The sequence below is a fragment of the Candidatus Microbacterium phytovorans genome, from assembly GCA_029202445.1.
GTDB classification, from domain to species: domain Bacteria; phylum Actinomycetota; class Actinomycetes; order Actinomycetales; family Microbacteriaceae; genus Microbacterium; species Microbacterium phytovorans.
Genome location: CP119321.1, coordinates 1485593 through 1542448, shown reverse-complemented (window position 1 = coordinate 1542448; position 56856 = coordinate 1485593). Strand labels below are relative to the sequence as shown.

Sequence of the window (56856 nt, the reverse complement as noted above, 5' to 3'; positions counted from 1 at the left end):
GGCTCGTCGGTGTCGTTGACGATCGCAGCGACGAGGTTGCCCAGCGTGCCGTCTTCGTTGGCGATGACCATCGCGTTGCGGATCTTGAGCGGCCCGGATGCCGGAACGTTGACGCCGTCGGACGCGGAGTATTCGATCGTCGTCGCCTGCGGGGAGATCATCGAGCAACCGGTCGCGCCGAGCACGACGGCGACTCCGAGGGCGAGGGGCGCGAGGCGGCGCGAGATCACGGGTCCTCCAGGACTGGATGCGACAGGCTGACGAGTCCATCCTAGATCCGGTTTCGTGCAGACTGAAGCCGTGCGGGAGGCGCCGGGTGGGGCGTCGCCGAGGTCAGGCGGCGAACCTTACCCTATCTGCGCTGTGGTATCCTTGAGGTTGCCGAAAGGACATAACTGCATGCTTTTTGAGGTTGGCGAGACGGTCGTCTATCCGCACCACGGCGCCGCGACGATCATCGAGGTCAAAGACCGGATCATCAAGGGCGAGACCAAGAAATACCTGAAGCTCAACGTCACGCAGGGAGACCTCATCATCGAGGTCCCGGCGGAGAACGTCGATCTGGTCGGTGTTCGCGACGTGATCGGCAAGGACGGTCTGGAGAAGGTGTTCGACGTGCTGCGCGCACCGTTCACCGAGGAGCCCACGAACTGGTCGCGCCGGTACAAGGCGAACCTCGAGAAGCTCGCGTCCGGCGACGTCATCAAGGTGAGCGAGGTCGTCCGCGACCTGTGGCGCCGTGACCAGGACCGCGGTCTTTCTGCCGGTGAGAAGCGCATGCTCGCGAAGGCGCGCCAGATCCTCGTGTCCGAGATCGCTCTCGCGCTGAAGACCGAAGAGGAGAAGGCGTCGAGCGTGCTCGACGACGTCCTCGCCAGCTGACGGTCTCCCGTCGCGGCACCGCGCGTTCGCGGTGATTCCGTCGCGCGCCCGCCATGATGGTGCGATGAGCACTCCCGCCTCACCGGCGACGCGGCCCGATCTGTCCGATCGTGATCTGACGCTCGATCTCGCACGCGTCCTCTGCGTCGTGTTCGTGATCGTCGTCCACCTCCTGATGGTGGGCATCGGTCCGGGTCCCGACGGCCAGTTGGTCACGTCGCGGCCGGCGGAGCAGGAGCCGTGGTTCGACGCGGCGACGTGGGTCGGCCAGATCATGCCGCTCTTCTTCGTCGTCGGCGGCTTCGCCTCGGCGGCGGGCTGGGCGTCGTGGACGCGCAAAGGCGGGGATGCCGTCGGGTTCATCCGCACGCGCACCCTGCGCCTCGCGCAACCGGCGCTGCCCGTCTTCGCGTTCTTCGCGCTCGTGCTGGGCGCGACGACGCTGGCGGGCATCGCGCCCGACCTCGTCGCAGCGGCGGCGGTCGGCGCGGGATCGCCTCTGTGGTTCCTCGCCGCCTACCTCATCTGCCAGGCGCTCGTGCCCGTCCTGGTGCGCCTCCACGAGCGCGCACCGCGCGGCACGGTCGCCGTCCTGGCGGCGGGTGTCGTCGTGGTCGATATCGCGCGGTTCGCGACCGGTGTCACCGAGATCGGGCTGCTGAACCTGTTGTTCGTGTGGCCGCTGATCCAGCAGCTCGGGTTCTGGTACCGCGACGGCTGGTTCGACCGCCGCCCGACCGGCATCCTTCTGCTGATCGCGGCGGCGTGCGGTCTCGCGCTGTGGCCCCTGGTGGCCTGGGGTCCGTACTCGCCGTCGATGCTGGGCAACCTCAATCCGCCCACTCTGCCGCTCGTGCTGCTGGGGCTCGCCCAGGCGTGCCTGCTCCGGGTGCTGCGCCCCGCCCTCACCCGGCTCACGCGCGTACGCGCGGTGCAGGGATTCCTGTTCCTCCTGGGCACGCGGCTCATGACCGTGTACCTGTGGCACTTGCCCGTGATCCTCGCGGTCACCGGTGTCACCCTCCTCATCCCCGGCGCGGCACCGACGCCCTCCTCGGCGGCGTGGTGGTGGTCACGGCCGCTGATGTTCGTCGTCGTGCTCGCGGCCGTGCTCGCGCTCTCGGTCCTCATCGCCCGGTGGGAGGCGCTGGGCACGCTCGGCCCCTCGCCGAGCCCGGTGGTCGTGGGCATCGCGTGGCTGTGCGCCGTCGCGCCGCCGTTCGCCGTGATGCAGTGGTTCCTCGACCTGCCGCTCGCCGTCGGCGGCACCGTGCTGCTGACGGTGTCGGTCGTGCTGCTGCGGCATCCGCTCTTCGCCGCGCGGACGCGCGCCGCCTCGGTAGTGTCGAGGGCATGAGCAGCGCGCAGATCGCCCGTCCCCGCACCGCGATCGTCGTCGTCGCCGCCGGCTCGGGCACGCGCCTGGGCGCCGACGCCCCGAAAGCGTTCGTGGGCATCGACGCGCACACGATCCTCCGACACGCGCTGCGTGGCGTGCTGGCCGCCTCACCCGCGCAGATCGTCATCGTGGTGCCGCGCGACCGGGTGGGCGATGCGCGCACGGAGGTCGATGAAGCGGTGGCGGAGACGGCCGACGGTGCGTCGCGGGGCGACCTCGTGTCGGTCGTCGCCGGCGGCGACACCCGACAGCAGTCCGTCGCCGCGGGTCTGGATGCCGTCTGGCCCGACGTCGAGTTCGTGCTCGTGCACGACGCCGCACGCGCCCTCACCCCGCCCGAAGTGTTCGCGCGCGTGCAGTCCGCGCTCGAGGCCGGACGCGATGCGGTGCTGCCGGTGCTGCCGGTCGTCGACACCGTCAAACGTGTCGCGGGCGAGGAGGTCATCGCCCCCGTCGACCGCTCCGAGCTCGCCGCCGCGCAGACACCGCAGGGCTTCCGGCGCGACGTCCTCTTCGCGGCGATGGCCGAAGCCGACGGCGATCACACCGACGACGCCGCGCTCGTGCAGGCCGCCGGACACGTCGTCGTCACCGTGCCCGGCGACGAACGCGGCTTCAAGATCACGACGCCCGCCGACCTGGAGCGCGCCCGCGGCATCCTCCACAGCGGGCAGTCGACCGTGCGTGCCGCCGCCCCTCGGCACGCGGGCGCGTCGACCGGCGTGACGGTGCCGCGCGTCGGCATCGGGACCGATGTTCACGCGTTCGGCGGCGAGGGCGACCTGTGGCTCGCGGGGCTGCACTGGCCGGGCGAGACGGCGCTGCACGGACACTCCGACGGGGATGCCGTGGCGCACGCGATCGTCGATGCGCTGCTGGCCGCGGCGGGACTCGGCGACATCGGTCTGCACTTCGGCACAGATCAGCCCCAGTACGCGGGGGCGCATGCGGCGGCGTTCCTCGAACGCACGCGGGCGCTCGTGGCCGAGGCGGGATTCGCGATCGGCAACGTGTCGGTGCAGGTTCAGGCGCGGCGCCCGCGGTTCGCCGACCGCCGGGTCGAGGCCGAGCGGGTGCTGTCGGAGGCGCTCGGGGCTCCCGTCTCCGTGTCGGCCACGACGACCGATGGGCTCGGTTTCACCGGTACCGGCGAGGGTGTCGCCGCTTTCGCGGTGGCCCTCGTATTTCCTGTCGGTGTTCATGACGCGCGTCAGAGGACGCGCGTCATGAACACCGACAGCTGGTCGGGCCGGTAGTCGGCGAACGGACCGCAGGGCGCGAACCCCTCGCTCTCGTAGAGACGTCGCGCGGGAAGGAACCCCTCGTCGGCGCCGGTTTCGAGCCACAGCGAGCGGATGCCGCGCTGTCGCGCCGCATCGACGATGTGGCGCAGGAGCGCGCGACCCGCCCCGGTTCCGCGGAAGCGGTCGTCGACCCGCATCGACTTCAGCTCGCCCCGCTGCGGATCGAGCTGCTTCAGCGCCCCGATGCCGACGAGATGATCGCCCTCCCAGGCCGACCAGACCGTCACCGCCGGGTCTGCCAGCGCGCCCGGGTCGAGTGCGTGCACGCTCTCTGGCGGGGTGAGGTCGTGCATGCTCGCGAGGTGCGCGGCGATGAGGCGGAGGGTCGCGTCGCCGGTGAGGTCGTCGACGACGATGCGGAGAGTCACGGTCGTCAGGATGCCAGGCGCAGGTTTCGTCGGCGTTACCCGTCAGCCCTCGTCAGCCCTCGACGGCGAACGGCGCGGGGTCGCGCCGGCGTGCGCCCCACGCGAGGAGCACGAGGCCCGCAGCGAGGATGACGAGACCGCCGATCGCCAGCGGGCTCAGACGTTCGCCCAGCACCGCGATGCCGAGGATGCTGGCCGTCAGCGGTTCGGCGAGGGTGAGCGTCGCCGCGGTGGCGGCGGTGAGGCGCTCAAGGCCCCAGGTGAAGAGCGTGTACGCGACGGCGATCGTGGCGAGACCCAGCCACAGTGTCAAGGCGAGACCGCGAGGGTCGGCGACCCAGCCGATGTCGATGAACGGCAGCGCGAGCAGCGCGAAGCCCGCCGACCATGCGCCCATCGCCCCGGCCACGGTGAACGGGTCCCAGCCCGCGTCCATGAGGCGGCGCTGCGCATTGGCGAACACCGCGAACGAGGCTCCCGCGCCGACCGAGCCCAGGATGCCGAGCACATCGGCGCCCCCCGTGCCAGCCCCCGCGCCACCCGCCGTGCCGCCGACACCGAGCACGACGACGCCCACGGTGGCCAGCAGAGTGGCCCCCAGCCAGGTGGCCGACGGGAGGCGGCGCGTGAGCACCCACTCCAGGAGGCCCGCGAGCACCGGCGCCGACCCGAGCGCGATGACCGTGCCGACGGCGACCCCGCCGCGGGCGGTGCCGAGGAAGAAGAGCGGCTGGTAGGCGGCCAGGCACAGCCCGGTCAGCGCCATCAGGGCGACCGCGCGCCAGGTGGGCAGCGGATTGCGCCGCTCTCGCGTGCGCCGACGTGCGAGGGCGAAGCCCACCGCCGCGAGGGCGGTGCCGCCCACGACGAGGCGCATCACGCCGATCGACAGCGGGGTCGTGTCGCCCGGTCCCAGCGCCTGCGACGTGCCCGTCGTGCCGAACAGGACGGCGGCGGCGAGGACGGCGAGAACGGCGAGCACCCTACAGTTCTACCGGGTGCGCGCCGGTAGGCTGGTGCGGTGACGGTCCGGCTCTACGACTCCCAGGCTCAGGCGTTGCGCGACTTCGCGCCGCTCGACCCGACGAACGTCACCGTCTACGTCTGCGGACCCACCGTGCAGTCCGGCCCGCACATCGGGCACGTCCGCGCCGCGCTGAGCTTCGACATCCTCCGCCGCTGGCTCGCCCACCGGTTCGGGCGCGTGACGTTCGTCCGCAACGTCACCGACATCGACGACAAGGTGCTGACGAACGCATCGACCGAGGAGCCCTGGTGGGCGCTGGCCTACCGCATGGAGCAGGAGTTCACGCGCGCGTATGCCGCCGTCGGCATCCTTCCCCCGACTTACGAGCCGCGGGCGACGGCATCCGTACCGCAGATGATCGAGCTCATCGAGCGACTCATCGCCGCCGGGCACGCGTATCCCGCGTCGACTTCGGAGGCGGGCGGCGACGTGTACTTCGACGTGCGGTCGTGGCCGTCGTACGGTTCGCTCACGCGTCAGTCGATCGACGCGATGGAGTCGGCGACCGACGCCGACCCTCGCGGAAAGCGCGACCCCCGCGACTTCGCCCTCTGGAAGGGCGCCAAGGCCGACGAGCCCGCGTCGGCCGTGTGGGCCTCGCCCTGGGGGCCGGGGCGTCCCGGGTGGCACATCGAGTGCTCGGCGATGAGCCGCCGCTACCTCGGGCCCGAGTTCGACATCCACGGCGGCGGTCTCGACCTCCGCTTCCCGCACCACGAGAACGAGCTGGCCCAGTCGACGGCCGCCGGCGACCCGTTCGCCCGCTACTGGGTGCACAACGGCCTGGTCACCGTGGGCGACCAGAAGATGTCGAAATCGCTCGGCAACTTCCTGCTCGCCGACGACGTGCTCCGCGACCACGATCCGCTCGTCGTGCGCTACGCGCTCGTCGCCGCCCACTACCGCTCGAGCCTCGACATCACCTCTTCGTCGTTCGATGAGGCCGAAGCTGCCCTCGACCGCATCCGCACGTTCCAGCAGCGCGCGGCCCGCGTGCTCGGCACGCCGCACCCCCTCACCGCGGCCGACGTGCCGGCGGAGTTCGCGGCGGCGCTCGACAACGACCTGGGCGTGCCGCAGGCGCTCGCCGTCGTCCACGAGCGGGTGCGCGCGGGCAACAGCGCCCTGGATGCCGGTGACCGCGCCGGCGCGGCGACCGCACTCGTGCAGGTAGGCCGCATGACGGGGCTGCTCGGACTGAACCCGGTCGATCCGCAGTGGCGCACCGACACCGACGACGACCAGGCGGCGGCGCTCGACGCCCTGGTGCAGACGATGATCACCCAGCGTGCCCAGGCGCGCGAGAACAAGGACTGGGCGACGGCCGACCGCATCCGCGACGCGATCGCGGCGGCCGGCATCGCCCTCGAAGACGGTCCCGACGGGACCCATTGGAGTCTGAACGATGGCTAAGCCGGGAAACCCGTCCGCGGGCAAGGGTAAGAAGAAGGGCCCCTCGAAGGGCACCGGCGGGAAGAACCGCCGCTCGCTGGAGGGTCGCGGACCGACCCCGAGGGCCGAGGACCGCGCCTGGCATCCGGCCGGGAAGCGCAAGGCGGCCGCGGAGCGGTATGCCGCCGCCGGGGGCAAGGGCAAGCCCGGCAGCACGACCCGCTCCTCTGCGCCGCGCGCGAAGAAGGAGGACGACACCGAGTTCGTCACGGGGCGCAACTCCGTGCTCGAGGCGCTGCGCGCCCGCATCCCGGCGACGGCGTTCTACATCGCCCAGCGGGTGGAGATGGACGACCGCGTCAAGGAGATGCTCTCCACCGTCACCCAGCGCGGCATCCCCGTGCTGGAGGTCACCCGCCCCGAGCTCGACCGGATGGCCGGGTTCGACGGCGTGCACCAGGGCGTGGCCCTCAAGGTGCCGCCCTACGAGTACGCCCATCCGCAGGACCTGCTCGAGGAGATCATCGACCGCGGCGATCTGCCGCTCCTCGTGGCGCTCGACGGCATCACCGACCCCCGCAACCTCGGCGCGATCATCCGCTCCACCGCCGCGTTCGGCGGTCAGGGGCTCATCCTGCCGCAGCGTCGGTCGGCGAGCGTCAACTCGGCGGCATGGAAGACCAGCGCCGGTGCCGCAGCGCGGGTGCCCGTCGCCGTCGCCGCCAACCTGACGGCGACCCTCAAGGACTTCAAGAAGCAGGGCGTCTTCGTGCTGGGCCTCGCCGGCGACGGCGACGTGTCGCTTCCCGCCCTCGAGCTCGCCGACCGCCCGGTCGTCATCGTCGTGGGCTCCGAGGGCAAGGGGCTGTCGCGGCTCGTCACCGAGACGTGCGACCAGATCGTCTCCATCCCGATCTCACGGTCGACGGAGTCGCTGAACGCGGGCATCGCGGCATCCGTCGCGCTGTACCAGGTCTCGACGCTGCGATCCTCGGCCCAGTAGCGGGGCCGTAGGAGGCAGCGGCTGTCAGACGGCGGCGACGGCGTCGATCTCGATCTGGGCGCCGCCGACGAGCGAGTACACCCCGATGAGCGTGCTCGCGGGGAGGTCGCCTCCGCCCATGATCCGGTCGCGCACCGACCGCCAGACGCGCAGCCGCTCGTCGTCGAGCCGCGCGATGTAGACCCCCACTCGGACGATGTCCTCCGGAGCGGCGCCTCCCGCGCCCAGCGCGCGGCGCAGCTGCGCGTAGGCGAGTTCGACGGCCCGCTCGAACGAGGCCGGCGCAGAGCCGTCGTCTTCCAGGCCGACGACCCCCGAGAGGTAGAGCAGGTCGCCCGTGCGCACGCGGACGCTGTCGGAGATGCCCGGGTAGACGGGAGCCGGATGCCGGGAGATCCGCGCCGCGTCGCCGCCGGCCGGCATCCCGCCCCCGTCTCGTTCGGGCACGGTCACTTCTTGTACTGGTAGGGGTTGTACAGCACCTCGGACTCGGGGATGTCGGGGTGCTGCCCGGCGATCCAGTCGTCGCCGACCTCGCGCTCGAGGTAGGCGACCGTGTCGTCGAGCTTGGCGCGGACACCGCGGAGGTCGCCCGCGGTGACCTTGCCCTCCCACTTGACCACCTCGCCGCCGACGAGCACGGTGTGCACGTCGCCGCGCTGAGCCTGGTACACGACCTGACCCCACGGGTTGATGAGGGGTGCCCAGGTGGGGGAGTCCTCGTTCTTGAGCAGCACGACGTCGCCGAGCTTCCCGACCTCCAGCGAACCGATCTCGCCGTCCTTGCCGAGCGCCTGCGCGCCGCCACGGGTCGCCATGTGCACGGCGTCTTCGGCCCGGAGCTTCACGTGCGTGACCGTCTCGGCCGGCTCGAGCCGGTGCGCGAGATAGTGCTCGAGCGCCCGGTCGGCGTTGACGGTGGCCCGCATCGCCGAGAACAGGTCGGCGCTGAACCACACGCTCGTGTCGACCGAGAGGGACGTGGGGATGCCGTACTTCCGCAGCTGGTGGATGGGGGGATACCCCTGCCCGCACGTGTCCTCCGACTCGGTCGCGAGCGAGACGTTGCCCCCTGTCGCGGCGATCTTCTGGTACGACTCCGCGCTCAGCGACGCGGCGTGGACGTAGGTGAAGCCCTCCTCCATGACGCCCGCGTCGTAGGCGTTGCGGATGCCCCAGTCGTTGGTCGCGCCCCAGACACCGGCGTGAGTGGTCACGCGCAGCCCGAGTTCCTTGGCCACGCGGTAGGCCGCGAGTTCCGGGAACTGCTCGTCCTGGTTCGGCACGTCGAAGGCGATCTGGGTGCCGAACATGCGCGAGTCGTCGCGCGAGGCGATGAGCAGCCGCTGGACGGCGGGGTCGGCGGTCCACTCCCACGGAGACTGGTGGATGTTCCCGTAGGCGAACACGAAGCGCCCGGGGGAGGTGGCCAGCGCCTCGTACGCGGCTTCGCCGTGTTCGACGGTGCGCAGCCCGTGCGACCAGTCGACGCTCGTCGTGACGCCCGACTCGATGGCGTCGAGGGCCGAGATGAGGTTGCCGGCGGCGTAGTCCTGGGGACGGAACTTGGCCCCGTGCTGCAGGTAGTACCAGACGAAGTACTGCGTGAGGGTCCAGTCGGCGCCGTAGGCGCGCATGGCCGTCTGCCACATGTGCCGGTGGGTGTCGACCATGCCGGGCATGACGATGCCGCCGGTCGCGTCGATGACGAGCGCGTCGTCCGGGGCTTCGACCTCGACTCCCACCTCGGCGATGACGCCGTCTTTGACGAGGACGTCGCCGCGGGGGATGACGGTGTGCGCGTCGTCCATCGTGAGGACGATGCCGCCGCGGAGCAGGATCGGCTGGCCGGCGCGGGGGGTGGGTGTGTTCGACATGCTTATCTCCTTCGATCAGCAGCGCCCAGGTTTTTCAGATGAGGGTGTGTTCAGGTGTCGTTCCGCGTTTGTACAGTCGGGTCAAACGCGGGTGTGGCCCTCAGCATGACGCATTCACGCGAATATGGGAAGAGGTCGCTCCGGGCCGCTTGACAAGGCGGCGGACCTAGCGTTTACATTGAGTTTAGTGAGACTGAACACTCGGCATCCGAGAAGTCTCCCGCCGTCGCGAAGACGCGACGGCCGGTCACACGCTCGAGGAGGCAGCGCATGGCGAGATTCGTGGTCCGTCGTGCCGCAGAAGCGGACTATCTCGACCCGGGGCATCTCGCCCCCGGCGCCGTCGGCATGACCCGCTGGCGCGGCGTCGGCGAAGACGACGGTGCCGCCCACACCGACTTCGGCATCACCCGGCTGGCCCCGGGTGGACGCACCGACACCCACGTGCACTCCTTCGAGGAGAGCTTCCACGTGATCGAGGGCGAGGTCGTCCTCACGACACCCGAGGCCACCGTCCACCTCGTGGCGGGCGACTACGGCGTGCTCCCCATCGGCGTGCCGCACGCGTGGCGGGCCGTGGGGGAGACGGATGCCGCGTGGGCCGACCTGTTCACGCCTCCAGCCCGGGCGCGCTACGGCTCCGACACCTACCGCGTGCCCGAGCTGCCCGAGCGCGAGCCGATCCGCGTCGACACGCGCGACCCGCGCACGCGCTCCTTCGGCAACATCACGACCGAGCACATGAACCCCGGGCGGCAGTCGCAGGAACTGCTGGCCGTCTCGGCGAGTATGCGCACCGCGCTCCTGGTCTACAGCGGCATCACGCTGAAGATGATGGTCGACTCCGACCTGGGGGCGACTCTCGGCACGCAATTCATGGTCCGCTACGAGCCCGACGGCAAGGCCGGCCCTCACGACCACCCCCTCGAAGAGGCGTATCTCATCACCGAGGGCGAGGTGCGCGCGAGCTTCGACGGCGAAGAGTTCCTCCTCACGGCGGGCGACATCGCGTGGGCCGGCGTCGGCTGCGTCCACTCGTTCGAGGCGACCGGCGCCGAAGTGCAGTGGCTGGAGACGCAGTCTCCGCAGATGCCCCCCCGACACGCGTACCGATTCGTGCGTGACTGGCAGTACCTGGAAGAACGTCTCGAGGAGGAGATGTGAGCGGACGGACCATACTCGTCGCCGGAGGATCATCCGGCATCGGGCTCGAACTCGCGAAAGACCTCGTCGCCGGCGGCGACAACGTCGTCGTGACGAGCCGCAGTCGAGAAACGGCGGAGGAGGTGGCATCCTCGCTCGGCTCGGCGGCGACCGGCATCGCACTCGACGTCTCCGAGCCGGAGGGCATCGCCGCCCAGCTCGCCAACGTCGGGCGCCTCGACGGCCTCGTGCTGGCGGCGATCGAGCGCGACGCCAACACGCTGCGGGAGTACGACATCGCCCGCGCCCGGCGGCTGGTCACCCTCAAGCTCATCGGGTACACCGAGACGATCCACACGCTGCTCGACCGGCTGGAACCCTCGGTCGACACCGGGATCGTGCTCTTCGGCGGTCGCGCGAAGGATGCGCCCTACCCCGGATCGACGACGGTCTCCACGATCAACGGCGGCGTCGACGGGCTCATGAACACGCTCGCGCACGAGCTCGCTCCCATCCGGGTCAACGCGCTCCACCCCGGCATCATCGGCGACAGCCCGTTCTGGGCGGCCAAGCCCGAGGGCGTGCTCGCGGGCTACGAGAGCCGCACGCCCGGCGGCGCGCTGGCCACCATGGCCGACATCGTCGATGCCGTCCGGTTCCTGCTCTTCAACCGCGGGGTCTCGGCGCACAGCCTCAACGTCGACCGCGGCTGGCGCATCAGCTGACCGCCATCGTCCACGTCTCGATCCACGCAGGGAGAACATCATGAGCATTGCCACACGCGGAACGATGGGCGTCGACTGGGAGGCGCGCGTGAACTTCGAGCGCCTCCGCGACGAACGCCTCGCCCGGCTCCACGCCGAACTGGAGAGGTCGTCGCTCGGCGCCGTGCTCGCGTTCGACTTCTCCAACATCCGCTACGCCTCGGCGACGCATATCGGCACGTGGGCGATGGACAAGCTCATCCGGTTCTGTCTCGTGACGCGCAAGACCGACCCGATCGTGTGGGACTTCGGGTCGGCCGCGAAGCACCATGCCCTGCTGAACCCGTGGCTGCACGAGACGCACATGGAAGCGGATGCCGATCCGCACGCGCCGCATCACGGTGCCACGCGACCGCGGCTGGAGTCCGGTGCCCGCGCCGGCATCTCGACGCTGCGCGGCGCGTTCCCGCCCGACGCGGGCATCGCCGAAGAGGTCGCCCGCAAGATCAAGCGGGAGCTGGAGCGGTTCGGGCTCGCGAACGAGCCGCTCGGGGTGGACGTCGTCGAGCTGCCGATCCTGTTCGCGCTCCAGCGCGAGGGCATCGACGTCGTCGACGGCCAGCAGGTGTTCATGGAGGCGCGGCGCATCAAGACGGCCGACGAGATCACGCTGCTGACGACCGCGGCATCCATGGTGGATGCCGCCTACGACGAGCTCTACGAGTTCCTGCGTCCCGGCGTTCGTGAGAACCAGTGCGTCGGACTCGTCGCCAAGTCCCTGTACGACCAGGGGTCGGAGTACGTCGAGGGTGTCAACGCGATCTCTGGCGAGCGCTGCGCGCCGCACCCGCACGTCTACTCCGATCGCGCCGTACGCCCGGGAGATCCGGCCTTCTTCGACATCCTCCACTCGTACAACGGCTACCGGACGTGCTACTACCGCACGTTCGCGGTGGGCTCGGCGAGCCCGGCCCAGCGGGATGCCTATACCCGCTGCCGCGAGTACATGGACCGCGCGATCGCCGCGGTCAAGCCCGGCGCCACGACGGCGGACATCGTGGAACTGTGGCCGAAGGCGGAGGAGTTCGGCTTCCCCGACGAGGAGGCCGCCTTCGCGCTGCAGTACGGTCACGGCGTCGGCCTCTCCATCTGGGAGAAGCCGATCTTCTCCCGCCTGACGTCGCTCGATCACCCCGAGGTGCTGGAGGAGGGCATGGTCTTCGCGTTGGAGACGTACTGGCCCGCCGCCGACGGCTGGGGTGCCGCCCGCATCGAGGAAGAGGTCGTCGTGACGGCCGACGGCTGCGAGGTGATCACGAAGTTCCCTGCGGAAGAGCTCCTCGTCGCCGGCGGCGGCCGCTACTTCACAGTGAACGGTCCGCTGTCCGGCATCCGTGATTCGCAGTCGCACCTCAACACGCCCGCGGGGCGCGGCGAGTCCGCCTGACGGCTGCTCACGCCGGCGTCTGGGCGACGCGTGCGGCCTCGTGAGGAGGTCGTGGCGCGGCGCTCGGCGTGCCCCCCCTGCCCGGACTTCTTCGGCGCCATCCTCATGTGTGCACTGTTACTTGACCGTTGTGCAGTGTTACTTGACATAGTGTTCACAGCTTGCTTCACTGGGTCGCACCCAGGCAACTCCCCGACGATGTGGAAGGTCTGACAGATCGCGTGTTCGAACCCGTATTCCTCGCCCAACAGGTCCTCAACGGCCTGAGCTTCGGCGCCCTGCTGTTCCTCCTGGCCAGCGGCCTCACCCTTGTCTTCGGACTCATGCGCATCGTGAACATGGCGCACGGAGCGTTCTACATGCTCGGGGGCTACATCGGCGTCGTCATCGCCACGCTCACCGGCAACCTCCTGGTCGCCGTGATCGCCTCGATCGCCGCTGTCGCCATCACCGCGTTCCTCGTCGAGGTCGTCCTCCTGCGCTTCGTGCGCGGACAGGAGATGCCCGAGGTGCTGCTCACGATCGGCGTCTCCTTCGTCATCGCCGACCTCTGCCTCGCGTTCTTCGGCGGAGACCCGCAGAACCTCCCCAACTCGGTCCGCATCCCCGGGGCGCTCATGATCGGCGACTTCGCCTACCCCTGGTACCGCATCTTCGTCATCGGGCTGGCGATCGCGATCGGCGTCGCCCTCGCCCTCGTGCAGACCCGCACCCGTGTCGGTGCCGTCGTGCGGGCCGGCGTCGACGACCGCGAGATCATCAGCGCGATGGGCATCAACATCCGCTGGGTCTTCACCGGGATGTTCGTCGTCGGCGCGGCCCTCGCCGCCATCGGGGGCACGATCGGCGCCGGCATGCAGAGCATCCTCCCCGGTGTACAGAACGAGGTGCTCCTGTACGCGCTCGTCGTCATCATCATCGGCGGGCTCGGCAGTGTCGCGGGCGCCGCCGTCGGCAGCGTGCTCATCGGGCTCATCGACGCGTTCGCGAAAGCGTGGATCCCCGAGCTCGCCTACTTCACGATCTTCCTGCCGATGGCCCTCGTCCTCGTCTTCCGCCCGACGGGCCTGTTCGGAAAGGCTGCCTGATGAGCAACCGCATCGTCGAAACCCGCACCGTCCGCACCTTCGGGGCCCCGCGGCGCGACCGGGTCCAGCTCATGAACCTGGGGCTCCTCGGCGCCCTGCTCGTCGTCGCCATCGTGCTGCCCTACCTGGGAGTCACGGGCTTCGTCATCTCGCTCGTCTCGACCATCCTCATCGCGGCGACCCTCGCCGCGAGCGTCAACTTCCTCGCCGGCAACGGCGGCATGGTCTCCCTCGGTCACGCCGGCATCGCGGCGGCCTCCGCCTACGGCGCCGGCTGGGCATCGCGCGAGGGATTCGACCCCGGCATGCAGGTCGTCTTCGCGCTGGGGATGACGCTCGCGGCCTCGCTCGTCTACGGCCTGCTGTCGATGCGCACCAGCGGCATCTACTTCCTCATGGTGACTCTCGCCGTCGGCATGCTCATCTACGGCCTCGCCTTCCGGCTGTCGTCGGTGACCGGTGGGGAGAACGGCATCTCGGGCATCGAGCGCCCGGAATGGATGGGGTCCTACTGGATCTACTACTACGTCGTGCTGGCCGCGTTCGTCGCCGCCACCGCGATCCTCTACGTGGTCGGGAACTCGCCGTTCGGGGCGAGCCTGCGTGGCATCCGCGACAGTGAGAGCCGCATGCGCAGCCTCGGCTACAGCGTGCGATCGTACAAGCTCGGCGCGTTCATGATCTCCGGCACCATCGCCGGCCTCGCCGGCCTCCTCGCCGTCTGGCACACCCACTTCGTGAGCCCCTCGTCGGCCGGAGTCGACCGCTCCGTGCACCTCATCGTCATGGTCATCCTCGGCGGCGTCGGAACCCTGCTCGGTCCGCTCATCGGCGCGGCCATCGTCGTGCTCGTGGAGAACGTCCTCTCCAGCCACGTCGACCGCTGGCCCACGATTCTGGGACTCATCTTCATCCTCGTGATCCTCTTCGCCCGCGCCGGGATCGCCGGAAGCACGAGGAAGCTCTTCCGTCGCCTGCGCGCGCGACGCGAGTCCGCCGTCTCACCGCCGTCCCCGCCACCGCCGGGCCGGTCGGACACCTCCGTCACACCCGAGAACAACACCGCTGAACAGCACCAAGGAAAGGACCTGCAATGACGTCAATGAAGACACGCGGTCGTCGATCGGCGCTCGTCGCCGCCGGCATCGCGGCGGTCACCGCACTCGCCCTCACCGCCTGCGCCCCTCCCGGAGCAGCCGAACCCGATCCGACCTCCGGATCGAGCGGCGAAGCCGGGGGGAGCCTCAAGGTCGGCTACATCTCGCCCACGACCGGCAACTTCGCCGTCGCCGGCCAGGAGATGGTCGACGGCTGGAACCTGTACTGGGAGCTCAACGGCGCCGAGGTGAACGGAATCACGATCGAGACGATCGTCGAGGACGACGCGGGCAACCCCGAGACCTCGCTCACCAAGGCCCGCAAGCTGGTCGAGCAGGACGAAGTCGACTTCATCGTCGGCCCGCTCATCGCCAACACGGCCCTCGCTGTCGCGGAGTACACCTCCAGCGTCGGCATCCCGAACCTCCACCCCGTCGCCGCCTCCGACGACCTCACCCAGCGCAACGCGAACGACCTCACGGTGCGCACCGGATCGATGGGCGGTTCGCAGGCGAATTACCCCGGTGGCGAGTGGGCGGCGACCGAGGGCGGCTTCGACACCGCCGTGACCCTCTGCGCCGACTACGCGTTCGGCTGGGAGTCGTGCGCCGGGTTCGTCCAGGGCTTCACGCAGAACGGCGGCGAGGTCGTCGAGCAGATCTGGTTCCCGAACACCACGACCGACTTCTCGACGTACGTCTCCCAGATCCAGGCGGCGGGAGCCGACGTGGTCTACGTCGCGACCGCCGGCGGTGCTCCGGGACCGAACTTCCTCAACGCCTACCAGGGCCTGGGGCTGGACCCCGGCAAGCTCCTCATGAACTGCTGCTCGCTCGACCAGGGCACGCTGCGCGCGATGGGCGACCAGGTCGTCGGCGTCAAGTCGGTCAGCTACTGGGCGGAGGGTCGTGACAGCGACGCCGTCGCCGAGTTCATCGAGGCCTACAAGGAGTTCTCCGACGGGAAGGTCCCCGGCGCCTACGTCGCCGGCGGCTACATGACGGCGTCGCTCGTGGCATCCGTTCTGGCGGAGAAGGGCCTCGTCACCGGGGAGGAGCTCGTGAGCGCCATCACCGAGTACACGTTCGAGGACAGCATCTTCGGCCGCGTCTCGTGGGACGACTACAACAACATGGTCGGCCCGGTGTACGTGCGCGAAGTGACCGCCGGAGACGACGGCAACTTCTACAACACCCCCATCGCCACGTTCGAGGACGTCGATCAGTGGCTGGGCCGCACGCCCGAAGAGGCGCTGGCACAGCCGACGTACTCGCAGACCTTCCAGGGGCTCGAGTGACCATATCGGCAACGGCGGAGGCTCCGGACCCCCAGGGGTCCGGAGCACCCGCCCCCGCACTCACCGTCACCGGCCTGGGAAAGCGCTACGGCGGCGTCCAGGCCGTCGACGACATCTCGCTGACGCTCGCGGCGGGCGAACGGATGGGCGTGATCGGCCCGAACGGCGCCGGGAAGACGACGCTGTTCAAGATGATCGCCGGCGACGTGTCGCCGACGGTCGGAGCGATCGAGCTCTTCGGCCGCGACGTGACCCGTCTGGAGACGGCGCGTCGCGCGCGGCTCGGCGTCGGGCGCACCTTCCAGGTGTCCAACCTCTTCCGCGACATGACGGTGCTCGACAACGTCCGCGTCGCCGCGCGCGGCGGCTCGGGGCAGGCCCGGGTCTTCTGGCGCACGCAGGGACTGCGGGACGACGTGACGACTCGGGCGCTCGAGATGCTCGACTCGGTCGACCTCGTGGGTCGCCGTGACGACACGGTCGCCGACCTCTCGCACGGCGAGCAGCGGCAGCTCGAGATCGCGATGGCGCTCGTGACCGATCCGCGCATCCTGCTGCTGGACGAGCCGGCCGCCGGCCTGTCCGCGGTGGAGCGCACGACTCTGCGCGACCTCATCGAGGCGTTGCCCCGCACCCTCCCGATCCTCCTCATCGAGCACGACATGACGCTCGCGCTCGGTCTCACCGATCGGGTGATGTGCATGGAGAACGGGCGGCACGTCGTCACCGGCACACCGGCGGAGGTGCGCGAGCACCCCACCGTCAAGGAGATCTACCTCGGAAGGCGGGACAAGAAGTGAGTCTGCAGGTCACCGGTCTCCACGTCGGCTACGCGACAGCGGGCGTGCTCCACGGCGTCGACTTCGAGATCGGCGACGCGCAGAGCGTCGCCCTCCTCGGCCGCAACGGCATGGGCAAGACGACGCTCGTGCGCGCCATCTGCGGACTGCGCCCGCCGACGGTGACGGCCGGCTCGATCGTCTTCAACGGGACCGAGCTCACCAAGCTCCCTGTGCACCGCATCGCGCGAGCGGGTATCGCCCTCGTCCCGCAGGGCCGGCGGGTGTTCGGATCGCTCACCACGCTCGAGAATCTGACCGTCGTGCCGCGACGACGCCGGGCCGACGCGGCGGACCCGTGGAGCGTGGAGCGCGTCTTCGACTTCTTCCCGCGTCTGGCGGAGCGGTCCGGATCGATGGCCCGCTCCCTCTCGGGCGGGGAGCAGCAGATGCTCGCCATCGGCCGCGCCCTCATGACCAACCCGTCGCTGCTCATCATGGACGAGCCCAGTGAAGGCCTCGCGCCGAGCGTGCTCGACGTCATCCAGGACCGTCTGGAAGGGCTTCGCGCGTCGGGCCTGTCGATCCTCATCGCCGAGCAGAACGTGGACCTCGCGCTGGACATCGCCGAGCGCGTCATCGTGATCGACGACTCGGGCACGATCGCCTGGTCGGGGACACCCGCCGAACTGCGCGCGGACGACGTCCTGCTCGAGCGGCACCTGAGCATCTGAGTGCCCGACATGCCCACCGCTCCGCGCGCCCTTCCCCTCGTCGACCTCGTCCTCCGCGGCGGACGCATCACGACGTTCGCCGACCCCGATCAGGCGCCGGCCGAAGCCGAAGCGCTCGCCATCGCGGGCGGTCGCATCGTCGCGGTCGGCACCGATCAGCAGCTCGCACCCTACGCCGAACTGGCTGCGGAGGTGATCGAACTCGATGGGCGTCGCGTGCTCCCGGGACTCAACGACGCGCACATCCATGCCGTGCGCGGCGGCAACTCCTGGAGCGTGTCGCTCCACTGGGAAGGCATCCGTTCGATCCCCGAGGCGCTGGACACGGTCCGCCGTGCCGCCGAGCGGCTCCCCGCCGGCGCGTGGATCGCGGCCGTCGGCGGATGGCACCGTTCGCAGTTCGCGGAGGGGCGCATTCCGACGCGGGACGAGGTGGATGCCGTCGCGCCCGACCATCCCGTCTACCTCCAGGAGCTGTACGACCTGGGCGTGCTCAACACCGCGGGTCTGGCCGCCTGCGGCTACACCGCCGAGTCGCCCGACCCGCCGCGGGGCTCGATCGAACGCGACGCCGAGGGGCGCCCGACGGGCCGTCTGCGCGGCGTCGGTGCGTTCGCCGCTCCGCTCGCGCGAGCCCTCGCCGCCGGCGCCGCCGAAGCGGAGGAAGGCATGCGGCAGATGGCCGCGGAGTTCGCCCGGCACGGTCTGACGGGGGTCGTCGACGGCGGCGGACTGCTCATGACGCCGCGCGACTACGACGCGATCCGTGCCGTTCATCGCGCCGGTGCCCTCGGCATCCGTGCGCGGCTTTTCGTCTCGGCCTGGACCCGCGGGGGCGAGGTCGCCGACATCGAGGCGCTCACGTCGCTCGTGCCGGCCGACGCCGGCGATGGGATGCTGCGCATCGTGGGGGTGGGGGAGATCCCTCACCTCGGCTGCCATGACATGGAGGGGCTCGACCCGTTCACGGTGCCCGACGCCGCCTTCCACGAGCTCGTGGAGATCGTGCGGCTGTGCGCTGTGCGCCACTGGCGGATGAGCGTCCACGCGGTGCTCGACGCGACCCTCGGACGCATCCTCGACGCGTGGGAGCAGGTGGAGGAGGAGACCGGGCTGGTTGCCGGGCGCGGGTGGTCCATCGTCCACGCTGACGAGGCGAGCCGCGAGAACCTCGCCCGGATCGCCGCTCTGGGCGCCGGCGTTCTCGTGCAGAACCGTCTCGTGCTCAAGGGGGGCGACTACGTCGACACGTGGGGTGCCGCGGCGACCGCGCAGGCGCCGCCGCTGGCGACGATGCGCGAGCTCGGCATCGTGATCGGCGGGGGCACCGACGCCACGCGCGCGAACGCGTTCTCGCCGTGGGCGTCGATCTGGTGGCTCGTCACGGGCGGGACGCTCGACGGTCGAGGCCGCCGCGACGCCGCCCACCTGCTGGACCGCGCCGCGGCGCTCGCCTCGTACACGAGGGATGCCGCGTGGTTCACGGGTGAGCAGAGCCACCGCGGGCGTCTCGCCCCGGGGTACGACGCCGATCTGTGCGTGCCGACTCTCGATCCCTTCACCTGCGATGACGACGAGCTCGCCGGCATCCGCAGCGATCTGACCGTCCTGGGCGGTCGCATCACCCACCGAAACACCACCGACGCCCCGCGACGGGAGTCAGCAACAGGAGGACCAGATGAGTGAGATCCCCCCGCCGCGCCGAGTCGGCAACGCCGACGTCATCCACCACGAGGGATTCGACGCCGGCATCGTCAGCCCGTTCGTGCCGGCGATCCGCGTCGTCTCGCCGTCGAGGCTCGTCTTCATCAGCGGTGTGACCGGCGCGCCCGTCTACCACGACCACCCTCACGTCCCCGAGGTGTTCGACGCCATGCCGGCCGACGCGAAGGGGCAGGTCGAGAACGCCTTCCACCATCTCGACCAGGCGCTCGCGGCCGCGGGCTGTGGCCGCGAGGACGTCGTGAACATGATCCGGTTCTTCACCGACGTGGAGGCGGACCAGGACGTCGTGAACGCCCACCAGGCGGCGTGGTTCGGCGGTCACATCCCGACGAGCACCACCGTGCAGGTGGTGCGGCTGGCCACCGACCCGAGGCTCCGGTTCGAGTTCCACGTGGTGGCGGCGGCGCCCGCCGAGGATCCGGCATGAGCGGCCATCACGGCCACTCTCCCTCGTCGCGGCGGTTCGAGCGCCCCGTCGATCGTCCCGCCGGCGTGCGCCCCCTGGGGGCGCCCGGCATCATGGGCGTCGACTACGAGCACCGGGTCGACTTCGACCGGCTCCGCCGCTATCGGCTCGAGCGGGCGAAGGCGGCGCTGGAGGCGAGCGAGTGCGGGGCGTTCCTGCTGTTCGACTTCTACAACATCCGTTACACGACGCAGACGTGGATCGGCGGTGCGCTCGGTGACAAGATGATCCGTTACGCGCTGCTGATGCGTGGACACGAGCCGATCCTGTGGGACTTCGGGTCGGCCGTGCGTCATCACAAGCTGTACTCGGACTGGGTGCCGGACGAGAACTACCGGGCCGGCTTCCTCGGCTTCAAGGGGGCGGTCGCGCCCGAAGGCGGGGCCGACCTGATGAAGACGGCGGTCGACGAGATCGTCTCGCTGCTCGCCGGCGCGGGACTGGCCGACGCGCCCGTCGGCATCGACATCGTCGAACCGCCGTTCCTCTTCGAACTGCAGCGTCGTGGCATCCGCGTCGCCGATGCGCAGCAGCACATGCTCGATGCCCGCGTGATCAAGAACGCCGACGAGATCATGCTTCTCAACCAGGCGGCGGCGATGGTCGACGGGGTCTACCAGGACATCGCCGACAGGCTACGGCCGGGCGTGCGTGAGAACGAGATCGTCGCCCTCGCCAACGCCCGGCTCTACGAGTACGGAAGCGATCAGGTCGAGGCGATCAACGCCATCTCCGGGGAGCGGTGCAACCCTCACCCCCACAACTTCACGGACCGCATCATCCGTCCCGGCGACCAGGCGTTCTTCGACGTCATCCACTCCTACAACGGGTACCGCACGTGCTACTACCGCACGTTCGGCGTCGGTTGGGCGACGCCCAGCCAGCACGACGCGTACAAGCAGGCGCGCGAGTGGATGGATGCCGCGCTGGACGCGATCCGGCCGGGCGTCGGCAGCGATCAGGTGGCGGCGGTGCTGCCGCGGGCGGAGGACTTCGGGTTCGAGAACGAGCTGGCGGCCTTCGGGCTGCAGTTCGCGCACGGCCTCGGATTGGGCCTGCACGAGCGGCCGATCATCTCGCGGCTGAACTCGATGGCGGACCCCGTCGAGCTGCGCGCGGGCATGGTCTTCGCCATGGAGACGTACTGTCCGGCATCCGATGGCTCCTCGGCGGCGCGCATCGAGGAGGAGGTCGTCGTGACCGACTACGGCATCGAGGTGCTCACGCGCTTCCCGGCGCAAGAGCTGTTCGTGGCCGGGCAGTACTGACGTCGAGGCTGTGCTGGTCTCGGCGGGACTGTGGTGGTTTCGGCGGGGCGGTGCTGGTCTCGGTGGGGCGCTGCTGGGCTGGCGGCCCGGCGGGTCGCGCCGGAGTGTTCAGTCTCACGGCACAGGGGGGAGTAGGGTCGGACTCGCGAAAGGACGCTCATGACCGCAGAGCTCGGTGACCGCCTCCGGGCGGCGCGCACGGCCCAGGGCCTCAGCCTTCGCGCGACGGCCGCGCAGGCGGCGATCTCGCCGAGCCTGTTGTCGCAGGTCGAGACGGGGAAGGTGCAGCCGTCGGTCAGCACCCTCTACGCCATCGTGAGTTGCCTGGGCCTGTCGGTCGACGACGTGCTCGGGCACCGTCCGCCGACCGCGGCGCCGCCGAAGCCTCGGGTGCGCACCGATCCCGTGCTGCCGTTCGCGCAGGCGCCCGAGATCGTGATGCAGAACGGGGTGACGTGGCGGAGCCTCGCCGTCGGCGGCGACGAGGGGCTGGACGCCGTGCTGGCCACGTATCAGCCGGGGGCGGCGAGTTCGCTGGACGAGACGCACATGCGGCACGTCGGGATCGAGCACGGCTTCATCGTGCGGGGGGAGCTCACGCTCAAGCTCGAGTTCGACACGTTCGTGTTGCGCGCCGGCGACTCGCTGTGCTTCGACGCGCAGCGGCCCCACTACTATTTCAATGCCTCCGACGAGGTGGCAGAGGGCGTGTGGTACATCATCGGATCGACGCGCGCGGCGGGCGCGGAGGCTCCCGTCGACATCCGCAACGCCGTCGACGTTCTCGACGTGATGGGCCGGCTGCATGGGCGCAGTGACGGCTGAGGCCGACGGAGGAGGCGAGCGCATGAGCGAGCTCGAGACGCCCTGGAACACCGTGGGGGAGCGTGTCCGCGAGTTGCGGGCGACGCGTGGGCTCACTGTCCGTGAACTGGCGCGGCGCATCGGGGTGTCTGCGAGCCACGTGTCGCAGGTCGAGCGGGGCATCGGGTCGTTCAGTGTGCCGGCGTTGTATGCGGTGGCGGCCGAACTCGATGTGCAGATGCACGAGATCCTCGACCCGAAGACTCCGCTCTCGCGAGCTCCGGTGACGGCGTCGGTGCCCGCTGCGGTGGATGCGCCGGGCGATTTGGAGAGCTCGGGCATCGTGCAGCGCGCGGACCGGCATCCGTCCATCAAGCTCAGCTCCGGCCCGAGGTGGAGCCGGCTGACCGCCCGAGGCGAGGTGGATGCCGAGTTCCTCGAGGTGATCTACGCCCCGGGCACGGAAGCGCCGGCGGAGCACATCGTTCACGAAGGTCGCGAGTACGGCGTGATCATCTCGGGGACTCTCAGCGTGGAAGTGCAGGGGGAGGCGACCACGCTCGTTCCGGGCGACTCAATCGTGTTCGACTCCGCGATCCCGCATCGCTTCTGGAACGAGGGCGACGTCGAGGTACGCGCGATCTGGTTCGTGCGCGACCGTCACGCCCACGATCCCGTGCCGCACGCCTGAGGTGGGTGCGATGCCGGATGTAGACCGAGAGCGCGAGTCGGGCGGTGTCAGGGATGTCGCGGGGCCGCGGCGCGGGTCGGGAACGGGACGGCTGAGGAGCGTACGTCTGTGATAGCCGGAGATGCGCCCGAATTGATCGGGAGGCGGATGCCCTCCGTTGTGTTCCCCTCGACCACCGCGAGCGACCGTCCCCTGATCGAACTGACCGCCGATCCGACGGTCGTCTTCGTGTATCCGAAGACGGGGGATCCGCGGTCGCCGGACTCGGAGGCGTGGGCGGCGGTGCCGGGCGCCAAAGGGTGCACCGCAGAGGCGTGTTCCTTCCGCGATCTGCGTCGCGATTTCGCGGCGCTGGGTTGGAGCATCGTCGGATGCTCCTCGCAGACGACGGAGTACCAAGCGGAGGCGGTTGCACGTCTGCACCTGCCGTACCCCCTCCTGAGTGACACGGAGTTCGTTCTCGCGGACACCCTGGGGTTGCCGACGTTCGAGTTCGAGGGCACCCGGCTCTATCGACGTATGACTCTGCTCGTTCGCGATGGCGAGATCGTCGGCGCGATCGATCCTGGCGCTGATTCGACAGGTCACGTCGAGGACGTCCTCCGTGTTGTGCGCGCCGGTGTCGGCGACGGGCGCGATGGCACGCCGGATTCTGGCGCGGCGCTCTAGCGGGCGCGCGGCCAGCAGTGTTGCCAGCAGTCCGGACGGCAGTGGGGCGGGCGCGTCACGTGGCAAGTCGATCGGCCATCTGAGCGCTCGGTCCCATTCGCGCGCAGGTGGTCTGGGTCAGAAGCCCGGTGGGTCAGCGGTGGGGCTCGGGCGCGGGTGTGGGCGCGTGTCGGGTTCATCCGTGGTCGCCGCGGTCGTGAACGTGAGGGTGCGGGCGGGGTGGTCGGGGTATTCGCGTCCGGTGGGGCTGGTCCAGTGGAGGATGCCGTCGGGTGTCTGCCTCACGCGCCAGGCGGAGTGGTGTTTCAACGTGTGGTGGCGGCGGCAGAGGTGGGCGAGGTTGGTGAGTTCGGTGGGCCCGTCGTGTTCGCGGGCGGTGGTGTGGTCGATGTCGGACCGGTCGGTGGGGGTGCGGCATCCGGGGAATCGGCAGTGCTCATCTCTGACGCGGAGGGTGCGTTTGAGGTGGTCGTTGGGCCGGTATCTGTCGGTGGCGAGGACGGTGCCGGTGGCGGGGTGGGTGAGGACCCGGTCCCATCCGGTCGCGGTTCCGGCGAGGCGGAGGGCGGTGGCGGTGTCGATGGGGCCTTTCCCGATGAGTTCGGCGGGGGTGTCGTCGTGTCCGACCGCCGTGAGGGCGGGGACGGTGACCTGCACCCGCGCGATGATCGCCTGCCCGGTGGGGATGGCGTCGTTGGTGGTCTCGGGGGTGGCGTGTCCGGTGAGGAGGAGGTCGGCGAACACGTCGGCCCGGACCTCGCTGATGCGGTGGTTGTCGGTGGGGTGGGTGTCGGTCGCGTCGGGGTGGGGGAGGAGCGCAGCGTCGAGGGCCGCGCCACGCGCTGCGCCCGCGCTGCCGGCGGTGCCGCTCGTGTTCGCTCCGCCCACCGCGCTCCGCCCCTCCACGACGCGTCTTGCGTATTGGTCGAGGCGGTCGCGGATGCCGTGGGCGATCGCCGCCGGGAGGATCGCGATCAACTCCGCCATGCCGTCGTCGAGGTCACGCACCCACACCTCCCGCTTGGTAGCGGCAGCCGCGTGGCGTTCCTGCAAGGGAATCGGGTGCAACCGTGCGGCGAGGATTCGTGCGGCGGGTTTCAGTCGTCCCGGTGTCTCTCGCCGGGCGATCTCTAGCGTCGCGTCTTCGTAGACCGCTCGTGCGGCATCGTCGTCGATCGCAGCCCCGGCGTCGACCACCACGCGCACGTGCCCGCGAGAGATGTCGCCGCACGCCCACCCCGCGAACGTCGCCGGGAATCGTTCGACCAGCACGACGGCATCGGACATGTGTTTCTGCACCGTGCGGTCCGACATGCGCGCGGCGGCGCCGATTTGCGCGGCGAGGGACCGGATCGGGATGTCGGCCACGGACGCAGGGCCGCCGGCATCCTGTGCCATCGCCTGCGCGATCTCGACTGCCTCGGCCAGCAGCGCGGCCTCGCGTGCTTGGGCTGCGGCGGCGTCGCGGCGGGCGTCGGCGAGGGCGTGCAGCAGCGTTTCGATGCGCTGTTGCCATGCGGTCGGCGTGGTCCCTGTCATGCTCCGATTCTTCTCGGGGGCACCGACATTCCCGGCGACAAAACCCAGATCACAGGTTCTTCCTGTGGACAACTTCCGACACGCCGGGGGTGTGGAGAAGGGGGCGCCGTTTCGTCTCGCTGCGCTCGCTCAACGACCGGGGGAACGACCGGTCGAGCGGCGGCGTTTCGTCTCGCTTCGCTCGCTCAACGACCGAGTGGTGACGCGGTGATCCGGTCGTTGAGCGAGGAGCGCAGCGACGAGACGAAACGTCGATCCGGGGAGGTGACGGCGTTTCGTCTCGCTGCGCTCGCTCAACGACCGGGGAGGGTGACGCCGCGTTCGGTCGTTGAGCGAGGAGCGCAGCGACGAGACGAAACGTCGATCCGGGGAGGGTGGCGGCGTTTCGTCTCGCTGCGCTCGCTCAACGACCGGGGAGGGTGGCGCGCGTTCGGTCGTTGAGCGAGGAGCGCAGCGACGAGACGAAACGTCGATCCGGGGAGGGTGGCGCGGGTCCGGTCGTTGAGCGAGGAGCGCAGCGACGAGACGAAACGTCGATCCGGGGAGGGTGACGGCGTTTCGTCTCGCTGCGCTCGCTCAACGACCGGGGCGGCGTTTCGTCTCGCTGCGCTCGCTCAACGACCGGGAACGCCCCTGCGCCGTCAGCCCTTCCACACCGACTTGAGGTTGCAGAACTCGCGGATGCCCTCGGCGGACAGCTCCCGACCGACGCCGGAGTCCTTGATGCCGCCGAACGGCAGCTCGGGGTAGGAGATCGACATGCCGTTGACGAAGACGGCACCCGCGTCGAGCCCGGCGACGATCCGCGCTTCCTCGTCGGCATCCTGCGTCCACACGGCGGAACTGAGGCCGAAGGTCGTGTCGTTGGCGAGCCGGAGGGCTTCGTCGGCGTCGGCGACCGAGTACACGGATGCCACAGGGCCGAACGCCTCTTCGCGGTACAGCCGCATGGTCTCGGTGATGCCCGTGAGCACGGTCGGCGGGTAGAACCAGCCGTCGCCGTCGGGTGTGGTTCCGCCGACGACCGCGGTCGCCCCGGCGCCGACGGCGTCGTCGACCAGCTCGGCGAGCTCGTCGCGTCCGGAGCGGGTGGCGAGCGGACCGACGTCGGTCTTCTCGTCACGCGGGTCCCCGACGGTGAGGGCGGCCATGGCGGCGGCGAACTTCTCGACGAAGGCGTCGTGGATGTCGGCGTGGACGATGAACCGCTTCGCGTTGATGCACGCCTGGCCGTTGTTCGACGTCCGAGAGGCCACGGCCGTTGCGACGGCGCGGTCGAGGTCGGCGGAGGGCATCACGACGAACGGGTCGGAGCCGCCGAGCTCCAGCACGACGTGCTTGACCTCGGAGCCGGCGATGGCGGCGACGGAGCGGCCGGCGGGTTCGGAACCGGTGAGCGTGGCCGCGACGACGCGTCGGTCGCGCAGCACGCGTTCGACCTTCGCCGCGGGAATGAGGAGCGAGCCGAACGAGCCAGCGGGGAAGCCGCCCCGTTCGAACAGCGTGTCGAGGTAGATCGCCGCCTGCGGCACGTTGGACGCGTGCTTGAGGAGCCCCGCGTTGCCGGCCATCAGCGCGGGGGCGGCGAAGCGGATCACCTGCCAGATGGGGTAGTTCCACGGCATCACCGCCAGCACCACGCCCAGCGGCTGGTAGGTGGTGTGGGCGTGCGAAGCGCCGACGACGCTCGGATCGGGCAGCGTGGTTCCGGTCAGGAACTCCTCGGCACGGTCGGCGTAGAAGCGCATGGCGTTCGCGGACTTCCGCACCTCGCCGCGCGCCTGCGCGAGCGTCTTGCCCATTTCGAGCGTGATGAGCTCGGCCACCTGCTCGACATCGCCGTCGAGCAGATCGGCGGCGGCGTGCATCCAGCCCCGGCGGGTGGCGAAGTCCGTCGTCCGCAGCGTGCGGTGCGCCGCGTGGGCGGCGGCGATGCGCGCGTCGATCTCGGTGTCGTCGTGCTCGTCGAAGCGGGCGACGGTCTCACCGGTGGCGGGGTTGATGGAGGCGATGGGCATGCGGGGCCTTTCGTCGGCGGATCGCGCACGATCCGGGCGGGCGGTCAGTGCGGGTCGTCGAAGATCTCGGGGGTGCGCGACAGCTGTCGGCGGGTGCGGCGGATATGGGCGCCGAGCACGCGTTCGGCCTCCTCATGGTCGCCGTCCTTGAGCGCGGCGACCATGAGATGGTGCTCCTCGTGGGCGATGCGTCGCGCGTCGCGGTCCCACGACGACACATACGCGCGACGGTAGGGCGCCGTCGTGTTCCACAGCTTGCGGATGAGCGGCTCGAGTTGCGCGGTCTCGGCGGCCTCGTAGCTGGCGAGATGGAACTCCCGGTCGAGCTGGAGGAACGTCTCGGTGTCGTCTCCGGCGTCGCTGATGCGCTGGGCGAGCGCGGCGAGCCGGTCGAGTGCGTCGCGTGACAGAGCGGGGGCCGAGTAGCGCAGCAGGAGCGGCTCGAGCCGTTCGCGCATCTGGTAGACCTCTTCGCATTCGGCGAGCGTGAGGCGGGAGACCCAGGCGCCGGAGTTGGGCACGACGGTCACGAGCCCCTCGTATTCCAGTTGACGGATCGCCTCGCGGACGGGCACACGACTGGCGCCGTACTCGGCGGCGACGTCCTCCTGTCGGATGCGCGTGCCCGGAGGGTAGGCGCCCGCGAGGATGCCGCTGCGGATGCCGTCGGCGATCCGCGCTCCGGCGTCGCCGTCGCGGGTGCGGGTGATGTCGATCTGGCTCATGGGACCACTCTCGTCGCTGAGGACCTCACGCCGCGGGATCGGCGGGGTGCCACAGCAGCGTGTCGGCATCCGCTTCGTACGCTTTGCCGCCGGGGAAGGAGACCAGCTCGAACTGCATGCCCCAAGGGCTGCGGAAGTACAGCCACCGCTGGCCGGCCGAAGCGCCCGCGCTGACGACCGGCTCGCCCATGATCTCCACCCCGTGCTCGCGCAGGTAGGCGACCGCTGCGTCCATGTCGTCGACGTACAGGGCGAGGTGGTGCCCGCCGATGTCGCTGTTGCGCGGCTGCGGCGCTTGTCCGTCGGCGCTGTCGTAGTGGAACACCTCGAGGTTGCTCCCGTTGCCGAGGCGGTAGAAGCGGATCTCGGTGACGACGGTGCGGGGGTGCACGCCGAGTTGCACGGACATGAAGTCGTCGTTGGCGCGCTTGGCGCCGAGCGTGTAGACGCGGACGGCGCCGAGCACGTCGACGAGGAAGTGCTCGGCTTCGTCGAGGTCGGGCACGGTGAAGCCGATGTGGTCGGTGCCGCGCATACCGGGGATCGGCATCGTGCCGCTCCTCTCGTCACTCCGGTGTGAATGGTCGAATTGTATCCAGATACGCGTCGAAATCAACCATTCATCAGAACAGGAGCACGCCGACTCTTGTGATTGGATGCAATCGTCGGTACGGTTGCCCCATCGCATGACATCGATGGAGACGAACATGCCGCGACGACGCAAACTCTCGACCGACGTTCCCTGGATCGAGCTGAGCACGACCTCCGCCGACTGGAAAGCGGCGGACCCCGCGCTCCTGACGACGATGCTCGGCCAGCTGCACCTCATCCGCGCCTTCGAGGAGAGTGTGCTCGACCTCGCCGGCGCCGGACTCGTCCACGGCCCCGCGCACTCCAGCATCGGGCAGGAGGGCGGCGCCGTCGGCTCGATCGTCACGCTGCGCTCCACGGATGCCGTCAACGGCTCGCACCGCGGCCACCACCAGTTCCTCGCGAAGGCGATCGGCCACGTCTCCGGCGGAGTCCTCGATCCCGCCGCCCTCGTCGACGGGGAGATGCAGGCGCTGCTGCAGCGCACGCTCGCCGAGATCCTCGGCCTCGCCCAGGGGTTCTCGGGAGGGCGCGGCGGCTCGATGCACCTGCAGTGGCTGGAAGCCGGCGCGCTCGGCACGAACGCCATCGTCGGCGGCGGCGCCCCGATCGCCACCGGCACCGCGTGGGCACAGAAGCACTCCGGCACGACCGACGTCTCCATCAACTACTTCGGCGACGGGTCGAGTCAGATCGGGTCGGTGCTGGAGTCGATGAACCTCGCCGCCGCGTGGCAGCTCCCGGTCATGTACTTCATCGAGAACAACCTGTACGCCGTCTCGACCCACGCCGACGAGGTCACCGCCGATCCGAGATTCTCCGTGCGGGGGCAGGGCTTCGGCATCCCCTCGTGGCGCGTGGACGGCATGGACCCGCTCGCCGTTCACCTCGCCACCCAGGAGGCGCTGGAGCGCATGCGCGCCGGCGCGGGCCCCGCGATCATCGAGGCCGAGGTGTACCGCTTCTTCCACCAGAACGGCCCCTACCCCGGCAGCGCCTTCGGCTACCGCACGAAGGACGAGGAGAAGAGCTGGAAGTCGCGCGACCCGATCGCCCGTGTCGAGCGTGAGCTCGCTTCGCTGTCCGTGCTGAGCCCGGACGAGGCTGCCGCCGTCCGCACGCAGGCGCGCGAGGCGATGGCGGATGCCGTCGCGAAGCTCACCGAGGACGACCCCGACAACGCCGGCCGGCGACGGATCGTCCCGGCGCTGTGGCCCGACCCGGCCGTCGTGGACACCGGCATCCGGGGCGACGCGTCCGAGCTCGCGGGGTTGCCCGACGACGACCCCACCACCCACGAGGGCGGCTGGACCGACGTGAAGTTCGTCGATGCGATCGCCGCGGCGATGGAGCGCCGCATGGCCGCCGACCCGCGCATCGTCGTGCTCGGCGAAGACGTCCACCGCCTCGCCGGCGGGACCAACGGCGCCACCAAGGGCCTGCGCGCGGCGTTCGGCGAAGACCGAGTCATCGGCACGCCTATCAGCGAGAACGCGTTCTTCGGTCTGGCCGGCGGTATGGCCCTCGACGGGCGGTTCCGACCGATCGTCGAGTTCATGTATCCCGACTTCATGTGGGTGGCCGCCGACCAGGTGTTCAACCAGGTCGGGAAGGCGCGCCACATGTTCGGCGACAACAACACCGTCCCGCTCGTGCTCCGCACCAAGGTCGCGATGGGCTCCGGCTACGGCTCCCAGCACCTCATGGACCCGGCCGGTATCTTCGCGACCGCCGCCGGCTGGCGCATCGTCGCCCCGTCGTCGGCGGCCGACTACATCGGACTCCTCAACGCCGCGTTGGCGTTGGAGGACCCGGTGCTCGTCATCGAGCACGTCGATCTCTACGGCACCGCCGACCGCGTGCCCGACGGCGACCTCGACTACGTCATCCCGCCGGGCCGCGCGGCCGTGCGGCGGGAGGGATCGGAGGTCACGGTCCTCACCTACCTCTCGATGGTGGGGCACACATTGGAGGCGGTCGAGCAGACCGGAGTGGATGCCGAGGTCGTCGATCTGCGGTGGCTGGATCGCGCGTCGCTCGACTGGGAGACGATCGAGACCAGCGTCCGCAAGACCGGCGCGGTGCTGATCGTCGAGCAGGGTGCCCGCGGCACGTCGTACGGCGCCTGGCTCGCCGACGAACTGCAGCGCCGCGTCTTCGACTGGCTTGACCAGCCGATCGAGCGCGTCACCGGCGGCGAGGCCAGCCCCAGCATCTCCAAGGTGCTGGAGAGAGCGGCGATCGCCCGCACCGAAGAGGTCGTCGCGGGCCTCGAGCGCGTGCGCACGAACAGCGGGGTGCGCTGATGGCTGCCGTCGTCCGCATGCCGGCCCTCGCCGCGGGTGCGACCGAGGCCGCCGTGCAGTCCTGGCTCGTCGCGGTCGGCGACCGCGTCGAGGCCGGGCAGGAGATCGTCGAGATCGAGACCGAGAAGGCCGTCGTCGAGTACGAGTCGGAAGAGGCCGGGGTCGTCGCGGCGATCCTCGTGGATGCCGGTGCCGCAGCCGCCGTCGGGTCGCCCATACTGGTCCTCGCCGGCGAGGGGCAGAGCGCCGAGGCCGCGCTCGCCGAGGCGGGCGTCGATGCCTCGCCGCCGGCCCCCGCCGCCGCGCCCGCGCCGACCGTCCCCGCGACGGACGAGGCCGCCGCCGCCCCCGGCGCCACCGCGTCCGTGCCCGCCGCCACCGAGTCGTCGGAAGACGGTCAGGTCGCGCCGCCTCCTCCCGTGGTCCCCCCGACGGATGCCGAGCCGGCATCCGGGCCCGTCGCCACCGAGCGGCGGTTCGCGAGTCCGCTCGTCCGCAAGCTCGCGCGCGAGCGGGGAGTCGACCTCGCCTCCGTGTCGGGATCCGGGCCCAACGGGCGCATCGTGCGCCGCGACCTCGATGCGCTTCCGGCATCGGCGCCCGCAGCTGCGGCGACGCCCCCGACCGCTCCCGCGGCGCCGTCGACTCCGGCATCCGTTTCACCGGCATCCCCGGCCGCGTTCACCGACGTGCCCCACACGGGGATGCGACGGGCGATCGCCCGGCGGCTCACCGAGAGCACCACCACCGTGCCGCACTTCTTCCTCTCGGCCGACTGCCGCGTCGACGAGGTGCTCGCCCTCCGTGCCCGCATCAACGAGCGTGGCGACGTCAAGGTCTCGGTGAACGACTTCGTGCTCAAGGCGGTCGCCGCCGCGATGCTCGACGTTCCCGAGGCCAACGCGATCTGGACCGACGACGCGACGCGGCGTTTCGCGGGCGTCGACATCGGGGTGGCCGTCTCGATCCCGGGCGGTCTCGTGACCCCTGTCGTGCGCGGCGTGCAGGACCTCAGTCTCGGAAGCGTGAGCCGTGCCGTGCGCGATCTCGCGGAGCGTGCGCGGGCGGGGCGCATCAAGCAGCAGGAACTGGAGGGCGGTTCGTTCGCCGTGTCCAACCTGGGCATGTACGGCACGTCGCGCTTCTCGGCGATCATCAACCCGCCGCATTCCGGCATCCTGGCTGTGGGCGCCGCGGAACGGCGGCCCGTCGTCGGCGACGACGGCGAGCTGACCGTGGCCACCGTCATGACGGTGACGCTCTCGGCCGATCACCGCGTGCTCGACGGCGCGCTCGCCGCGCAGTGGCTCGCGGCGTTCACCGATCGCATCCAGAACCCGCTGTCGCTGCTCGTCTAGCGACCTCAGCCTCGTCCCCGCCCCGACCCGCGCGGGCACCAGAACCTACGGAGAGATAAGGAACACACATGACCGACACCCTGCCCACCATCGGTTGGATCGGCGCCGGCCGGATGGGCGCGCAGCTCATCCAGAGACTGCTCGACGCCGGCTACGACGTCGCCGTCTACAACCGCACGGCATCGAAGGTCCAGCCGCTCGTCGACGCGGGCGCCCGCCACGTCGCGCGTCCCGTCGACCTCGCCGACCGCGATCTCGTCTTCAGCATGGTCTCCGCCGACAAGGACCTCGAAGCCGTCCTCCTCGGACCCGACGGCCTGCTCACGGGCGAGTCCTCGCCGCGCATCGTCGCGGACGTCTCGACCGTGTCGGTCGCCACGAGCGAGAAGGTGCGCGCCGCGGCGACCGAGCGCGGCACGGCGTTCCTCGCCACGCCCGTCTCCGGAAACCCCGCCGTGATCGCCGCGGGCAAGCTCACCGTCGCCGTCTCGGGCCCCCGCGACGTGTTCGACGAGGTCGAGCCCGTCCTCCAGGTCTTCGGCCGCGGCGTGACCTACGTGGGCGAAGGCGAAGTGGCGCGCCTCGTGAAGATCGCGCACAACGTCTTCCTCGGCGTGGTGACGCAGTCGCTCGCCGAGATCACCGTGCTCGCGCAGAAGGGCGGCGTGTCGCGGGAGGCGTTCCTCTCCTTCCTCAACGACTCGGTCATGGGGTCGGTGTTCACCGGCTACAAGACGCCCGCCTTCGTGAATCTGGACTTCACCGCGACGTTCACGATGCCGCTGCTGCAGAAGGACTTCGATCTCGGCTTGGACGCGGCCTACAAGCTCGGCGCCCCGATGCCGATCGCCTCGGCCACGCGACAGATCGTCGCGCAGGAAGTGGGCGCGGGCAACACCGAGCTCGACTTCGCCACACTGCTGCTGGCCGTGGCCCGCGGCGCCGGTCTCGAGCTCGAGTCGGAGAACGCCGACGTCACCGACGGCCTCGCGGACTGATCCGATGACCGCGCAGATCCCGGCGACCATGCGAGCCGCCGTGCTCCACGGTCGCCGGGATCTGCGGTTCGAGGAGGTGCCCACGCCGAGCGCCGGCCCGGGCGAGCTCCTCATGGAGGTCACCGCGGTCGGCGTGTGCGGCACGGATGCCGCGGAGTGGGCCCACGGCCCGAAGCTCTTCCCGATCGACACCGCCCATCCCGTCACGGGACACCGCGGTCCGCTCACGATCGGACACGAGTTCGCCGGTCGCGTCGTCGCGGTAGGTGAGGACGTGGATGCCGCGTGGGTCGGACGCCTCGTGGCATCCTGCGGCGCTGCCCCCTGCGGGCAGTGCGCGCTGTGCCGGGAAGGGCGATCGAACGTGTGCCGCCAGTACAGCGCCGTCGGCCTCCACCGGCCGGGCGCGCTCGCCCGCTACGTCGCGGCCCCGGTCGCGAGCTGCGCCGACGCCGACGCGTGGGGCCTCGATCCGCACGAGGCAGCGCTCGTGCAGCCGATGTCGATCGCGGTCCACGCCGCCCGCCGCTCCGGAGCATCCCCGGGCGACGTCGCGGTCGTGCAGGGCGTGGGCGGGATCGGCGCGTTCCTCATCCACGTACTCGTCGACCTCGGTGCCCGCGTCATCGCGGTCGACCTCGACCCCGCACGCCTCGCCCTGGCGCGGGAGCTCGGCGCGGCCGAGACGATCACCGGCGGCACGTCGGCCACCGCCGAGCTCCTCACCGCCGCGTGGGGGGAGGAGCTGCCCGTCTTCTTCGAGGTGACGGGATCGCAGCGCGGCATGGACCTCGCGATCGACACGGTGCCGATGGGAACGACGATCGTCGCCGTGGGAATCGCCAAGGCGCCCGCACCCGTCGATCTCGGGCGTGTGACCGTGCGGGAGCTCACCCTCGTCGGGACGAACGCCATGGTGCGCGAGACCGACCTCGGCGACGCGGCCCGCCTCGTCGCGGCGCGTGCCGGACGATGGGATGCCGTCGCCGCCGCCCCCCTGCCGTTCGAGCAGGTCGTGGACGGCGCCTTGGCGCCCATCGCCGAGGGTCGCCCACCCGCAGTGAAGTCGCTCGTGCTTCCGCCCGTCTGATCGAGCGGTCACCACATACACAGCGGATCCTGGGGAGGGCGCGGCATCCTGGGAAGGATCCATCGCGCGGTCGCCTTGATACGGGTGACCCACTTCGAAAGGAACCCCCATGACCACCATCGCCGTCCTCGGAGGCACCGGCTACGCCGGTCGCCACATCGTCGCCGAAGCCGTCCGCCGCGGGCACACCGTGCTCTCCGTCGCCCGCACCGCACCGTCGGAGCGCGTCGAGGGTGCGACGTACGTCGAGGGGACGCTGCTGGACGTTCCGGCACTGGCATCCGAGCTCACCGGCGCCGACGTGGTCGTCTCCGCCGTCGCCCCCCGCGGGGACATGGAAGGTCAGGTGCGCGGCAACCTCGAGGCGCTCTTCTCGGTGCTGCCCGATGACGTGCGCGTGGGAGTCATCGGCGGCGCCGGCGGCAGCCTCGTCGCCCCCGGCGGTCCGCGGGTCGTCGACAGCGGCTTCCCCGACGAGTTCAAGGCCGAAGCGCTCGAGGCGATCGGTGTCCTCGAAGACCTCCAGGCCGAGCAGAGCGGGCGCGACTGGTTCTACATCCACCCCGCGGGCGGCTTCGGCGCCTGGAACCCGGGGGAGCGCACCGGTTCCTACCGCGACGGCGGCGACGTCATCGTGACCGACGCCGACGGGGAATCCTTCATCTCCGGCGCCGACCTGGCCGTCGCCGTGCTCGACGAGATCGAGAACCCGAAGCACTCGCGGGAGCGCTTCACGGTCGGCTACTGACGACCCGCCGCTTCGGCCCGACTCGGGGTCGGCTCAGACGAGATCGCGCCAATCGACGGCGTCGTCCTCGTCGGGGTCGACCTCGATCGCTCCCGTGACGACGGGGAGCGCCATCGTCTCGGTCGGCGGACCCATGACGGTCGCCTCGTCGCGGCGGTGACGCAGCACGTCGTCGATGTACGACCCCACGGTCTCGGCGATCGGCACCGACGTGCCCCGCGCCTGCGACATGTACCAGCGGTGCTCCAGCACCTGGTGGAACACCTCGGCGGGTTCGAGCTTCGAGCGCAGATCGAACGGGATCGCCTTGATCACGGGCTCGAATACGCGCGTCAGCCACTCGTGCGCGACCATCTCCTCGTCGGAGCCGAGGCGCGAGACGCGCGCGCTGAACTCGTCCATGTCGTTGAGGAGGCGGCGCGCCTGGTTCTCCTCGACGTCGAGGCCCGTGAGGCGCAGGAGTCGGCGCTGGTGGTGTCCGGCATCCACGACTTTCGGCTCGATCGTCACGCGCGTGCCGTCGGGGGTCGACTGGATCGACATCTCGCCGATGTCGAACCCGAGCTCGTTGAGACGCTGCACGCGCTCGGTGAGACGCCACGACTCGTTGGCCGAGAACGTCTCCTCGTCGTTGAGGGCTCCCCACAGCGACCAGTACGACGACATGATGCGGTCGGCGATCGCCACCGCGTCGATCCCGCGCTCGAGGCGTCCGCCGGCTTCGAGGTCCATGAGTTCGCCGGCGATGTTGGTGCGGGCGACGTCGAGGTCGTGTTCCCGCTGGCCGCGGGTGAGTCCGCGTTCGTGCAGCTCGCCCGTCTCGGCATCCACGAGGTAGGCCGCGAACTCCCCGGCATCCCGGCGGAAGAGCGTGTTCGACAGCGACACGTCGCCCCAGAAGAAGCCGATGTTGTGGAGACGCACGAGCAGCACCGCCAACGCGTCGACGAGGCGGCCGGCCGTGTCGGGGCGCAGCACCTGGGTGAACAGGGCGCGGTAGGGGAGCGAGAAGCGCAGATGCGCCGTGACGAGTGCCGCGGGGAGCGGTTCGCCCTTCGGGGTGCGGCGCCCGTCGATCACGGCGAAGCGGTCGACACACGGCACGTCGAGGCGTGCGAGCGAGCCGAGCATCTCGTACTCGCGCCGCGCCATCTCGGCCGTCGTCTCCTTGACGGCGACGACGCGCCCCGAGAGGTTGGCGAAGCGCACGAGGTGCCGGGAGATGCCCTTGGGGAGCGACACGATGGTGTCACTGGTCCACTCCTCCAGCGGCGTCGACCACGGCAGCGAGAGCAGCCCCGCATCGACGCTGCTGGCGGTGATGGTCAGCGAGTCCACCACGGATGCTCCTCTGGGGTCGTGACATGCGGCGCGGCGCGGGGGTCGATGACCCGCCGCGCCGCGTCGCTGTCGTGAGTGGTGTGGCTCAGGAGGCCGAAGCGATCGCCTTGTCGGTGAGGCGCTCGCCCGTCTCGATGTCGAAGACGTGCACGTGGCCGGTGACCGGGGCCAGCACGACCTTGTCGCCCGCGTTCGGGTGACGGCGGCCGTCGACGCGCGCGACCAGGTCGGCGCGCTTGCCGTTGATCTCGGTGTGGCCGTACAGGTAGCCGTCGGCGCCGAGCTCCTCGACGAGGTCGACGTCGACCGTGAGGCCCTTGCCGTCGGCCGGGTTGACCGTGATGTCCTCGGGACGCACACCGATCGTGACCTGCGAGCCGTGCGCCTTGCCGAGGATGTCCGCCTCGACGCCCACGACGGCTGTGCCGAAGGTGACGCCGCCTTCGGCGAGGTCGGCCGGGAACAGGTTCATGGCCGGCGAGCCGATGAAGCCGGCGACGAACACGTTGTTCGGCTTCTCGTACAGGTCGCGCGGGGTGCCGACCTGCTGGAGCAGACCGTCCTTGAGCACGGCGATGCGGTCGCCCATGGTGAGCGCCTCGGTCTGGTCGTGCGTGACGTAGACCGTGGTGACGCCGAGGCGGCGCTGCAGCGACGCGATCTGGGTGCGCGTCTGGACGCGGAGCTTGGCGTCGAGGTTCGACAGCGGCTCGTCCATGAGGAACACCTGCGGCTGGCGGACGATGGCGCGACCCATCGCGACACGCTGACGCTGACCACCCGAGAGGGCCTTCGGCTTGCGGGTGAGGTACTGCTCGAGGTCGAGGAGCTTCGCTGCCTCTTCGACGCGCTTGGCGCGCTCTTCCTTGCCGACGCCGGCGATCTTCAGGGCGAAGCCCATGTTCTCGGCGACCGTCATGTGCGGGTAGAGCGCGTAGTTCTGGAACACCATCGCGATGTCGCGGTCCTTCGGCGGGATGTCGGTGACATCGCGGTCGCCGATGAGGATGCGGCCGGAGTTGACCTCTTCGAGGCCGGCGAGCATGCGCAGCGAGGTGGACTTTCCGCAACCGGACGGTCCGACCAGGACCAGGAACTCGCCGTCGGCGACCTCGAGGCTCAGCTTGTCGACCGCGGGGCGGGTGCCGCCGGGGTAGAGGCGGGTTGCGTTGTCAAAGGTGACGGACGCCATTTGTTCTTCTCCTTCACCGGCAGGTACGTGCCGGACGATCCGTAGTGATGGAATGAGCGGGGGCTTGTCCCGCACGTCCTGAGAGGACGCAGGTTCAGTATCGCACGTGAGCGCGTGCCAGATGAAGCGTGTGTCTGGGGTTTTCCCAGGGTGTCTGATTACGATCGGAATGTTCGCAATCCCGTGCGACCCGACGGCCAGCCCACGCCGCCACCTTCGTTTCTGCAAGAGGTTCCATGTCCACCGACGACTCCCGTCCCGAGGTCGCTCCGATCGACCGCCGCGAGGCCGTGCGCGAGAAGGCGCAGCAGGTGCGTGCTCAGCAGTCGCGAGCCCGCCTGGCCCGTCGCTCGGCGCTCGTCGCCGGCGTCGTCGTCGCGGGCGTCGCCGTGATCGCGGTCGTCGCCTGGACCATCTCGGCCACGGCCGGTCGTCCGCAGCTCGAGCCGCTCACGGCCGACGCCGACGGTTTCGCGATCTCGTCGGTCGCGGGTGTCGTGGGGGTCGCTCCCGACGTGGCGGTCGACCCCGACGCGGCCTCCACCCCGGCCGCCGACGCCACGCCCACTCCGACCCCCACGCCCGAGGCGACGGATGCCACGGCCCCCGCCGTCGAGATCCGCGTCTACGTCGACTACCTGTCGCCGGGCGCACGCGAATGGCAGCTGGCCAACGTGCAGCAGCTGTCCGCGTGGGTCGAGCAGGGGGCGGCGACGCTCACCTACCACCCGGTGTCGATGCTGGCGGCCAAGTCCAACGGCACCAAGTACTCGCTGCGCGCCGCGAGCGCTGCCGCGTGCATGGCCACCTACTCGGCCGACGACTACTTCAACTTCAACAACGAGCTGCTGTCCCGGCAGCCGGCGGTCGACTCCGACGGCTACACCGACGCGGAGCTCGCCGACCTCGCGATCGCCTCCGGCGCCGACGACCCCAAGAAGGTGCGGTCGTGCATCGAGTCGGGCGACTTCACCACGTGGGTGAAGGATGCCACCGAGCGCGCCGTCGCAGGCATTCCCGACACCGACGATCTCGCCCTCACCGGCATCCCGATGATCCTCGTCAACGGTCAGGCCTACGTCGGGGCGCTCGACGACCCGGCGGAGTTCTCGCAGTTCGTCATGACCAGCGCGAGCGACGCGTTCTACAAGTCGCAGCAGGCCGAAGAGACGCCCAGCCCCACACCGACGCCCACGCCGTAAGGCAGGGCTCGCGCCCCGGATAGACTGGGCGCTCTTGCCGGCTTGGCGCAATTGGTAGCGCACCGTACTTGTAATACGGGGGTTGCAGGTTCAAGTCCTGTAGCCGGCACACTCTCGGGGTGGTGGTGTCATCGCTTCTCGGTATTTCACTGCGCTCCGCTACTGGGCGCCCGAGCTCCGCTATCGGAAACCTCACGCGGTGGCAAGCCTCTGCCGAACCGGGCAAGACGCGGTGAGACTCGGCAGGTGGACCCCATGCCGAGAGATTCGTCGACGACACCGCTCCTGAGAGACGCACCGTTCGCCCCTGAGCTCAGGTCGGTGCTCGCCGACGCGGATGCCATCGACGGATTCGGCACTGATGTGGGTGCCACTCTCGCGTGGGCGGTGGCCGTCGGCGCTGTCCGCGGAGCGGGGCGTTCACGGAGCGACGACTGGTCCCTGCTTGCGGCGGTCGGCCGCAGCGACGTCGCTGCGGCCCGCATCCTCGAGCCGCATCTCGATGCCCTCACCATCCTGGAACAGGCGAGACGCGACGGCGCAGCGGTAGACATGTCGTCGATCGCCGCCGGTCCTGACTCGTCGTGGGGTGTCTTCGCTGCCGAGGGCGCGGGAATGCGTCTGGAAGCGCGGGCGGATGCCGGCGGCTGGCGCCTCGACGGGACCAAGCCGTGGTGCTCGCTCGCGCAGCACCTGAGCCACGCGCTCGTAACAGCGTGGGTCGGCGACGAGCGTCGCCTGTTTGCCGTCGCGCTGCAAGCCCCCGGCGTCCGACCTCGATCGGGGCCGTGGTTCGCGCGGGGACTGAGCCAGGTCGTCAGCGCGCCGGTGGACTTCGCGTCGGTCCCGGCGGTGCCCGTCGGCGAGCCGGGCTGGTACCTCCGCCGACCCGGCTTCGCCGCGGGCGGCATCGGGGTGGCCGCATGTTGGTGGGGTGCTGCCCTGCCGCTTCGCGACGCCCTGCTCGACGCAGCGCGGCGTGACGGCGCCGATCAGCTGTCGCGTCTGCACCTCGGGCGCGTCGACACGGCGCTGTGGTCCGCGCGGCTGGCGCTGCGGTCCGCCGCCCGCGAGATGGACGGGCTCGACGCGGCATCCGAGGCTCCGGCCTCTCCGGGCACGCTCGCGGCGCGCGTCCGGGCGGTCGTCGCCGACGCGGTCGGGATGACACTCACCGAAGCTGCCCGCGCGCTCGGTCCGCTGCCCCTGGTCGCGGACGACGCGCACGCGCGGCGGGTCGCGGACCTGGAACTCTATCTGCGTCAGCATCACGGCGAGCGGGACGTGGTTCGGATCGGCGTCGACATCAGCGAGGGGCGGGGCGCGTGGTGAGTTTCAGCCACCGCGACCCCGGGACCGCCGAGCACGTGTGGGCTGCGGCCTTTGCGGCACAGGCGCTGCCTGATCTCCGGCAGGAGGCCGATCACCTGGTCGTGATCGCGGCGCACCCCGACGACGAGACCCTCGGGGCGGCGGGGCTGATGTCGATCACCGCTCGTCGCGGCGCGAGAGTGACGGTGCTCATCGCGACCGACGGGGAGGGGTCGCATCCAGAATCGCCGTCGCACTCGCCCGCCGAGCTGGCTGCGCTGCGGCGCCGGGAAGCGACTGCGGCCATGGGGCACCTGCATCCCTCGATCGAGCTCCGCTTCCTCGGCATCCCGGACGGCGGCACCGACGATCACCGGGACGAGATCGCAACCGCACTTCGCGCCGTGCTGATGGATGCCGGTTCCGCCCTCGTCGTGTCGCCGTGGCAGGGGGACGGGCACCGGGACCACCGCGTCGTCGGCGAGGTGGCCGCCGAGGTGTGCAGGGACCTCGGCATCCCGTGGCGGGGCTATCCGATCTGGCTGTGGCACTGGGGCTCGCCCGAGGACGTGCCGTGGGGCGATCTCGAGGTCGTTCGGCTCGACGCCGCGGCTGCTGACGCCAAGCGCGTCGCGACGCGGCATCACCGCAGCCAGATCTCAGCGCTCTCACCAGCGCCGGGCGACGAGGTGATGCTCCATGACGGGATGCAGGCGCACTTCGATCGGGCCTTCGAGGTCTTCGTGCGCCCCGCCGAGGAACCCGCGAGTCTCGGGGAGGGATTCTTCGACGAGTTCTACGGGCGGAACGGAGACGACCCGTGGGGGTTCGAGGCGCGGCGGTACGAGCAGCGGAAGCGCGCCGTCACCTTGGCGAGCCTGCCCCGCGCCCGATACGCCTCCGCCCTCGAGCTCGGGTGCTCCACCGGGGTACTGACCGAGCTCCTGGCAGAACGATGCGATGCCGTCCATGCCGTCGATATCGCTGCCGCGCCGCTCGCAATCGCGAAGGAGCGGATCGGCGAGAGGACCGGAGTCAGTTTCGAGCGCCTCGCGCTGCCCGGCGAGTGGCCCTCCGGCACGTTCGACCTCGTCGTCCTCTCCGAGGTCGGCTACTACTGGAGCGGCGCAGACCTGGCCGACGCGGTCGAGCGGATGCAACGCGCGCTCACGCCTGACGGGCATCTCATCGCGTGCCACTGGCGGCATCCGGTCGCCGAGTATCCGCAGACCGGGGACGACGTCCACGCGGTGCTCCGCTCCTCGAACCGCCTCGTCCGTATCGTCGCGCACGAAGAGGAGGACTTCGTGCTCGAGGTCTACGGGCTCGACCAGGTGCGATCGGTTGCGGCCGAGACGGGCCTGATCGCATGAACGCCGTCTCCCGCGAGGATGTCGCCGCCGTCGCCGTCGCCGTCGTCGTCCCCGTGCACGACGAGGCGGCGCTCCTGAACGAGTGCCTCGCCGCACTGAGCGCCGCGCTGGCGCACACCGGGCGGACGCATCCGCACGTCCGCGTCTCCGCCGTCGTCGTCCTCGATGCGTGCACGGATGCATCCGAAGACATCGCGCGATCCTGGCCGCTGCGCGCGCTCCGCATCGACGCCCGGAACGTAGGGACCGCCCGCCGTGTCGGCATGACCGCCGCGCTCGCCGCGCTGGGGGAGATGCCGCCGGCCGGAGTCTGGGTCTGCACGACCGACGGGGACTCCACAGTCCCGCCCACCTGGCTCAGTCACCAGCTCGACCTTCGAGCGGAGGGAGCGGACGTCGTTCTCGGCACGGTTCGTCCCGACTTCGCCGACCTCACCGCGGAGCACGCCGAGCACTGGCTGGCGACGCACCCTCGCGGGCGCCCGGTCGGCAATGTCCACGGCGCTAATCTCGGTCTCCGCGCCGACGTCTACACCGCGATCGGGGGGTTCGCCGATCTCGATCAACACGAGGACGTCGAACTCGTTCGTGCCGCTCGCGCTCTGGGCGCGCGGGTGGTCGCGACCGACGAGAACGAGGTGGTCACGTCCGGTCGATTCTGGGGGAGGACGCCCGGCGGGTACGCCGCATTCGTACGCGCGACGCACGAGAGAATCGCCGGGTTGGCGCGATCGTAGACGCCCCTTCTCGCTGCCTCGCCTGTGTTCGCCCGCGCCGCTTGGCGGATGCCAGGCTGCGCGACCCGCAAGATGACGCGGGTGAACCGCCCGACCGGCGGTAGACGCGACCACCGCCCCGGCGGTGCTGCGCTGTCTCGCCCTCGCGTCAGGGACGGAGCGCGAACACCGGCACCGTCGGCGTGCGCAGGGTGTCGGCGCGCCACCGCTCGGCCGCCTCGGAGCCGAGCCTGCTCGCCAGGAGGAGCGCGCCCAGCCGGTCGATCACCTCGCCGCGATTGACGGCCACCGTCGAGCACGGCATGCAGTCCGCGACGTGCGCGTCGGCGGCGCGCCCGCCCGCGCGACCCTGGAAGAGCGACGAGCGCACGTGTGCGCACTCGTCGGGTAGGCCGCGACCCCGGGAGACGGCGATCCACCTCTCCACGAAGCGGTCCACCAGTCGCGGCGAGGTGGCTTCCACGACGGATGCCGCGATCATCGGTGCGCAGTCGCTCCACGTCATCCGGTCGACCGCGCGGAACCACATGAGCGCGCGGTCGTCGGCTGGCAGCAGCCGGTAGGCCTCCACGAGCGACGTCCGCCCTGCGGGGTAGTCGTGGTCGCCGGCACCGTCGAGCTGCGGGAAGAGCTCCGCCGTGACGGTCACAACGGTCTCCCGCACCGGCATCCCGGCCCAGACGCGCGCCGGGGCCTCCCGGCGGAAGAGGTCGCGTGCGGCGGTGAGCGTCTCGTGCGAAGCGGTCATCCCGGTGCACGCCCGGATCGTGTCGGCGGCGGCGCTCTCGTGGCGGGCCCACAGCAGGTCGGCCGCGTCGGGCCGCCCGACGAGACTCTCCGCCAGCAGCGCGCGGTCGGTCCAGCGGCTCATCCCGCGAAACCCCTCGATCTGTGCAATGCGCATGATTCCGGCATCCTTCCCTGGCTTCACGGCATCGACTCGATCCCGTCGAACACTCCCAGCCGCTCTCCCGCCACGAGCGCCTCGGCACGTCGAGTGACGCCGAGCTTGCGGTACACCGACGTCAGGTGCGTCTTGACGGTGTTGCGGGAGACGCCGAGGAGGTGCGCGGCGCCGTCGAGCGTGACGGGGCCGCGGACGGCCGCCAGCACGCGGCGCTCCGAGCGCGTGAGCGGTGGGATCCGCGGCGCCTCGGGAGCCGAGACGACACCGTGTGCGGCTCGCACGAAGGCGTCTCCCACGTCGGTAGGTACGGCAGCGGCGAGCTCCGCACGGGCACTCGCGGGCAGCATCGCGAGCGGCCGTCGTGCGCCGGTGGCGAGCATCCAACGGGCAGCCGACGTCGCGAGCGCGGCGTCGACGCGTCCGGTGCGCAGGAACGTCGCCCAGGCGATGAGCAGCGATGCCTCGGCGCGCTGGCCCGGGGGTGTGCCGCGGGCCGCGAGGATCGCTCCGGCGATGGTCGCAGCAGCGGCGGGGCGACCGTGTCGGAGTACGAGACGTGCGCGCGCGAGCCGCGTGAGATCACCGCCCGCCGCGTCGATCCGTCCCGCGGCGCGAAGGTCGCCCAGCAGTGCGAGTGCGTCGATGCGGCTCGCGGTGGCGATGTCTCCCACGAGAGGGCCGCGCGCCGGAAGCTGGGGGAGGAGGAGATCGAGGGTGTCGAGCGTCCGGTGCGGCAGCCCCTCGGCCAGCGACAGGCGGGTGTCGGCGAGGAGGGCGAAGGGCAGCAGCTCCGGTGACCCGGCGTCGAGATCGCGGACCGCGGCCGTCGCCTCGGGCGTCAGGCGCTCCACGGCGAGGATCGCGCGCGCCGCGCGCGCCACGGCATCCGTCGGCTCCGCGCCACCCCCGGAAGAGGAGTCGCGGGCGGGATCGTCGTCATACGTGTGGGCCAGGATGCCGTCAGCCGCATCGAGCGATCCCCGCACGGCGTGCACGAGCGCTTCGTGGTGCGCGGCGAGGCGACTCTCGGCCGGCGTTCGCGCGGCGCGCGCGGCCGCTTCGAACTCGACGAGCGCCGTGACCGTGCGACCGGCCAGGAGCGAGGCGCGACCGAGGATCACATGCGGGGGGAGCGGCGTCCCCTCTCGTTCCGGTGTCATCGTCGCGCTCATGCGTCGTCGAAGCCGCGGGCGAGCTCGTCGAGTCGCGTCCACGCCGCGCGGCAGCGTGCGCAACGAGCGAGATGGGTGAACCGCGCGACCCCGACGACGTCGGCCAGCGCGAGCGGGAAGATGTCGGGGAGCGTGTCGGCGAAGCGCACACACGCGGCGGGCGGGTCGCCCCACACGAGCATCTCCCGCACGATCGCGCGCCGCAGGCCTGCTTTCGCGCGGTAGACGAGGGCGTGGATCGCCGGCGCGGGGCGGTCGAGCTCGGCCGTCAGCTCCCGTGCCCGAGCCCCTGCGACCGCCACGTGCACGAGCACGCGCTGCTGATCGGCCGGGAGCGTCCGGAGGGCGCGGCGCACCAGCGCGCGCTCGTGGAAAACGTCGACCTCGCGGAACACGTCGGCATCCGCGCGGACCCCCTCGCCGTCGAGCGGCACGGTGCGGGAGCGCGCCGACCGGAGTTCGTCCTTCATCCGGTTGCGCATCGCCGCGAACAGGTAGGCGCCGATGTTGGCGATGTCGCTCCCCGAGGCCGCACGACCGACGGCGGAGGCGAGGGCCTCCGCGAGCAGGTCGTGGGGGTCGAGGAGATCACCGGCGAGCTTGCGGGCGAACCCCTGCAGGAGCCCCCGGTTGGCCGCGTAGTAGTCGCCGATGGCGGCCGTGGCTTCGGCGTCGGTGTGGCTGTCGGTCTCTTCGCCGAGTCGTTCGGCCGTCGTGGTGGTGCGCACGTGTGGTTCTCCCGCGATCTCCCGTGACGCCGCCGTTGCCGTGGTCGAGCCGCGGATGCCGGAGGCGTGAATGCACTGAAGAGATGCCCCCGCCCGGAGCCGATGACGGCGGAGTCGCGGAAACCACCCGTTTCCTCACCCGAATCCCCCACAACTGAGGGTCTGGAGCCCCGTCCCCTAGGCTCATCGGGTGACATCCGCCCCCTCACCCGCGCGCCTGCCCGCGGCGATCGCCCTGTCGGGTGCGGTGCTCGTCGGCATCCTCACCGCGATACAGGCGCGGATCAACGGCGAACTGGGCCTGCGGCTGGGCGACGGACTCGTCGCGGCGGCCATCTCGTTCGGCTCCGGCCTCGCGCTCCTCGCCCTGTGCTCGCTCCTGCTGCCGTCGGGGCGCCGAGGCTTCCGTGCGCTCACGACGGGGCTGCGGGAGCGCACGATCCCGTGGTGGATGCTGGCGGGGGGAGCCGCGGGCGCCCTCACGGTGGCGACCCAGGGCCTCGCCGTCGCGGTGATCGGCGTCTCGCTGTTCACCGTGGGGGTGGTCGCGGGTCAGACCGTGAACGGACTCGTCCTCGACCGGGTCGGCTACGGCCCGGCCGGCGTCGTGGCCGTCACCGTCCCCCGGGTGCTGGGTGGGGTGCTCGCGCTCGCCGCAGTCGCCGTGTCGTTGCAGGGCGGCGTGCTCGACCGCATCCCGCTGTGGATGCTGATCCTTCCGCTCGTGGCGGGCGTCGGGATCGCCTGGCAGCAGGCGACCAACGGTCGTCTCCGCCAGCGCGTGGGCACACCGCTCACCGCGACCCTCGTGAACTTCATCGGCGGCACGATCCTTCTCGTGCTCGCCGCGCTCATCAGCGTCGCCGTCTCAGGCCCGCCCGCCACGGTGCCGGGGGAGCCCTGGCTGTTCGTCGGCGGGGCGATCGGCGTCGTCTACATCTTCATGTCGGCGGCGCTCGTGGTGCACACCGGCGTGCTTCTCCTCGGACTCGGCACCGTGGCCGGTCAGCTGCTCACCGCCTTCGCGATCGATGTCGCGTTTCCCGCGGCATCCGGGCCGGGATGGGCGATCGAGCTCACGATGGTCGCGATCGCCCTCGTTTCGGTCGTCGTGGCGGCAGCGCCGTGGCGCGCACGCCGTCGCCCTCAGAGCTGATCGCCCGCGCCCGCGGTGCGCTCGCGAGCGGCGTTCTTCCGCGCTTTCTTGTCGGCCTTCGCCGCGCGCTCCCGCTCCTTCTTGCGTTCCTTCTTGCGGGCGCGCTTGGCCTTCTTCTTGGCCTTCTTCGCCGCGCGCTTCGCCTTTTTCCCGGGGCGCGAGGTCAGCGGCTCGCCGGTTGTCGCGACCGTGGTGGGCGGCTCCTCGCCGTCCGCCGCCCCTTCGAGCGTCGTCGACGACGGCATCCGTGTGAGGAGCGGTGCGGCATCCAGTGCCGCGCGACGGCCGGGACGACTGTGGGCGGGCTTCCCGCCGACGTACAGCCAGCCCAGCAGCTCCTCGTCGTCGCCGAGACCGTGAGCGCGCGCGACGGGAGTCGAGCGCGTCTCGCGCCCGGTACGCCAGATGACGCCCCACCCGGCTTCGTCGAGGAGGAGGCTGAGCATGTGGGCGACCCCGGATGCCACGGCCTCCTGCTCCCAGCGGGGCACCTTCGTGCTCGGCCGGAAGCTCGCGACCACCGCGATCAGCAGGGGAGCGCGCAGCGGTTTCGGCGACGGCCGGTCGTCGCCCTGGGCGAGCGCGAGCGCTTCACCGAGTCGCTGGCGGTCGTCGCCGCGGAGCTCGATCAGACGCCACGGGCGAAGCGACGAATGGTCGGCGACGCGCCCGGCGGCCGACACGAGCGTGAGCAGCTCCGCACGGGTGGGAGCGACATCGGTCACCTTCGACCACGACCGCCGCGCGCGAACGGCCTGCAGGGCTCCGTTCACTTCTCGGGCGTCACTTCTCGGGTGCGAACGACAGCGACAGCGAGTTCATGCAGTAGCGGTCACCCGTGGGCGTGCCGAAGCCGTCGGGGAACACGTGCCCGAGGTGCGAGCCGCACGTCGCGCACCGCACCTCCGTGCGCACCATTCCGTGGCTGCGGTCCTCGATGAGTTCGACCGCCTCCGGGCGCACCGACTCGTAGAAGCTCGGCCATCCGCAGTGGGAGTCGAACTTGGTGCCGCTCTGGAAGAGCTCCGCTCCACACGCGGCACACGTGTAAAGTCCGGCGCGGCTCTCGTCGAGCAGCTCGCCGGTCCAGGCGCGCTCCGTGCCCGCCTGTCGCAGCACCGCGTACTGCTCGGGGGTCAGCTCCTCGCGCCACTGCTCGTCGGTCTTGTTCACGCTGTACGTCATGGCAGCTCCTTAGGTCCACTCCATTCAACCCGACAGTGCCCCTTCCTGTTCCTTCCGGCGTGCATCGAGTGGCGCTCCCGCGTCCGCGCCGCGGGGTGTCTAGCCTGGAGACGTGCCCCTCTCCGACCGCGACCGCGTCCTCTTGGACTTCGAGGCGCGCTGGGGCCGCCACGGCGCCGCGAAGGAGGAGGCCGTGCGCGAGGAACTCGCGCTCACGCCCGCTCGCTACTACCAGCTGCTCGGTCGTCTCGTCGACGACGCGGATGCGCTCGCGTACGCGCCCATGCTCGTGCACCGGCTGCGCCGCATGCGCGAGGCGCAGCAGACGGTCGCTGTCACGGCCCCCGGCCCGGGCGTGCATCGCGCGGCCCGATAGAATCGCGGGATGCCGAACGAGCACCCGAGCGACCGCTTCGACACGCTGCCCGATCCCGCCGAGAGCGGTGCGCGTCGCGTCGGAGCGCACCGTGCCGAGCAGCCGCGGATGCGCCGCGGCCGCATCTTCCTGTGGGCGCTCGTGGCGACTGTCGTCCTGGTGGCCCTCGGCATCCTGGGCACGTTGTGGGTCACGGGACGCTTCGCCGCCGCACCGCCGGCGGCGATCATGCCGACGCAGGGCCCGACGGCCACGCCGGTGGTCGACCCGTCGTACACCGTGCTCGTCCTCAACGCCTCCACCGACGACACCCTCGGTGCCAGCGTCAGTGCCGACGTCGTCGCCGCAGGGTGGTCGGCCGACGACGTGACCGCCGGGGATGCCGGTTCCCACGACTTCCCGACCACGACGGTGTTCTATGCCGCCGAAGACGACGAGGGCGCCGCGCGCGGCCTCGCTCAGTCGATCGGGGGCGCGGAGGTCGAGTTCAGCGAGGCCTATCAGGACGGCGACGAGCTGAAGCAGCTGGTCATCGTCATCGGCATGGATCGCGTCGAGAGCACCGACTGAGGTCGCCCTCGCACACCCCGCGCATCCCGCCGTGTTTCCTGCGTGTGAAGACTTCGGTGCAGGCGTGTCAACAGTTGTCGGAACGGCGGCTGCGCGTGTCGGGGCGTCGTTAGCATTGCGACGTTCCACCGCTTTATGGCACCACTGAGATTCGCATGACGGGATAGAAAAGATGACGCAGGGCACCGTCAAATGGTTCAACGCCGAGAAAGGATTCGGCTTCATCACGGTCGTCGACGGCCAGGACGTCTTCGTCCACTACTCCAACATCGACATGTCGGGATTCCGCGTGCTCGAGGAGGGGCAGACGGTCGAGTTCACCGTGGGCACCGGGCAGAAGGGCCCGCAGGCCGAGTCCGTCCGCGTCGTGACCGCCTGACGTCACCGCGCTCGGCTATCCTGCCCGGGTGACCCTCCCCCTGCGCTCCGTCGCCGCCCTCGCGGCGCTGTCCGTCGCGGCGATGACCCTCATCGGTTGTTCGCCCGAGACGGAGGCCGCTCCGTCTCCGACGGTGACCGCCACCCCGACGCCGACCCCGACTCCCACGCCGACCCCGACGCCGACGCCCACCACGGGCGCGTCGCCGCTGCGGGGGACGGAGGTGCCGCTGGCCGACATCACGGGACCCGCGCTCGCCGCCAAGATCGACAACCACTGGGACGCACGGCCGCAGTGGGGGCTCGAGCGCACCGACATCGTCTACGAGGAGCTCGTCGAGGGCGGCATCACGCGCTACGTGGCGGTGTGGTTCTCCGACGTGCCGAAGGAGATCGGCCCGATCCGCAGCATCCGGCCCATGGACCCCGAGATCGTCGGACCGCTGGGCGGCATCATCGCCTTCTCCGGCGGCAAGGCCCGGTTCGTGCAGATGATCCGGGACACCGATCTGCACACGTCGATCCACGGCGGCGCGGACGACCGGTTCATGTACCGGTCGACGGCCAAGCGAGCGCCGCACAACGTCGTCGTGCGTGCCCGTGAGCTGCGCGCCGAGTACAAGAAGATCGACCCGCCGAAGCAGCAGTTCGCCTATTCCGAGGATGCCGCGTCATCCTCGGCGGGCACCGACGGCAGCAAGACGAAGGGGCTCGACATCGAGTTCTCGTATCAGTCTCACCGTGCCTGGCGGTGGAATGCGGATGCCGGGAAGTACCTGCGCTGGCAGGACGGGAACAAGGACCGGGATGCCGGTGGCACGCAGCTGCGCGCGACCAACGTGGTCACGCTGACGGTCGAGGTGGAGTACGGCACGGTCCCGCGGACACGCCTGGTCGGGAAGGGCAAGGGGACCGTGTCGACCGACGGGCGGACGATCCGCGTGTCGTGGTCGAAGAAGAACCGCGATGCGCCCATCCGCCTCCGGGACTCCGACGGCGCCGAGGTCACGCTCGCCCCCGGCAACACGTGGGTCGAGCTGGTTCCCGAACGCGGATCGGTCGATATCGTCCGCTAGCGGTCGCCGTGTGTCGGGCCGGGAGCCCGCGGCTTGCACTCCCCATGGTCGAGTGCCAGAATGATTTAGCACTCGATGTCATTGAGTGCTAAAGACATCGCCTACGTCCGGGAGGGACGACACACACATGGCAAAGATCATCGCTTTCGACGAGGAGGCCCGTCGCGGTCTCGAGCGCGGCCTCAACATCCTGGCCGACGCCGTCAAGGTGACGCTCGGCCCCCGCGGTCGCAACGTCGTGCTCGAGAAGAAGTGGGGCGCCCCCACCATCACGAACGACGGCGTCTCGATCGCCAAGGAGATCGAGCTCGACGACCCGTACGAGAAGATCGGCGCGGAGCTCGTCAAGGAGGTCGCGAAGAAGACCGACGACGTCGCCGGTGACGGCACGACGACCGCCACGGTCCTGGCTCAGGCGCTCGTGCGCGAGGGCCTGCGCAACGTCGCGGCCGGCGCCGACCCGATCTCGCTCAAGAAGGGCATCGAGAAGGCCGTCAAGGCGCTCTCCGACGAGCTCCTCGCGTCGGCCAAGGAGGTCGAGACCAAGGAGGAGATCGCCGCCACGGCATCCATCTCCGCCGCCGACCCCGAGATCGGCGAGCTCATCGCCGAGGCCATCGACAAGGTCGGCAAGGAGGGCGTCGTCACCGTCGAGGAGTCGCAGACCTTCGGCACCGAGCTCGAGCTCACCGAGGGCATGCGCTTCGACAAGGGCTACATCAACCCCTACTTCGTGACCGACCCCGAGCGTCAGGAAGCGGTCTTCGAAGACCCCTACATCCTCATCGCGAACCAGAAGATCTCGAACATCAAGGACCTTCTGCCGATCGTCGACAAGGTCATCCAGGAGGGCAAGGAGCTCGTCATCATCGCCGAGGACGTCGAGGGCGAAGCTCTCGCGACCCTGGTGCTGAACAAGATCCGCGGCATCTTCAAGTCGGTCGCCGTCAAGGCTCCCGGCTTCGGCGACCGTCGCAAGGCCCAGCTGCAGGACATCGCGATCCTCACGGGCGGCCAGGTCGTCACCGAAGAGGTCGGCCTCAAGCTCGAGAACGCCACGACCGACCTGCTCGGCCGCGCGCGCAAGGTCATCGTCACCAAGGACGAGACCACGATCGTCGAGGGTGCCGGTGAGGCCGCTCAGATCGAGGGTCGCGTGACGCAGATCCGCGCGAGATCGACAACACCGACAGCGACTACGACCGCGAGAAGCTCCAGGAGCGTCTCGCCAAGCTCGCCGGCGGCGTGGCCGTCATCAAGGCGGGTGCGGCGACCGAGGTCGAGCTCAAGGAGCGCAAGCACCGCATCGAAGACGCCGTCCGCAACGCGAAGGCGGCCGTCGAGGAGGGCATCGTCCCCGGTGGTGGCGTCGCGCTCATCCAGGCGGGCAAGAGGGCGTTCGACAAGCTCGAGCTCGTCGGCGACGAGGCGACGGGTGCGAACATCGTCAAGGTCGCCATCGAAGCTCCGCTCAAGCAGATCGCCCTCAACGCGGGCCTCGAGCCCGGCGTCGTGGCCAACAAGGTCTCCGAGCTCCCCGTGGGCCAGGGCCTGAACGCGGCGACCGGCGAGTACGTCGACATGTTCGCGGCCGGCATCATCGACCCCGCAAAGGTCACCCGCTCGGCGCTGCAGAACGCGGCATCCATCGCCGGCCTGTTCCTCACGACCGAGGTCGTCGTCGCGGACAAGCCCGAGAAGGTTGCGGCTCCGGCCGGCGACCCGACCGGTGGCATGGACTTCTGATCGAGAAGCACTGATCGAGAAGCACTGACGAGAAGGGCCCCTCCACGGAGGGGCCCTTCTTGCGTCACCGGAAGATGCCGGTGGCCGCAGACTCCGTGTCGGCGTACTGCCGCGCGACGTGCCCGAGGGCGCCGCTGATGTCGGCCAGCGCCGTCTCCACTTCGCGCTGTGCGGCCCTCCACCGCTCGATGACGGACTGGAAGGCCACGGCGGCCGACCCGGTCCACGATCCCTGCAACTGGGTCAGCTGCGACATCATCGCCGCCGTGTCGGACTGCAGTCGATCGCCTGTCGCCCGTACGGCCGATGTGGCGGACATCACCGCGTCGGAGTCGACGCTGAATACGGCCATGTTCTGGCTCCTCTCCTGTGGGATGCCCCGAGGCTAAGCCGCATCGGGCGAGCGGATGCCGCGGCATCCGCGGTCCTGCGGAGGGCTACGACGGCGCGGTCCCTGGGGAGGAGGCGTCGGTGTCCGGGGAGGGGGCGCGGGCGCGGGACGGCGTCAGTTCTCGCGCAGGCGCGGGAGTGGCTGCGTCTCGATGAGGAGGTGCTCTTCGACCGGTCGCGGGGTCGCCAGCGGGAACGAGACCCGGAAGGTGGCGCCACCGCCCGCGGTCTCGGTGACCTCGATCGAGCCGTGGAGGGCTTCGACGATCGACGCCACGATCGACAGTCCCAGGCCGGAGCCGCCCGTCTCCCGGGTGCGCGAGGTGTCGGCACGCCAGAAGCGCTGGAAGATCTTGTCGCGGATCTGCTCGGGGATGCCGTCGCCGTGGTCGATCACCGCGATCCACCCCATGCCGGCGCGTTCGTCGACGCCGACGCCCACGTCGATCGGACTTCCATCGGGAGTGTAGCGACGGGCGTTGGCGAGCAGGTTCGCCACCACCTGGCGGATGCGGTTCTCGTCGCCGAGCACGATCGGGTCGACGACGCGCCGCGACGCAGGTGCCGGAGCCGCGGGCGGGACCACGGCATCCTCGTCGGCCTCGGACGGCGTCGCCGAGCGCGAGCGGCGACGCAGGATCGACCGCGTCGCATCGGCGAGGCTCGCCCCGGAGCGGCGCCCGCGAAGTGCCGTGTCCTTGCCGTGCGGAGCCGTCTCCGCCGAGGGCGCTCCCGTCACGGTGGCCACCACGACGGTCTCGTCGATCATTGTGACCGTGCGGTCGGGAGAGGTGACGCGCGCGTCGAGCACGGCGTCCCGCGCGATCGGCCGGAGGTCGACGTCGAGGATGACGATGTCACGCCGCTCGTCGAGGCGAGCCAAGGCCAGCAGGTCTTCGACGAGCGCCCCCATGCGCACGGCTTCCTTCTCGATGCGCTCCATCGACTGGGCCGTCTGCTCGTCGCCCGAGATGGCGCCCATCCGGTACAGCTCCGCGTACCCGCGCACGGTCACGAGCGGCGTGCGGAGCTCATGGCTCGCGTCGCCGATGAATCGTCGCATCTGGCGCACCGACGCGTCGCGCTGCCCGAGCGCATGGTCGATGCGATCGAGCATGGCGTTGATCGCGGTCTTCAGGCGCCCCACTTCGGTGCCGGGGGCGATGTCGGTCATGCGCTGCCGGAAGTCGCCCGCCGCGATCGACATGGCGGTCTCCTCGACCTGACCGAGCCCTCGGAAGGCGAGGGTGACGGCGCTGCGGGTGGCGAACGCCCCCGCCAGAATCGTGAGGACCGCGAGGATCGTGTAGATGCCGATGTAGTTGGCGACCGTCTGGTTGACGCTCGTCAGGGGGATCGCCACCATCTGCGAGTAGTTGTCGCGCACGCCCTCCAGCGGCGGAAGGAAGTCGACGCTGGCGCGGAACTTCGCCGCGCCGTCGGTCGACTGCAGGTCGAACGGCTCGGTGCCCGTCGTGAGGGTCTCCTGCAGCGTGAACACCTCCGGGAAGGCGGGCGCGGGACCGTTGTCGCCCGCCGTCGCCTTCAGCGCGCCGTCGGGGCCGTAGACGGCGACGAAGTACTGCGTGCCCGCGGCATCCTTCTCGATGAACATCGGGACGCCGTCGTAGATCTCGATGTCGAACACCGTGCTCGCGACGTTCGTCGGCGCCAACTGCTTCAAGTAGGCGTCGAGGGAGGAGAGCTGGGAGTTGCGCAGGAACACCATCGTGCCGACGCCCGCGGAGATCAGACCGATCGCCAGCACGGCGACGGTGACGCCGGTGACCTTCGCGCGCAGGCTCGTGCCGCGCCACCATGAGGTGAGGCGGTCGGTCGTGCTGCTGGTGCCGCTCAGGTCGAAGTCCCCTCGGACGCGCGGGTCAGACGGTCTTCCCGGTCTTGAGCATGTACCCGAAGCCGCGCTTGGTCTGGATCAGCGGCTCGGAGGAGTGCGGATCGATCTTGCGCCGCAGGTAGGAGATGTAGCTCTCGACGATGCCGGCATCGCCGTTGAAGTCGTACTCCCACACGTGATCGAGGATCTGCGCCTTGCTGAGCACGCGGTTGGGGTTGAGCATGAGGTAGCGCAGGAGCTTGAACTCGGTGGGGGACAGGTCGATGGAGATGTCGCCCACGAGCACGTCGTGCGTGTCCTGGTCCATCGTGAGCTCGCCGGCCTTGATGGTCGACTCCTCGTCGGCCTGCATCGTGCGACGCAGGATCGCCTGGATGCGAGCGACGATCTCGTCGAGGCTGAACGGTTTGGTGACGTAGTCGTCGCCCCCCGCGTTGAGGCCCTCGATCTTGTCCTCGGTCTCGTCCTTCGCCGTGAGGAACAGGATCGGTGCCGTGTACCCGGCGCCGCGGAGGCGCTTGGTCACGCTGAAGCCGTTCATGTCGGGGAGCATGACGTCGAGGATGATGAGGTCGGGTTCCTCCTCGAGCACGGCCGAGATGGTCTGGGCGCCGTTGGCGACGGCTCGGACCTGGAAGCCGGCGAACCTCAGGCTCGTGACGAGCAGGTCCCGGATGTTCGGTTCGTCGTCGACGACGAGAATGCGCGCAGCGTTCATAGGCCCATCTTGGCATCGGATTCCCTGCGGATGCTGGAAGCGCCGCGACGCCGGGCATGATGGAAGCATGACGCTGCCGCCCGAACCGACCACGGTCCCCGCCGCACCCGCCCTCGTCCCCGCGCCCGCGGTCGCCGCGCCCGCGGTGCCCAAGCCGCTCCCCGTCGACGCCATCGTCGGCGGACTCGCGTTCCACCGGCTCGGTTTCGCGCGTCGCCGTCGCGCGTGGTGGACGCCGCTCGTGACCGGCCTCCTGGCCATCGCGTTCTACGCCGTGCTCACGGTGGTGCTGGGCGTCTTCATGGTCGTCGCCGCCCTCACCGACCCCGGCTTCGCCGATCGGATGCTGACGCTCACGACCGAGGTCTCCTTCGACCTCACCGAGCCGCTGCTCGTGGCGCTCCTCCTGCTGAGCATCGTCATCATGCTCCCGTCGTACGTCTTCGCCTCCCTCATCGTGCAGGGCGGCAAGCTCGGGTTCATCTCCTCGGCCGCCGGACGGCTGCGGTGGCGCTGGCTGCTGCTGACGACCGCAGCGGCCGCCGTCGTCGCCGTCGCGATGAGCGGGCTCTCGCTCCTCCTCCCCGGAGGAGCCGAAGGCGTCACCGACGGTTCGGGCCTCGTCGCCCCCGACGACAACCCCTCGCTGTGGGCGACGCTCGTCGTGCTCCTCGTCCTCGTTCCGCTGCAGGCCACCGCGGAGGAGTACATCTTCCGCGGCTACCTCATGCAGGCCATCGGACGGTGGTTGCGGCATCCCGCTTTCGCCATCCTGCTGCCGGTGCCGCTGTTCGTGCTGGGGCACCTCTACGACCCCCTGGGGCAGCTGAGCGTCGGCGTGTTCGCCGTCGCCGCGGGCTGGCTCACGTGGCGCACGGGCGGACTCGAGGCGGCCATCGCCCTGCACGTCGTCAACAACCTGCTGGCGTTCCTCCTGGGCCTCGCGGGTCTCTCCGACGTCAACGCGAGCTCCCCGGGCTGGGCGAGCTTCGTCTTCTCCACGCTGCTGGTGGGTGTCTACACCGCCGTCGTGGAGTGGCTGTTCCGCCGCTCGCGGCTCGGACGCACCGTCATCGTCACCCCGGCGCCCACGCCGCCGTACGCGCTCGCGTCGGCTCCGATCGCCCCGTCGCCCGGTGGCGGCTACGCCGCGGAGAGCCCGTCGGCATCCAGGATCGTGTAGCTGTACCCCTGCTCGGCGAGGAACCGCTGCCGGTTCTGCGCGAAGTCCTGATCGACCGTGTCGCGGGCGATGAGCGTGTAGAAGCTCGCGGTGTGCCCGCTGGTCTTCGGCCGCAGGAGGCGCCCCAGACGCTGAGCCTCCTCCTGCCGTGATCCGAACGATCCCGAAACCTGGATCGCGACGGAGGCCTCCGGCAGGTCGATAGAGAAGTTCGCGACCTTCGAGACCACGAGCACCGGAATGCGTCCCTCGCGGAACCCGCCGTACAGCTCCTCGCGCTCGTCGACGGGAGTGGCCCCCGTGATCTGCGGCGCGCCGAGCGCGTCGGCGAGGATGTCGATCTGATCGAGGTACTGGCCGATCACGAGGATCTGCTCGCCCTGGTGCTTGGCGACGAGGTCGCGCACCACGCCGATCTTGGCGTGCGCCGTCGCCGCCAGGCGGTAGCGCTCGTCGTCGGCGGCCGCGGCGTACTCCAGACGATCGGATGCCGGAAGGTCGACGCGCACCTCGTAGCAGACGGCGGGGGAGATGAAGCCCTGGGCCTCGATCTCCTTCCAGGGGGCGTCGAAGCGCTTGGGGCCGATGAGGCTGAAGACATCACCCTCCCGGCCGTCTTCACGCACGAGAGTCGCGGTGAGGCCCAGGCGACGGCGGGCCTGCAGGTCGGCCGTCAGTTTGAACACCGGGGCCGGAAGGAGGTGCACCTCGTCGTAGACGATGAGGCCCCAGTCGAGAGCGTCGAGGAGCGCGAGGTGCGCGTACTCGCCCTTCCGCTTCGCCGTCAGGATCTGATAGGTCGCGATCGTCACGGGCTTGACCTCTTTGGCCTGACCCGAGTACTCGCCGATCTCCTCCGGCGTGAGGCTCGTGCGCTTGAGGAGCTCGTCGCGCCACTGCCGGGCGCTCACCGTGTTCGTCACGAGGATGAGGGTCGTCGTCTTCGTGTCGGCCATCGCGGCCGCGCCGACGAGGGTCTTGCCCGCCCCGCACGGCAGCACCACGACGCCCGAACCGCCCTCGCTGAAGATGTCGACGGCCTTGCGCTGGTACGGGCGGAGCGTCCAGCCGTCCTCCGCGAGATCGATCTCGTGCGGGGTGCCGGGCGTGTACCCCGCGTGGTCCTCCGCGGGCCAGCCGATCTTCAGGAGTTCCTGCTTGATGTGTCCGCGGGCCCAGGCGTCGATGACGAACACGTGGGGAGCGGGGTGGGCGATCAGTAGCGGCTGAATCCGCTTGTTCTTCGACACCTCGGCCAATACGGCGACATCGGTGGAGCGCAGGAGGAGCTCTCCCTCGTCGCCACGTTCGATGACGAGCCTGCCGTAGCGGCCGACGGTCTCGCGGATGTCGATGGACACCGAGGCCGGCACCGGGAACCGCGACCAACGGTCGAGGGTGGCGAGCATGTCCTCCGCGCCGTGACCGGCCGCGCGCGCGTTCCACAGGCCCAGCCGTGTGATGCGGTACGTGTGGATGTGCTCGGGTGCGCGCTCGAGCTCGGCGAAGATCGCGAGCTCGTGCCGCGCGTCTTCGGCCGCCGGGTGGGCGACTTCGAGCAGCACGGTACGGTCGCTTTGCACGATGAGGGGGCCGTCAGCCATAACGTGCCAGTCTACCGGCCGCAGGTCACGCGGGACGCACGCTGGCGATGCTCGAGACGGGCAGCGTGCGTTCGACATCCGCGACGCGATCCCGGCCGCGTAGACGGCCGCCCCC

General features: G+C 70.4%; 54 protein-coding genes, 1 tRNA gene and 2 pseudogenes (2 of these 57 only partly in view). 36 read left to right on the top strand and 21 right to left on the bottom strand.

Annotation, left to right across the window (positions count from 1 at the left end):
* Nucleotides 1-230: the start of a DNA modification methylase gene (locus tag P0Y48_07350; GenBank protein ID WEK12301.1), read on the bottom strand. The gene continues 250 nt to the left of window position 1, outside the view; 230 of the gene's 480 nt are visible here — the first part of the coding sequence; the start codon lies at nt 228-230; its stop codon lies off the left edge, out of view.
* A 169-nt stretch (nt 231-399) separates the two neighbouring features.
* Between P0Y48_07350 and P0Y48_07345 the strand changes: the two genes are divergently transcribed.
* From P0Y48_07345 to ispD, 3 genes are all read left to right on the top strand, one after another.
* Nucleotides 400-882 carry a CarD family transcriptional regulator gene (locus P0Y48_07345; protein ID WEK12300.1) on the top strand — a complete coding sequence of 161 codons (483 nt, stop codon included), beginning with the start codon at nt 400-402 and terminating at the stop codon, nt 880-882.
* 64 nt (nt 883-946) lie between these two features.
* A complete protein-coding gene (locus P0Y48_07340) occupies nt 947-2239 on the top strand; it encodes an acyltransferase (GenBank protein ID WEK12299.1) in 1293 nt (430 codons plus the stop codon).
* A complete protein-coding gene (ispD, locus tag P0Y48_07335) occupies nt 2236-3537 on the top strand; it encodes a 2-C-methyl-D-erythritol 4-phosphate cytidylyltransferase (GenBank protein WEK12298.1) in 1302 nt (433 codons plus the stop codon). Before P0Y48_07340 ends, ispD begins: the two co-directional genes overlap by 4 nt.
* On the opposite strand, the gene P0Y48_07330 is transcribed toward ispD, so the two are convergent.
* Both P0Y48_07330 and P0Y48_07325 read right to left on the bottom strand, forming a co-directional pair.
* Nucleotides 3492-3953 (bottom strand): GNAT family N-acetyltransferase, encoded by a 462-nt coding sequence (locus tag P0Y48_07330; GenBank protein ID WEK12297.1) that lies wholly within the window; start codon nt 3951-3953, stop codon nt 3492-3494. The genes ispD and P0Y48_07330 overlap by 46 nt on opposite strands.
* Before the next feature lie 52 nt (nt 3954-4005).
* Nucleotides 4006-4935, bottom strand: a complete 930-nt coding sequence (locus P0Y48_07325) for a DMT family transporter (protein ID WEK12296.1) — start codon at nt 4933-4935, stop codon at nt 4006-4008.
* A gap of 39 nt (nt 4936-4974) precedes the next feature.
* Here P0Y48_07325 and cysS point away from each other — a divergent pair, with 39 nt between their 5' ends.
* Together cysS and rlmB are read left to right on the top strand one after the other, a co-directional pair.
* Nucleotides 4975-6393 carry a cysteine--tRNA ligase gene (gene cysS, locus P0Y48_07320; GenBank protein WEK12295.1) on the top strand — a complete coding sequence of 473 codons (1419 nt, stop codon included), beginning with the start codon at nt 4975-4977 and terminating at the stop codon, nt 6391-6393.
* A complete protein-coding gene (gene rlmB / locus P0Y48_07315) occupies nt 6386-7375 on the top strand; it encodes a 23S rRNA (guanosine(2251)-2'-O)-methyltransferase RlmB (GenBank protein WEK12294.1) in 990 nt (329 codons plus the stop codon). Before cysS ends, rlmB begins: the two co-directional genes overlap by 8 nt.
* Nucleotides 7376-7399: 24 nt before the next feature.
* Here the strand turns inward: rlmB and P0Y48_07310 are convergent, their stop codons facing one another.
* Nucleotides 7400-7822, bottom strand: coding sequence for a RidA family protein (locus tag P0Y48_07310; protein ID WEK12293.1), 423 nt, complete (start codon nt 7820-7822; stop codon nt 7400-7402).
* Nucleotides 7823-7824: 2 nt separating this feature from the next.
* Nucleotides 7825-9252, bottom strand: a complete 1428-nt coding sequence (locus tag P0Y48_07305; GenBank protein ID WEK12292.1) for an amidohydrolase family protein — start codon at nt 9250-9252, stop codon at nt 7825-7827.
* A 270-nt stretch (nt 9253-9522) separates the two neighbouring features.
* Here P0Y48_07305 and P0Y48_07300 point away from each other — a divergent pair, with 270 nt between their 5' ends.
* The 14 genes from P0Y48_07300 (at nt 9523) to P0Y48_07235 (ending at nt 23165) form a co-directional block, all read left to right on the top strand.
* The gene (locus tag P0Y48_07300) at nt 9523-10416 is read left to right on the top strand and encodes a cupin domain-containing protein (GenBank protein WEK12291.1); all 894 of its coding nucleotides are present in this window, start codon (nt 9523-9525) and stop codon (nt 10414-10416) included.
* On the top strand, nt 10413-11120 hold the full coding sequence (locus P0Y48_07295) for an SDR family NAD(P)-dependent oxidoreductase (protein WEK12290.1): 708 nt from the start codon (nt 10413-10415) through the stop codon (nt 11118-11120). The genes P0Y48_07300 and P0Y48_07295 overlap by 4 nt, the downstream gene beginning before the upstream one ends.
* A 40-nt stretch (nt 11121-11160) precedes the next feature.
* On the top strand, nt 11161-12546 hold the full coding sequence (locus P0Y48_07290; GenBank protein ID WEK12289.1) for a Xaa-Pro peptidase family protein: 1386 nt from the start codon (nt 11161-11163) through the stop codon (nt 12544-12546).
* A gap of 221 nt (nt 12547-12767) precedes the next feature.
* Nucleotides 12768-13634: a branched-chain amino acid ABC transporter permease gene (locus P0Y48_07285; GenBank protein ID WEK12288.1), complete on the top strand. Its 867-nt coding sequence runs from the start codon at nt 12768-12770 to the stop codon at nt 13632-13634.
* Entirely contained in the window at nt 13634-14731 is a 1098-nt protein-coding gene (locus tag P0Y48_07280; protein ID WEK12287.1) for a branched-chain amino acid ABC transporter permease, read from the top strand. Before P0Y48_07285 ends, P0Y48_07280 begins: the two co-directional genes overlap by 1 nt.
* A complete protein-coding gene (locus P0Y48_07275; protein WEK12286.1) occupies nt 14728-16029 on the top strand; it encodes an ABC transporter substrate-binding protein in 1302 nt (433 codons plus the stop codon). The genes P0Y48_07280 and P0Y48_07275 overlap by 4 nt, the downstream gene beginning before the upstream one ends.
* Nucleotides 16026-16829, top strand: a complete 804-nt coding sequence (locus tag P0Y48_07270) for an ABC transporter ATP-binding protein (protein ID WEK12285.1) — start codon at nt 16026-16028, stop codon at nt 16827-16829. Before P0Y48_07275 ends, P0Y48_07270 begins: the two co-directional genes overlap by 4 nt.
* Nucleotides 16826-17542, top strand: coding sequence for an ABC transporter ATP-binding protein (locus P0Y48_07265; GenBank protein WEK12284.1), 717 nt, complete (start codon nt 16826-16828; stop codon nt 17540-17542). Before P0Y48_07270 ends, P0Y48_07265 begins: the two co-directional genes overlap by 4 nt.
* 9 nt (nt 17543-17551) lie before the next feature.
* Entirely contained in the window at nt 17552-19228 is a 1677-nt protein-coding gene (locus P0Y48_07260) for an amidohydrolase (protein ID WEK12283.1), read from the top strand.
* Nucleotides 19221-19694: a RidA family protein gene (locus P0Y48_07255; protein ID WEK12282.1), complete on the top strand. Its 474-nt coding sequence runs from the start codon at nt 19221-19223 to the stop codon at nt 19692-19694. Before P0Y48_07260 ends, P0Y48_07255 begins: the two co-directional genes overlap by 8 nt.
* On the top strand, nt 19691-21001 hold the full coding sequence (locus tag P0Y48_07250) for a Xaa-Pro peptidase family protein (protein WEK12281.1): 1311 nt from the start codon (nt 19691-19693) through the stop codon (nt 20999-21001). The genes P0Y48_07255 and P0Y48_07250 overlap by 4 nt, the downstream gene beginning before the upstream one ends.
* 159 nt (nt 21002-21160) lie before the next feature.
* Entirely contained in the window at nt 21161-21826 is a 666-nt protein-coding gene (locus P0Y48_07245) for a helix-turn-helix domain-containing protein (GenBank protein WEK12280.1), read from the top strand.
* A gap of 22 nt (nt 21827-21848) precedes the next feature.
* On the top strand, nt 21849-22496 hold the full coding sequence (locus P0Y48_07240; GenBank protein WEK12279.1) for a cupin domain-containing protein: 648 nt from the start codon (nt 21849-21851) through the stop codon (nt 22494-22496).
* 147 nt (nt 22497-22643) lie between these two features.
* Nucleotides 22644-23165 (top strand): peroxiredoxin, encoded by a 522-nt coding sequence (locus P0Y48_07235; GenBank protein ID WEK12278.1) that lies wholly within the window; start codon nt 22644-22646, stop codon nt 23163-23165.
* A gap of 117 nt (nt 23166-23282) precedes the next feature.
* Here the strand turns inward: P0Y48_07235 and P0Y48_07230 are convergent, their stop codons facing one another.
* The 4 genes from P0Y48_07230 to P0Y48_07215 form a co-directional block, all read right to left on the bottom strand.
* The gene (locus P0Y48_07230) at nt 23283-24704 is read right to left on the bottom strand and encodes a DUF222 domain-containing protein (protein ID WEK12277.1); all 1422 of its coding nucleotides are present in this window, start codon (nt 24702-24704) and stop codon (nt 23283-23285) included.
* 641 nt (nt 24705-25345) lie between these two features.
* Entirely contained in the window at nt 25346-26722 is a 1377-nt protein-coding gene (locus P0Y48_07225; protein WEK14970.1) for an NADP-dependent succinic semialdehyde dehydrogenase, read from the bottom strand.
* Between the two features lie 44 nt (nt 26723-26766).
* Nucleotides 26767-27447: a GntR family transcriptional regulator gene (locus P0Y48_07220; protein ID WEK14969.1), complete on the bottom strand. Its 681-nt coding sequence runs from the start codon at nt 27445-27447 to the stop codon at nt 26767-26769.
* Between the two features lie 25 nt (nt 27448-27472).
* Entirely contained in the window at nt 27473-27997 is a 525-nt protein-coding gene (locus tag P0Y48_07215) for a VOC family protein (GenBank protein WEK14968.1), read from the bottom strand.
* A gap of 157 nt (nt 27998-28154) precedes the next feature.
* Here P0Y48_07215 and P0Y48_07210 point away from each other — a divergent pair, with 157 nt between their 5' ends.
* The 5 genes from P0Y48_07210 (at nt 28155) to P0Y48_07190 (ending at nt 34538) form a co-directional block, all read left to right on the top strand.
* On the top strand, nt 28155-30344 hold the full coding sequence (locus P0Y48_07210; GenBank protein WEK15033.1) for a thiamine pyrophosphate-dependent enzyme: 2190 nt from the start codon (nt 28155-28157) through the stop codon (nt 30342-30344).
* Nucleotides 30344-31702, top strand: a complete 1359-nt coding sequence (locus P0Y48_07205) for a 2-oxo acid dehydrogenase subunit E2 (protein WEK14967.1) — start codon at nt 30344-30346, stop codon at nt 31700-31702. Before P0Y48_07210 ends, P0Y48_07205 begins: the two co-directional genes overlap by 1 nt.
* A gap of 68 nt (nt 31703-31770) precedes the next feature.
* The gene (locus P0Y48_07200; GenBank protein WEK14966.1) at nt 31771-32700 is read left to right on the top strand and encodes an NAD(P)-dependent oxidoreductase; all 930 of its coding nucleotides are present in this window, start codon (nt 31771-31773) and stop codon (nt 32698-32700) included.
* 4 nt (nt 32701-32704) lie between these two features.
* Nucleotides 32705-33790 carry an alcohol dehydrogenase catalytic domain-containing protein gene (locus P0Y48_07195; GenBank protein WEK14965.1) on the top strand — a complete coding sequence of 362 codons (1086 nt, stop codon included), beginning with the start codon at nt 32705-32707 and terminating at the stop codon, nt 33788-33790.
* 109 nt (nt 33791-33899) lie between these two features.
* Nucleotides 33900-34538: an NAD(P)H-binding protein gene (locus tag P0Y48_07190; GenBank protein WEK14964.1), complete on the top strand. Its 639-nt coding sequence runs from the start codon at nt 33900-33902 to the stop codon at nt 34536-34538.
* 33 nt (nt 34539-34571) lie between these two features.
* On the opposite strand, the gene P0Y48_07185 is transcribed toward P0Y48_07190, so the two are convergent.
* Complete coding sequence (locus tag P0Y48_07185; GenBank protein ID WEK14963.1) at nt 34572-35879, bottom strand: DUF4032 domain-containing protein; 1308 nt, start codon at nt 35877-35879, stop codon at nt 34572-34574.
* An 85-nt stretch (nt 35880-35964) separates the two neighbouring features.
* Nucleotides 35965-37071 carry a sn-glycerol-3-phosphate ABC transporter ATP-binding protein UgpC gene (gene ugpC / locus P0Y48_07180; protein ID WEK14962.1) on the bottom strand — a complete coding sequence of 369 codons (1107 nt, stop codon included), beginning with the start codon at nt 37069-37071 and terminating at the stop codon, nt 35965-35967.
* 236 nt (nt 37072-37307) lie between these two features.
* On the opposite strand from ugpC, the gene P0Y48_07175 reads away from it, so the two are divergent.
* The 5 genes from P0Y48_07175 (at nt 37308) to P0Y48_07155 (ending at nt 41694) form a co-directional block, all read left to right on the top strand.
* Nucleotides 37308-38273: a thioredoxin domain-containing protein gene (locus P0Y48_07175; GenBank protein WEK14961.1), complete on the top strand. Its 966-nt coding sequence runs from the start codon at nt 37308-37310 to the stop codon at nt 38271-38273.
* 36 nt (nt 38274-38309) lie between these two features.
* Nucleotides 38310-38382, top strand: a tRNA-Thr gene (locus P0Y48_07170).
* Nucleotides 38383-38528: 146 nt separating this feature from the next.
* Nucleotides 38529-39605, top strand: a complete 1077-nt coding sequence (locus P0Y48_07165) for an acyl-CoA dehydrogenase (GenBank protein WEK14960.1) — start codon at nt 38529-38531, stop codon at nt 39603-39605.
* Nucleotides 39599-40957, top strand: coding sequence for a bifunctional PIG-L family deacetylase/class I SAM-dependent methyltransferase (locus tag P0Y48_07160; GenBank protein ID WEK14959.1), 1359 nt, complete (start codon nt 39599-39601; stop codon nt 40955-40957). Before P0Y48_07165 ends, P0Y48_07160 begins: the two co-directional genes overlap by 7 nt.
* Entirely contained in the window at nt 40954-41694 is a 741-nt protein-coding gene (locus P0Y48_07155) for a glycosyltransferase (GenBank protein ID WEK14958.1), read from the top strand. Before P0Y48_07160 ends, P0Y48_07155 begins: the two co-directional genes overlap by 4 nt.
* Nucleotides 41695-41842: 148 nt before the next feature.
* On the opposite strand, the gene P0Y48_07150 is transcribed toward P0Y48_07155, so the two are convergent.
* The 3 genes from P0Y48_07150 to P0Y48_07140 are packed head-to-tail and all read right to left on the bottom strand — an operon-like array spanning nt 41843 to nt 44501.
* Nucleotides 41843-42598, bottom strand: coding sequence for a hypothetical protein (locus P0Y48_07150; GenBank protein ID WEK14957.1), 756 nt, complete (start codon nt 42596-42598; stop codon nt 41843-41845).
* A 23-nt stretch (nt 42599-42621) separates the two neighbouring features.
* Nucleotides 42622-43761: a helix-turn-helix transcriptional regulator gene (locus tag P0Y48_07145; GenBank protein ID WEK14956.1), complete on the bottom strand. Its 1140-nt coding sequence runs from the start codon at nt 43759-43761 to the stop codon at nt 42622-42624.
* A gap of 8 nt (nt 43762-43769) precedes the next feature.
* Nucleotides 43770-44501 (bottom strand): sigma-70 family RNA polymerase sigma factor, encoded by a 732-nt coding sequence (locus tag P0Y48_07140; GenBank protein WEK14955.1) that lies wholly within the window; start codon nt 44499-44501, stop codon nt 43770-43772.
* A 190-nt stretch (nt 44502-44691) separates the two neighbouring features.
* Between P0Y48_07140 and P0Y48_07135 the strand changes: the two genes are divergently transcribed.
* Complete coding sequence (locus P0Y48_07135; protein ID WEK14954.1) at nt 44692-45657, top strand: DMT family transporter; 966 nt, start codon at nt 44692-44694, stop codon at nt 45655-45657.
* Between the two features lie 236 nt (nt 45658-45893).
* Here P0Y48_07135 and P0Y48_07130 read toward each other — a convergent pair.
* Nucleotides 45894-46430, bottom strand: a pseudogene (locus tag P0Y48_07130) (nitroreductase family protein).
* Between the two features lie 10 nt (nt 46431-46440).
* Entirely contained in the window at nt 46441-46842 is a 402-nt protein-coding gene (msrB, locus tag P0Y48_07125; GenBank protein WEK14953.1) for a peptide-methionine (R)-S-oxide reductase MsrB, read from the bottom strand.
* A gap of 112 nt (nt 46843-46954) precedes the next feature.
* Between msrB and P0Y48_07120 the strand changes: the two genes are divergently transcribed.
* The 5 genes and pseudogenes from P0Y48_07120 (at nt 46955) to groL (ending at nt 50988) form a co-directional block, all read left to right on the top strand.
* The gene (locus P0Y48_07120) at nt 46955-47218 is read left to right on the top strand and encodes a DUF3263 domain-containing protein (GenBank protein ID WEK14952.1); all 264 of its coding nucleotides are present in this window, start codon (nt 46955-46957) and stop codon (nt 47216-47218) included.
* A gap of 9 nt (nt 47219-47227) precedes the next feature.
* A complete protein-coding gene (locus P0Y48_07115) occupies nt 47228-47788 on the top strand; it encodes a LytR C-terminal domain-containing protein (GenBank protein WEK14951.1) in 561 nt (186 codons plus the stop codon).
* 172 nt (nt 47789-47960) lie between these two features.
* Nucleotides 47961-48167, top strand: a complete 207-nt coding sequence (locus P0Y48_07110) for a cold-shock protein (GenBank protein WEK14950.1) — start codon at nt 47961-47963, stop codon at nt 48165-48167.
* Between the two features lie 28 nt (nt 48168-48195).
* A complete protein-coding gene (locus tag P0Y48_07105; protein WEK14949.1) occupies nt 48196-49242 on the top strand; it encodes a DUF3048 domain-containing protein in 1047 nt (348 codons plus the stop codon).
* 127 nt (nt 49243-49369) lie between these two features.
* Nucleotides 49370-50988 (top strand): annotated as a pseudogene (gene groL, locus P0Y48_07100) (chaperonin GroEL).
* A gap of 64 nt (nt 50989-51052) precedes the next feature.
* Here the strand turns inward: groL and P0Y48_07095 are convergent.
* From P0Y48_07095 to P0Y48_07085, 3 genes are all read right to left on the bottom strand, one after another.
* Nucleotides 51053-51340: a WXG100 family type VII secretion target gene (locus P0Y48_07095; GenBank protein ID WEK14948.1), complete on the bottom strand. Its 288-nt coding sequence runs from the start codon at nt 51338-51340 to the stop codon at nt 51053-51055.
* 153 nt (nt 51341-51493) lie between these two features.
* The gene (locus P0Y48_07090; GenBank protein ID WEK15032.1) at nt 51494-53107 is read right to left on the bottom strand and encodes a HAMP domain-containing sensor histidine kinase; all 1614 of its coding nucleotides are present in this window, start codon (nt 53105-53107) and stop codon (nt 51494-51496) included.
* A gap of 154 nt (nt 53108-53261) precedes the next feature.
* The gene (locus P0Y48_07085) at nt 53262-53954 is read right to left on the bottom strand and encodes a response regulator transcription factor (GenBank protein WEK14947.1); all 693 of its coding nucleotides are present in this window, start codon (nt 53952-53954) and stop codon (nt 53262-53264) included.
* A gap of 67 nt (nt 53955-54021) precedes the next feature.
* Here P0Y48_07085 and P0Y48_07080 point away from each other — a divergent pair, with 67 nt between their 5' ends.
* Nucleotides 54022-55137 (top strand): CPBP family glutamic-type intramembrane protease, encoded by a 1116-nt coding sequence (locus tag P0Y48_07080; protein WEK14946.1) that lies wholly within the window; start codon nt 54022-54024, stop codon nt 55135-55137.
* Here P0Y48_07080 and P0Y48_07075 read toward each other — a convergent pair.
* Nucleotides 55098-56741, bottom strand: a complete 1644-nt coding sequence (locus P0Y48_07075; protein WEK14945.1) for a DEAD/DEAH box helicase — start codon at nt 56739-56741, stop codon at nt 55098-55100. The two genes, P0Y48_07080 and P0Y48_07075, sit on opposite strands and share 40 nt — an antisense overlap.
* Nucleotides 56742-56766: 25 nt before the next feature.
* A protein-coding gene (locus P0Y48_07070; GenBank protein ID WEK14944.1) for a helicase-associated domain-containing protein crosses the window boundary here: on the bottom strand, nt 56767-56856 show its 3' end. It continues 1635 nt past the right edge of the window; the window shows 90 of its 1725 coding nt (coding positions 1636-1725); the start codon falls outside the window, past its right edge; the stop codon is at nt 56767-56769.

Excerpts from the sequence above, each read along its gene's own strand:
- P0Y48_07345 (WEK12300.1), top strand. The coding sequence starts at position 400 with ATGCTTTTTGAGGTTGGCGAGACGGTCGTCTATCCGCACCACGGCGCC.
- P0Y48_07340 (WEK12299.1), top strand. The coding sequence starts at position 947 with ATGAGCACTCCCGCCTCACCGGCGACGCGGCCCGATCTGTCCGATCGT.
- ispD (WEK12298.1), top strand. The coding sequence starts at position 2,236 with ATGAGCAGCGCGCAGATCGCCCGTCCCCGCACCGCGATCGTCGTCGTC.
- rlmB (WEK12294.1), top strand. The coding sequence starts at position 6,386 with ATGGCTAAGCCGGGAAACCCGTCCGCGGGCAAGGGTAAGAAGAAGGGC.
- P0Y48_07305 (WEK12292.1), bottom strand. The coding sequence starts at position 9,252 with ATGTCGAACACACCCACCCCCCGCGCCGGCCAGCCGATCCTGCTCCGC.
- P0Y48_07300 (WEK12291.1), top strand. The coding sequence starts at position 9,523 with ATGGCGAGATTCGTGGTCCGTCGTGCCGCAGAAGCGGACTATCTCGAC.
- P0Y48_07290 (WEK12289.1), top strand. The coding sequence starts at position 11,161 with ATGAGCATTGCCACACGCGGAACGATGGGCGTCGACTGGGAGGCGCGC.
- P0Y48_07280 (WEK12287.1), top strand. The coding sequence starts at position 13,634 with ATGAGCAACCGCATCGTCGAAACCCGCACCGTCCGCACCTTCGGGGCC.
- P0Y48_07275 (WEK12286.1), top strand. The coding sequence starts at position 14,728 with ATGACGTCAATGAAGACACGCGGTCGTCGATCGGCGCTCGTCGCCGCC.
- P0Y48_07260 (WEK12283.1), top strand. The coding sequence starts at position 17,552 with ATGCCCACCGCTCCGCGCGCCCTTCCCCTCGTCGACCTCGTCCTCCGC.
- P0Y48_07255 (WEK12282.1), top strand. The coding sequence starts at position 19,221 with ATGAGTGAGATCCCCCCGCCGCGCCGAGTCGGCAACGCCGACGTCATC.
- P0Y48_07250 (WEK12281.1), top strand. The coding sequence starts at position 19,691 with ATGAGCGGCCATCACGGCCACTCTCCCTCGTCGCGGCGGTTCGAGCGC.
- P0Y48_07245 (WEK12280.1), top strand. The coding sequence starts at position 21,161 with ATGACCGCAGAGCTCGGTGACCGCCTCCGGGCGGCGCGCACGGCCCAG.
- P0Y48_07240 (WEK12279.1), top strand. The coding sequence starts at position 21,849 with ATGAGCGAGCTCGAGACGCCCTGGAACACCGTGGGGGAGCGTGTCCGC.
- P0Y48_07235 (WEK12278.1), top strand. The coding sequence starts at position 22,644 with ATGCCCTCCGTTGTGTTCCCCTCGACCACCGCGAGCGACCGTCCCCTG.
- P0Y48_07230 (WEK12277.1), bottom strand. The coding sequence starts at position 24,704 with ATGACAGGGACCACGCCGACCGCATGGCAACAGCGCATCGAAACGCTG.
- P0Y48_07225 (WEK14970.1), bottom strand. The coding sequence starts at position 26,722 with ATGCCCATCGCCTCCATCAACCCCGCCACCGGTGAGACCGTCGCCCGC.
- P0Y48_07220 (WEK14969.1), bottom strand. The coding sequence starts at position 27,447 with ATGAGCCAGATCGACATCACCCGCACCCGCGACGGCGACGCCGGAGCG.
- P0Y48_07215 (WEK14968.1), bottom strand. The coding sequence starts at position 27,997 with ATGCCGATCCCCGGTATGCGCGGCACCGACCACATCGGCTTCACCGTG.
- P0Y48_07210 (WEK15033.1), top strand. The coding sequence starts at position 28,155 with ATGCCGCGACGACGCAAACTCTCGACCGACGTTCCCTGGATCGAGCTG.
- P0Y48_07205 (WEK14967.1), top strand. The coding sequence starts at position 30,344 with ATGGCTGCCGTCGTCCGCATGCCGGCCCTCGCCGCGGGTGCGACCGAG.
- P0Y48_07200 (WEK14966.1), top strand. The coding sequence starts at position 31,771 with ATGACCGACACCCTGCCCACCATCGGTTGGATCGGCGCCGGCCGGATG.
- P0Y48_07195 (WEK14965.1), top strand. The coding sequence starts at position 32,705 with ATGACCGCGCAGATCCCGGCGACCATGCGAGCCGCCGTGCTCCACGGT.
- P0Y48_07190 (WEK14964.1), top strand. The coding sequence starts at position 33,900 with ATGACCACCATCGCCGTCCTCGGAGGCACCGGCTACGCCGGTCGCCAC.
- ugpC (WEK14962.1), bottom strand. The coding sequence starts at position 37,071 with ATGGCGTCCGTCACCTTTGACAACGCAACCCGCCTCTACCCCGGCGGC.
- P0Y48_07175 (WEK14961.1), top strand. The coding sequence starts at position 37,308 with ATGTCCACCGACGACTCCCGTCCCGAGGTCGCTCCGATCGACCGCCGC.
- P0Y48_07165 (WEK14960.1), top strand. The coding sequence starts at position 38,529 with ATGCCGAGAGATTCGTCGACGACACCGCTCCTGAGAGACGCACCGTTC.
- P0Y48_07155 (WEK14958.1), top strand. The coding sequence starts at position 40,954 with ATGAACGCCGTCTCCCGCGAGGATGTCGCCGCCGTCGCCGTCGCCGTC.
- P0Y48_07150 (WEK14957.1), bottom strand. The coding sequence starts at position 42,598 with ATGCGCATTGCACAGATCGAGGGGTTTCGCGGGATGAGCCGCTGGACC.
- P0Y48_07145 (WEK14956.1), bottom strand. The coding sequence starts at position 43,761 with ATGACACCGGAACGAGAGGGGACGCCGCTCCCCCCGCATGTGATCCTC.
- msrB (WEK14953.1), bottom strand. The coding sequence starts at position 46,842 with ATGACGTACAGCGTGAACAAGACCGACGAGCAGTGGCGCGAGGAGCTG.
- P0Y48_07115 (WEK14951.1), top strand. The coding sequence starts at position 47,228 with ATGCCGAACGAGCACCCGAGCGACCGCTTCGACACGCTGCCCGATCCC.
- P0Y48_07110 (WEK14950.1), top strand. The coding sequence starts at position 47,961 with ATGACGCAGGGCACCGTCAAATGGTTCAACGCCGAGAAAGGATTCGGC.
- P0Y48_07095 (WEK14948.1), bottom strand. The coding sequence starts at position 51,340 with ATGGCCGTATTCAGCGTCGACTCCGACGCGGTGATGTCCGCCACATCG.
- P0Y48_07090 (WEK15032.1), bottom strand. The coding sequence starts at position 53,107 with ATGGTGTTCCTGCGCAACTCCCAGCTCTCCTCCCTCGACGCCTACTTG.
- P0Y48_07085 (WEK14947.1), bottom strand. The coding sequence starts at position 53,954 with ATGAACGCTGCGCGCATTCTCGTCGTCGACGACGAACCGAACATCCGG.
- P0Y48_07080 (WEK14946.1), top strand. The coding sequence starts at position 54,022 with ATGACGCTGCCGCCCGAACCGACCACGGTCCCCGCCGCACCCGCCCTC.
- P0Y48_07075 (WEK14945.1), bottom strand. The coding sequence starts at position 56,741 with ATGGCTGACGGCCCCCTCATCGTGCAAAGCGACCGTACCGTGCTGCTC.